This window comes from Flavobacterium swingsii (genome assembly GCF_900111965.1).
Lineage (GTDB): Bacteria > Bacteroidota > Bacteroidia > Flavobacteriales > Flavobacteriaceae > Flavobacterium > Flavobacterium swingsii.
The window spans coordinates 57,672-115,342 of the sequence record NZ_FOJT01000003.1; the positions used below are offsets into that span (position 1 = coordinate 57,672).

Below are 57,671 nucleotides of genomic sequence, written 5' to 3' on the forward strand. Positions count from 1 at the left end.
CCACTTTAAGCTTAGGAAGACGAGGCGGAGCCAGTACATTAACACAACAATTAGCCAAATTACTTTTTCACGGAGAAGGATCTAAATTTTTACCTTTCAGAATCATTCAAAAAGTAAAAGAATGGATTATTGCTATTCGTTTAGAACGTCAATATACAAAAGACGAAATTATCGCCATGTATCTTAACAAAGCCGATTTTATTAATACAGCAGTAGGAATTCGTTCGGCATCAAAAGTATATTTTGCCAAAGAACCAAAAGAACTAACAGTCGATGAAGCTGCCATGTTGGTAGGAATGCTAAAAAATCCATCATTATTTAATCCTTTGCGAAGAGAAGAAAAAGTAAGAGAACGCAGAAATGTGGTTTTAAAACAAATGGAAAAAAATGGTTGTTTGTCAACTTCAGCCAAAGAAAATTTTCAAAAAAAACCTATTCTACTTACCTTCTCACCAGAAAAGTATAACGAAGGTTCAGCCACTTATTTCCGTGAATACCTTCGCGAATACATGAAAAATTGGGCAAAAGAAAACAAAAAAGAAGATGGTTCCGATTATAATATTTATTCCGATGGTCTAAAAATATATACCACCATCGATTCTAGAATGCAATTATATGCAGAAGAAGCGGTAAAAGAACACTTAAAAAATCTGCAAGAAGAATTTTTCTTAGAAGCCAAACAAAACAAAACAGCGCCGTTTATTAGAATTACACAACCCGAAATAGACAAGCTGATGATGCGTTCTATGAAAAACACAGAACGTTGGCGAATAATGTCGGAAGAAGGAAAAGAAGAAGATGAAATCATAAAATCATTTAGCGTCAAAACTAAAATGACCGTCTTTACTTGGGACGGAGACAAAGATGTCGAAATGACTCCTACAGATTCTATCCGATATTATAAACATTTCTTGCAACCAGGAGTCATGTCTATGGAGCCACAAACAGGACAAGTAAAAGTATGGGTTGGTGGTATCGATTACAGATATTTCCAATACGATCATGTAGGTTTGGGAGCACGTCAAGTAGGATCTACATTCAAACCATTTGTATATGCAACTGCGATTGAACAATTAGGAATGTCACCTTGTGATACCATTATTGATGGTGCATTTAAAATATACAAAGGAAAACATAACGTAACCGAGGACTGGGAGCCAAGAAATTCTGACGGAAAATACCGAGGCATGGTAACGCTCAAAAAAGCGTTAGCAAACTCTATCAATACTGTTTCGGCAAAACTAATAGACAAAACAGGACCAGATGCTGTAATTGCCTTAGTAAGAAAATTAGGAGTAAATTCCGAAATTCCGTCACAACCATCTATCGCATTGGGAGCTGTAGATATCACTGTCAAAGATATGGTCGCAGCATATAGCACATTTGCCAACCAAGGAATATACATGAAACCACAAGTAATTTCGAAAATAGAAGATAAAAACGGAAACGTAATTTATGAACCAAAAATGGAATCTAAAGACGTATTAAGCAAAGATATAGCTTATGCCGTAATCAAATTATTAGAAGGAGTGACCGAGTCTGGTTCGGGAGCCAGACTAAGAGGAACAGGCTCTGGGGGTTATGCTTACAAGCGAGTAACAGGATATCCGTACGGATTTACAAATCCAATTGCAGGAAAAACAGGAACCACACAAAACCAGTCCGACGGTTGGTTTATGGGAATGGTTCCCAATCTTGTAACAGGCGTTTGGGTAGGAAACGAAGACCGTTCGGCACATTTCCGAACCATTGCAAACGGGCAAGGTGCTACCATGGCATTGCCAATCTGGGCATTATTTATGAAAAAATGTTATGCCGACCCTGATTTACACGTATCCAAAGAAAAATTTGAACGCCCAAAAAACCTAACAATAAGTGTCGATTGTGTTACGGAAAGAAGAGTAATCCGAGACACGGTAGCAAGAGATTCAACAGCCGTAAAACCAGAAGAAGAACAAAATACCGATGAATTTGGTATTTAATTTGGGAGCTATTTCCTGCTATCATTCCAAATCTTTTCTTTTTTAAAGAAAAAAAGAAAAGGATTTTCCCTCCTATCAGGGCTATAGCAAAAAGGTAAAAACAAGCATTAAAATAAAATGTAAGTCAATAAAAATGATAAACAAAAAAGTAAACAACGTACAAGAAGCATTACAAGACATACAAAACGGACAAACCATCATGTTAGGAGGTTTTGGACTTTGTGGAATCCCAGAAAACAGCATTGCCGAACTAGTAAAAAAAGACGTAAAAGAATTAACTTGTATTTCCAACAATGCAGGAGTCGATGGTTTCGGACTGGGTTTGCTTTTAGAAAAACACCAAATCAAAAAAATGATTTCCTCTTATGTAGGTGAAAATGCCGAATTCGAACGTCAAATGTTATCAGGAGAACTCGATGTAGAACTCACACCACAAGGAACACTAGCAGAAAAATGCCGATCTGCACAAGCAGGAATTCCAGCATTTTTTACTCCAGCAGGTTTTGGGACCGAAGTTGCTGAAGGAAAAGAATCAAGAGAATTTAATGGCAAAATGCATATTATGGAACTGGCTTATAAAGCCGATTTCTCTATCGTAAAAGCTTGGAAAGGCGACACGGCTGGAAACCTAATCTTCAAAGGAACGGCAAGAAATTTTAATTCCTGTATGGCTGGTGCAGCAAAAATAACCATTGCCGAAGTCGAAGAATTGGTCGAAGCAGGAACATTAGATCCAAACCAGATTCATATTCCAGGAATTATGGTTAATCGTATTTTCCAAGGAGAAAAATTTGAAAAAAGAATAGAACAACGCACTGTTAGAACAAGATAATTATGGCTTTAGATAAAAATCAAATTGCAAAACGCATTGCGCAAGAAGTACAAAACAATTATTTTGTAAACTTAGGAATAGGAATTCCAACTTTAGTGGCTAATTATGTTCGTGAAGATATTTCGGTCGAGTTTCAAAGTGAAAACGGAGTGCTGGGAATGGGACCTTTCCCTTTTGAAGGAGAAGAAGATGCCGATATTATCAATGCAGGAAAACAAACTATTACTACATTGCCAGGAGCAAGTTTTTTCGATTCTGCTTTTAGTTTCGGAATGATTCGTGCGCAAAAAGTAGATTTAACCATTCTTGGAGCAATGGAAGTTTCTGAAAATGGAGATATTGCCAACTGGAAAATTCCAGGAAAAATGGTAAAAGGAATGGGAGGCGCAATGGATTTAGTTGCTTCTGCCGAAAACATCATCGTTGCTATGATGCACGTAAACAAAGCGGGTGAGAGTAAGATTCTAAAAAAATGTACATTACCACTTACAGGAGTTGGTTGTGTAAAAAAAGTAGTTACTGAATTGGCTGTTTTAGAAATCACACCAAAAGGATTTAAACTTTTAGAACGTGCTCCAGGAGTTTCTGTAGATGACATTATAAAAGCCACCGAAGCCGAATTAATTATAGAAGGAGAAATTCCTGAAATGGCGATATAAATAAACAATTACTTGTTAATTTTTACAAATAGCAACTCTGAAAAGAGTTGCTATTTTATTTTAAAGAGCTTATTTTGAGTATTTTAAGATTTTAAGTATTTTATCGATTATATTTGTACTTTGTCGATTTTAATAAGAAAAATACAAAATAAATTAAAAATTGTTAAGTAATCAATAATTATTTGTTAATTTCGCCGAGCATTTTAACAAAAAGCAGCCTAAACCAACTGCTTTAAAATGTTATTTAACCAACCAAAAACAAATAAATATGAAAAAACAATTTAGAGGTATTACCTCGGTGTTTGCAATGTCCTTATTTGCGCTATCCAGTTTCGCCCAAGAAACGAGCAAAAACGTAAATCAGAAATCTTTAGACGAAAAAGGATTGCCAAACCTGATTACATTCAACGAAAAGGCAGCTTATAAAAGTTCCGATTTTCAACAAGTTTTTAGAGATCAATTGGGTCTAAAACAAAATGAATCATTCTTTAGAATTAAAAATGAATCCGATCCACAAGGATTTACTCACGAAAAATTTCAATTATTTCATCAAGGAATTAAGGTAGAATTTGCAACGTATACATTACACTCAAAAAATGGCAAAATAGCTTCTATGAGTGGTGAGTTTTACAAAATCAATGATATAAATACTGCACCATCATTGTCGGCTGAATCAGCCTTTAACAAAGCAGTAAGTTACATTGGAGCCAAACACTATTTGTGGGAAAACCAAACCGACGCAGACAATATCGGTTACAAAAAACCACAAGGAGAATTGGTATTATTGCCAGTTACACCAGAATACGGACAAAAGCGAACTGCTGACCATATGCGTTTGGCATACAAATTCGATATATATGCTACAAATCCTATGAGTCGTGGCGATTTATATATTGATGCCAATACTGGCGAGCGTTTGTTTTACAATGCAACAATCAAACATTTAGGAGAACACAGTCATGGAAAAACTCATGCTTCTACTGAAAAAAACACTAAAATTAACAATTCAAATATAGTTTTAGTAGCAGCAAATGCAGCGACTCGTTATAGTGGTACACAAACTATTCAGACTTTATTAAGTGGTTCTTCTTATATATTATCAGATAATACTCGTGGTAATGGAGTTCAAACTTTCAATTCTGCAAGAACAGCTACATATCCAACAACTAATTTTACAGATGTAGATAATAACTGGACAGCAGCCGAATTTAACAATACAAACAAAGACAATGGCGCCTTAGATGCACATTGGGGAGCTGAAAAAACATATGATTATTTTAAAAATGTTCATGCAAGAAACAGTTTCAATAATGCAGGAGCAGCTATAAAAAGTTATGTTCATTATAATTTAATTGCTGCTGGATATCCAGATAATAACAACGCTTTCTGGAACGGAAGTGTAATGACTTATGGTGATGGAAGCGGAACAGGCGGTTTTGATGTATTAACATCTGTAGATGTTGCTGCACACGAAATAGGACATGCCGTTTGCTCAAACACAGCAAATTTAACATACCAAAATGAATCAGGTGCAATGAATGAAGGATTTTCAGACATTTGGGCAGCTTGTGTAGAATATTATGCAGCACCTACAAAATCAACTTGGTTAATAGGAGAAGATATCGAAAGAAGATCAGGACATACAGCCTTGCGGTCTATGAGTAACCCAAATGCCGAAGGACAACCAGATACTTACAAAGGAACTAGCTGGTATGCAGGAACTGCTGATTCGGGAGGAGTACATACAAATTCTGGAGTACTAAACCATTGGTTTTATATTCTTTCTGTCGGAAAATCAGGTACTAACGATATAGGAAGTGCATTTAATGTAACCGGAATTACAATAGACAAAGCTTCTAAAATTGCTTATCGTTTAGAAAGCGTTTACTTAACAGCAAATTCTACTTATGCAAACGCAAGAACATCAGGAATACAATCAGCGATCGATTTGTACGGAGCTGGTTCTGCCGAAGTTATTGCAACAACAAATGCATTTTATGCAGTAGGAATTGGAGCAGCTTATGCAGGAGCAGCAGATGCTACAGCGCCTTCTACACCATCTAGTTTAGCGGCTTCAGGAACGACAGCTACAGCAACAAATTTATCTTGGACAGCTTCTACAGATAATGTTGGGGTTACTGGATACAACGTTTACAACGGAGCAGCTTTAGCAACAACAGTAACAGGAACGACTGCTACTATTTCAGGACTTACTGCTTCTACAACATATTCATTTACAGTAAAAGCAAAAGATGCTGCAGGAAATCTTTCTGCTGCGAGTAATGTTGCAAGTGTTACTACAACCGCTGCCGTTGCGGCTTATTGCGCATCGAAAGGGAATAGTGTTGCTGACGAATATATTGGAAGAGTACAATTAGGAACTATCAATAATGCTTCGACAGGAGGAACAGGTTATTCAGATTTTACAAGTATTTCTACTAATTTAACTAAAGGAACAGCTAGTACAATTACAATTACTCCAACTTGGACAGGAAGCGTTTATTCTGAAGGTTATGCTGTTTGGATTGATTTAAATAATGATAAAGATTTTGCAGATACTGGAGAATTGGTTTTCTCTAAAGCAACATCGACAACGACACCTGCAACAGGAAGTTTTACAGTACCAACAACAGCAACTACTGGAACAACAAGAATGAGAGTTTCTATGAAATACAATGGAACACCAACTTCTTGTGAAGCTATTTCTTATGGAGAAGTTGAAGATTATACAGTAAATCTAACAACTGGAACTGCCGATACAACTGCGCCATCTGCACCTGCTAGTTTAGCGGCTTCTGGAACAACAACTACATCAACAAATTTATCTTGGACAGCTTCTACAGACAATGTTGGAGTTACAGGATATGATGTTTATCAAGGGACGACACTAAAAGCTACAGTGACAACAACAACTTATGCAGTAACTGGACTAACAGCGGCTACAGCTTATTCGTTCTCTGTAAAAGCAAAAGATGCGGCAGGAAATGTTTCAGCATCTAGTAATGCGGTAAGTGTTACTACGTCAGCATCAACAGTTACTTATTGCGCTTCTACAAGTAGTAGTACTGCTGATGAGAGAATAGGAAGAGTAGCTTTCGGAACCATTAATAATGCTTCAACTGGAACAGCTGGATACGAAAATTTCACAACCATTTCTACAAATATTGTTAGAGGTGTTGCAAACACAATTACAATTACACCAACTTGGACAGGAAGTGTTTATTCTGAAGGTTATGCCGTTTGGATAGATTATAACAAAAATGGATTGTTTACAGATGCGGGAGAATTGGTTTTCTCTAAAGCAGCATCTACAACGACACCAGCAACTGGAAGCATCACCATTCCTGCAACAGCTTCAATAGGAGCAACAAGAATGAGAGTTTCTATGAAATACAATGCTATTCCAACTGCTTGCGAAACTTTAAACTATGGTCAAGTTGAGGATTATACGGTAAATATTACTGCCGCTTTTGCGATAACATCAACAACTGAAGTAAGCAATAGCAATGTTGTTGAAGCTTTATCGTTTAATTTATATCCTAATCCGGTAGAAAATGTATTGAATGTTTCTATGATTGATAACAGAAAAGCAACATACAGAATTTACAGTATGATTGGGCAAGAAGTAAAATCTGGAAACCTTAATCAAAACGAAATTAATGTTTCTAATCTAGAATCAGGACTTTACATTTTTGAAGTAAATGACGGAGAGAAAATGATAACTAAAAAGTTCGTTAAGAAATAATACCTACTTTATGTTAAAACGAAAATGCCTCACAATTTGTGAGGCATTTTTTATTTGTAGTACTTTTGGAATAAAAAACAAGCAGTTCCTCAGAATGACAATATTGTCTTTAGATATTTGAGTCTTTTTTAAAGATTAAGCAGTATAAATAATTAAATTTTAGTTTTAACCAATTTCCTAACGCTTTCGGATTGTCCAAATTCTAGGCTTTCTAAAAATGAATAAGTAGTTTCTGGAAAACTTACCCAAGGATTAACACCTAAATAAAGCTCTTTCATATTAATGAAATTTACAATTTCTGACGGAAGCGTTTTAATTAAATTTCCATCTAAATCTAACAATGTTAAGTTAGTTAACTTGCAAAGTTCGACAGGAAATTTTTTAATTTGATTTTTATCTAAATTTAGAGTTTTTAGATTGATTAGGTTTCCAATTTCTACAGGAACAACCTGTATCATATTACTTTTCATATTAACAACGGTCAATTCAGACAAACTTCCAACTTCCGAAGGTAAAACTAAAACACCATTTTTTTCTAAATTCAAAATCTTTAGTTTAGATAAAGCTCCTATTTCTAAAGGGATTTCTGTTATTTTATTATCAAATAAAACAAGCTCAGTTAAGTTTCTTAGATTGCCAATTTCGACAGGTAGTGCTTCGATTTTGTTATTACTTAAGTTGAGTTTTTTTAGTTTTGATAATTTTCCAATGTAAGGAGAAACTACTTCCATTTTATTTTTTTGAAACTCTAGTCTTTCTAAACTGGTTACTTTACCAAGTTCTATAGGGAATTTTAAAAATAAATTATTGTTGATATATAGTTCCCTCAATTTAGTTAGTTTCCCAATTTCAAAAGGCAACGACTGAAGATTATTATAGTTTATCCACAGTTTTTCAAGGTTTACAAACCGACCAATTTCGACAGGAAGTTTTGTAAGATTTCGGTTGTTTAAATTAAGTTCTTTGTATTTTTCAGGATTTGGAGCATTCATGATTTCGGTCATAGAACGACTTTCTGCTTCTTGCGCATTTACAGAAAAAGCTACGCAACTAAACAACACTAATAAAAATACTTTTTTTAGGGTTTTCATATTTCACTAAATTTGGGACGACAAAAATAACAATCTTTAGATAAGATTCTGAAAATCGGACACTTATTTAAAAAAAAAGATTAAAAAAACCAACTCGCTACCAAAATAGCTGTAATGACACAAATCACATCAACCAAAAGCATCGTTCCTAAAGCGTATCGGGTGTTTTTGATATTAACCGAACCAAAGTAAACCGCAATCACATAAAAAGTACTTTCGGCACTACATTGAAAAATACTGCTTAATCTTCCCGTCATTGAATCGGCACCAAAAGTATTCATCGAATCAATCAAAAATCCTCGTGATCCCGCAGAACTAAATGGTCTTAGCAATGCTACTGGCAAAGCATCAGTAATACCTTTACTTACCCCTATATTAGAAAAAATAAAAGCAATCCCATCACTAATAATTTCAAATAAACCACTGTTTCTGAATAAGGAAATAGCCACCAGCATTCCTAAAACATAAGGAAAAATGGTAACACCAGTCTTAACTCCATTATTTGCTCCTGCGACAAAGGCTTCATAAACAGTCGTATTTGCCTCTGTAAATTTCTTCTCTTTTAGAAAAGAAAATATCAAAGTAGAAACAATGATTCCTACCAATATTAAGGCTGAAAGATTAGTGGTAAAATAGTTTTTACCAATTAAATCCAAATGGTTTACATACATCAACAAACCTACAATTGAAGCAATTAACAACATTAATCCCAGAACTAAAGAAGCGCTTTTGAAATTAATTTTTTGTTTCACTCCAACAATAAGAAAAGCGGCAATTGTACCTATAAAAGAGGTGATGATACAAGGCAACATAACATCGGCAGGATTGCTAGCACCCGCCGCAGCACGATAACCAATTATAGAAGTAGCAATCAAAGTAAGTCCTGAAGCGTGCAAACACATAAACATAATCTGGGCATCACTCGCCTTGTCTTTTTCGGGATTTATTTCTTGTAAACTTTCCATGGCTTTAAGACCAAATGGCGTAGCAGCGGAATCTAATCCTAAGAAATTTGCAGCAAAATTTAAGGTCATATAGGAAATCGATGGATGATTTTTTGGAATACTCGGAAACACTTTTACGAATACTGGACTCAATACTTTTGCTAGTTTTTCAGATACTCCAGAAATGATTAAAAGCTCCATCAAGCCACAGAAAAATGCCAAATAAGCCATAAGCGGCAAAATCAGATCAAGTAATGTAGTCTTGCACGTTGGCAATAAACCATCCGATTTTTGAACACCACTAAAAATTTTAACGGTTTTATTTTTATAAACGTAAGTAGTGTCTGCATTTACCGTATCTCTGTTGATTATAAAAGTTTTGTCTTCCGATTTATTGATACTGTCCTTTATAAAAACAGGAATCTGATCCATATATTTTTCAGAAATTAAAATAGGATCGTCTTTTTTCCCGTTTAAAACATGGTCAATTGTATAACTGTTACCAGAAAACAAACTGAAAATAACAAATACAATTGAAGAAATAAAAATCACCAACCAAAACCTACTTAATACCATAATTTTGTTTTTTGTAAATATAATAAAATTAACCCTTTCAGGGTTTCAAACCCTGAAAGGGTTTTGTTAAACGTGAATAATCTCTTCTTCAATTAATAAATCTTCTCTTCGCAATCGTAAGAAAATCTGAGCTACTGCAATGGTGTCTTTTTCGCAATAAGTTACAATCCGATCAATATCTTTTTCTACATAAAAAACATGACCTACTTGCGAACCATCAATATCACCTTTTGATGATGGGATTCCCAATACTTTACACATCAGTTTCAAAGAAGTGAAATGTTTGTAATCGCCAAATTTCCATAACTCTAAAGTGTCTAAATGCGGAATTTCCCAAGGTTTTTTCCCAAATAAATTTAACTTGTTTGGAATTACAATTTGATTAATAATCATGCGTCGAGCAATAAACGGAATGTCGAATTCCTTTGCATTATGACCACATAAAACATGTTGAGGTTGGTTAAAATGATTGTTCAGTAAATTAATAAAATCGTGTAAAATTTTCTTTTCTTCACCAAAAAACGAAGTCACTCTAAAGTTTCGAATATCACCTTTAATCGTAAAATAACCTACCGAAATACACACAATTTTCCCAAACTCGGCCCAAATTCCCGCACGATCATAAAACTCTTCTCCAGAAAAATCCTCTTTGCGTTGGTATTGTGTTTTTTGTTCCCAAAGTTGTTTCATATCCTCATCAAGTGAATTGAAATTTTCTTCTTCTGGAACAGTTTCTATATCTAGGAAAAGGATATTGTTGAGGTTTATTTTTTCAATCATAATTTAGACATCTTAGATTTTCAGATATACTTAGATTTGAATTGTTAAATCTAAATTTTTTAAAAATCTAAGATAGTCTAAATTTCTTACAATCTAAAAGGTCTAATCTAAAATAAACTTTGCTGATTTGTTGGGTTTTCGTGTTCTAACAACCATTTTTTACGCCACAATCCGCCTGCATAACCTGTAAGCGAGCCATCGGTTCCAATTACGCGATGACACGGAACTACAATCCAAAGTGGGTTTTTGCCATTGGCAGATGCTGCTGCACGAATCACTTTTGGGTCTCCTAATTTTTTTGCTAAATCGAGATAAGACATAGTTTTTCCGAAAGGGATGTTGCATAATTCTTTCCAAACTGTTTGCTGAAATTCAGTTCCTTTTGGATTAAGTTTTAAAGTAAATTCGGTTCTTTTTCCGTCGAAATAGCCGAGGAGTTGGGAAACAGCCTCTTTTAAGTTTTCGGGAATTTCGTCAGAAACGGTACCTTCAGACAAAACAGAAATAATAGTTATTCCGTTTTCATCACCAACAATTTTTGTGATACCTAATGGAGAATTTATAAATGCTGTATTCATAAGATAAAAGTAATGATTTTAAATAAAAAAATCATCCGAAGATGATTTGATTTTATTTCGAAAAACTTAAAATATAAGTTTCTAAACCTTTGAGTTCCTCATCAGACATTGATTTTGTAATAGCAAAATTTGTTTTCATTATCTCATATTGACTCGGATCGACAAGTGGATTTGCATCGTTTTTTAAGAAATCGACAATATTTCCATTTTCAGTTTTATAAATTTTTGCAATGTCTTGAATACTTGGTCCAATAATTTTTTGATTGACCTGATGACAAGCTACGCAATTTCCTTTTCCTTCAAATAATTCTCTTCCAAGTTCTGTTGGAGTCTTATTTTCTGATTTTTCAAAAGACTTTTCATTTTCATTTTTACAGGATATTAGGACAAAAAAGCAACTCAATAAAAATAATTTTTTCATTATTATTTATTTAAAAGTATTGCTGCTTCTTTAGCAAAATAAGTAGAAATTAAACTCGCTCCAGCCCTTTTGATGCACATTAATTGTTCCATCATGATTTTGTCATGATCTAACCAACCTCTTTCGGAAGCGGCTTTTATCATAGCATATTCTCCCGAAACATGGAAAACCGTTACGGGAACATTCACAGCATTTTTCACTTCACGAACAATATCTAAATAGGCAATTCCAGGCTTCACCATCACCATATCAGCACCTTCCTCAACATCCATTAAGGCTTCTTTAATTGCTTCGATACGATTGGCATAATCCATTTGATAGGTTTTCTTGTCTTTCGGAATTTCAGCATTGTCAACAGGCGCACTGTCTAAAGCATCACGAAATGGCCCGTAAAAAGCAGAAGCATATTTAGCAGAATAACTCATAATTCCCACATTGTGAAAACCAGCAGCGTCTAAACCTTGACGGAAACGCAATACACGACCGTCCATCATGTCACTTGGTGCAACAAAATCGGCTCCAGCTTGTGCATGAGAAACTGCCATTTTTACTAAGGCAGCATTTGTTGCATCATTAGCAATATCACCGTTTTCGATGATTCCGTCGTGACCATAAATAGAATAAGGATCTAACGCTACATCTGGCATTACAATCATTTCTGGACAAGCCGTTTTGATAGCTTTAATGGCGCGTTGCATTAATCCATCATGATTCCAAGCTTCTTTTCCGGTGTTGTCTTTTAGCGATTCATCTACTTTTACATAAATGTTTACTGCACGAATTCCTAAAGCAAAAACTTCTTTCACTTCGTCCACAGTTAAATCGATAGAACGACGATAAATTCCAACCATAGAAGGGATTTCTACTTTCACGTTTTCTCCTTCTGTAATAAACATTGGAAACATAAAATCACTTGGACTTAATGTAGTTTCACGAACTAAGGAACGAATACTTTCGTTTACTCGTAATCTTCTGCCTCTTTGTAATGGGAACATAATAATTGATAATTTATAATTAACAATGGATAATTAAATCCAGTCAATTGGTTTTTCTAATACTTTGATTAACTTTTCTTCTTCGCTTCCAACTTCTGGATGATAGTCATAATGCCATTGCACATGTGGTGGCAAACTCATTAATATACTTTCAATTCTTCCGTTGGTTTTTAGTCCAAATAAAGTGCCTTTATCGTGAACCAAATTGAATTCGACATAACGACCACGACGAATTTCTTGCCAAGTTCTTTGTTCAGGAGTAAAAGATAAATTTTTTCTTCTTTCTAAGATAGGTGCGTAGGCTTCTATAAAACTATTGCCCACTTCAGAAACGAAACTGAACCAGTTTTCCATAGACATGTCTTCTGTCTTTTTGCAATAATCAAAAAACAATCCGCCAATTCCTCGTGCTTCATTTCTATGCGCATTCCAAAAATATTCATCGCATTGTTCTTTATATTTTGGATAAAATTCCAAATTATGTTTGTCGCAAGCTGTTTTGCATGTTTGATGAAAATGAATCGCATCTTCTTCAAACAAATAATAAGGAGTTAAATCTTGTCCGCCGCCAAACCACGAATTAATTACGTTTCCGTTGTCATCATACATTTCGAAATAACGCCAATTTGCGTGAACGGTGGGTGCCATTGGACTTTTAGGATGAATGACCAAACTTAATCCGCAAGCAAAGAAATCGGCTTCGCCAACATTGAATAATTTCTGCATGGAGTCTGGTAATTTACCATGAACTGCCGAAATGTTTACACCGCCTTTTTCGATTACGTTTCCGTTTTCGATAACACGAGTTCTTCCGCCGCCACCTTCTGGACGTTCCCAAATATCTTCACGAAATTTAGCAACACCGTCAACAGTTTCTAACCCTTTGCAGATCTGATCTTGCAGGTTTTGTATGTATTGGTAAAATTTATTTTTCATAGCTTACATATAATATTTATTGATATATCCAATAACAAAAAAGATGGCAACGTGTGTTAATACGCCTAATATAAATGCCAATAAGGCTTTTAGATAGTTTACTATTTTTTTCTCTCCAAAAAACTGCCCGATTGCCCAAATTTGATAAATAATAAAGAAAACAGTCAAATTACTAAAAATATTTGTGGTTTTAATTAACCCAATTATTGGTAAAATAATAAGTAAACCTGTGGCTAAAACATAGGACATTAATACAATCATTTCGAAAACATTGTATTTTCTCTTTCTATGTAACAATACTAACCAAGGCGCTACACAGAATCCAACAATAATGTTAGTATACGCAATATGACTAATTAACCAATTGTCGATGGTTTTTAAATCTACTTTGTCTTTTAATGGTTCTATGTAACCCACATTTAAGTAAGTATATTGAATGTGAAAAATTGAAGTGAACAAAGTAAAAAGTAAAGATGCAAAAAACAAATAAACGATTGGTTTTACATATTTATTTCTGTTTTCAAATAAATAGGTTCGAATAGTTTTTCCTGGTTTTATTATCAACTGCCAAGCCGTAAAATGAAACCCTTTTTCGAAATGAAGAAGATGCTCAATTTCATGAATGATGTAGTAAAAATCAATTCTTTTAATATTCTTTGGTTGTCCACATTTTGAACAAAAATCATCTATAATTTGATTGTTACAATTTATACAATTTGTCATTTTATTTATAATCTGATTTCAATAATCCGTAATAATTAATGTCTTCTAGAATTCCTTCACCATTTTTGAATTCTTCTCTCAGAATTCCTTCCTGAATGAATCCGTTTTTTAAAGCAATTTGTTGACTTCCAAAATTAATTTTTGAAGTACAGATGAATATTTTATTCATCGATAATTCTTTAAAACAAATGGCAATAACATCTGAAACTGCTTTTGAAATAATTCCTTTTCCTTCAAAATTTTTATCAATAAAATAAGCTAATTCACATTTAGAAATATTGAAATCTATTTTTTTAATACAGATATATCCTATCAAATCATTAGTTTCTAAATTTCGTATATAAAAATAGTAACCTGTTTTATCTTTCTCTATTTGAATGTTATTAGCAATAAATTCGGTTGCTTTTTCTAAATCGATACAATTTGAAACAGTAACTGGAAATGTTTTATTAATATGATTTCTATTTCTATCAATCAACCAAAAAAAATCTTCGGCATGAATATCTTCTATTTTATCAAGTTTCCAGTTAGTGAATTTCATGTACGTATTATTGATTATATTCCTTCACGGCATCAACAAATGCTTTGGCGTGGTCTACAGGAATATTTGGTAAAATTCCGTGACCCAAATTCACGATATATTTGTCTTTTCCGAATTCGTCAATCATTTCATGCACCATTTTCTTAATCACTGGAATTGGCGAAAGCAAACGACTTGGGTCAAAATTTCCTTGTAATGTGATGTTTCCACCAGACAAATATCTTGCGTTTCTTGGAGAACAAGTCCAATCTACACCAAGTGCCGACGCTTTACTTTTACCCATTTCTCCAAGTGCAAACCAACAACCTTTTCCGAAAACAATAACAGGTGTAATATCTGCTAATGCTTCGACGATTTGATTGATGTATTTCCATGAAAATTCTTGATAATCTACTGGAGAAAGCATGCCTCCCCAAGAATCGAAAATCTGAATAGCATTACAACCTGCTTTCACTTTTTCGATTAAATATGCAATGGTTGTATCTGTAATTTTTTGTAATAAAACGTGTGCCGCTTCTGGATGAGAGAAACAAAATCCTTTGGCTGCATCAAAACTTTTTGATCCTTTTCCTTCCACTGCATAACAGAAAATTGTCCATGGTGAACCAGCAAAACCGATTAATGGAACTTCATCGTTCAACATTTGTTTGGTTAATTTAATTGCATCAAAAACATAACCTAATGTTTCATGAACATCTGGAACAATAACTCTTTCTACATCTTGAATGGTGCGAATGGGATTTGGTAAAAACGGACCAATATTTTCTTTCATTAACACTTCAATTCCCATGGCTTGTGGCACGACCAAAATATCCGAAAACAAAATGGCAGCATCAGGAGCAATTCTACGAATAGGTTGCACAGTGATTTCGGCAGCTAATTCTGGAGTTTGACAACGGGTAAAAAAATCGTATTTATCACGCAAAGCGATGAATTCTGGTAAATATCTTCCCGCTTGACGCATCATCCAAACTGGTGGACGTTGTACAGTTTCTCCTTTTAATGCTTTTAGAAATAGGTCGTTTTTGATCATTGTTTTATTGTTAGACCTGACAGGTTTTTAAAACCTGTCAGGTTTGTTTGTGTTATTTATATTCGTTTATACATTCCTCAATCACATCTTCGATAGTTGGATTTTCGGCAATGATGATATTTTTTGTAATTTTTTCTAAGGCTTCTGCGGTGGTTTCGCCAATGCAAAAACAGGCTTCTTTTTTGATGGTATTGTCTTTCAAATAACTTTCTACGCCAGACGGACTAAAAAACAAAATAGCTTCTACAGAATCTTTTATTTTTTGAGGCGTGAGCGTTGTTTCGTAAACTTTAATCTCATTAAAATCGACATTTCCTTCTTTTAAAGCTTGAGGTAATATTTCTCTACGTAAGTTTCCGCTGAAAAAAGTAAAACTGTCGCTACCGTGAATTAAGGTAATAATTTCGGCTAAATCGGAAGCGTAACCCGTGTAAACATCAACATTAAAACCATTTTCTGATAATAAAATTTTTGTTTTTAATCCGACACAAAATACAGGTTTTGTTTTTAGTTCTTCACATTTTGGATGTTGCAAAATACTGTGAACGGCATTTTGACTGGTAAAAATCAAATTGTCTTTGATGTTTTTTAAATCAAAATCTTGGTGTTCGGTTTTAATAAAATCGGCTTCAATTACATCAAAATCCGCATTTACTAATGCGTCTTTTTGAATAGTTGAAAGTTTTTTTGTAGATAATATCTTCATTAGATTGTTATTGTTTTTTTAGCTTTTCTTTTATGGATTTCATCAATTCTAGTCCACCGTTTTCGAAAATTTCTTGGGCTGCATTATAACCTAATTGCTTCCATTCCTGGACTTCAACTATTTTATTCACTTCAATTTTCTGACTTCCGTCTAATGAAAATAAAACGCCTTGAAAATGGATTGTTTCGTCTTTTTCGTTAAATTTTGCAAAAGCACCAATTGGCGCAGTGCAACCACCTTCTAAAGTTCGTAAAAATTGACGTTCAATATAGGTTGTTATTTCGGTTTCGATATGATTGAGTTCTGCTAAAGCATCTAAACAATAAGAATCGTCTCCCATGGCAACAACCATCATTGCGCCTTGTGCTGGTGCGGGAATCATCCAATCTAGATTGATATAATTTTCTGGTTTTAAGTTTATTCTTTCTAAACCTGCAGCGGCAAAAATGGCTCCATCCCAGTTGTTGTCTTTCAGTTTTTGCATTCTGGTATTTACATTTCCACGCAAATCGACAACGTTATGATTCGGATATTTGTGCAACCATTGGGCTTGTCTTCGCAAACTTCCAGTTGCTATTGTTGCTTCGGTATCTAGAAAATCGAGATTGTTATTATATACTAAAATATCTTTTTCGTTGGCCCTTTCTAAAACAGCCGCTTGCACGATTCCTTGTGGTAGAGCGGTTGGAACGTCTTTCATAGAATGAACAGCAATATCAATATCGCCATTTATCATCGCAATATCTAATGTTTTTGTAAAAATTCCAGTTATTCCGAGTTCGTAAAGTGGTTTGTCTAGAATAATATCTCCTTGGGATTTTACGGCTACAATTTTGGTTTTATAACCCAAATCGTTTAACATTTTCTCGACATGATGTGCTTGCCAAAGTGCTAATTCACTATCACGAGTTCCTATGCGAATTATTTTAGTCATTATTTGGCTTTTTCTATTTGGAAAACTTTTTGAATCCAATCGATGCTTTCGTCGACCATTGTTTCTTCGTCTTTGAGATGATTGGCAAAATGATTGGTTATTTTTTGAATGATACGATTACTAATGAGTTCTGCTTGTTCTTCATCAAAATTTGATAATTTTTTTCTTTGAAAGGTTAACTCTTTTTCTTTAATCGTATTTAGTTTTGCTTTGAGCGCATGAATGGTTGGAGCGTATTTTCGTCCGTTCATCCAGGTGTTAAATTCTTCTTTTATTTCTTCGATAATGGCTTCGGCAGCTGGAATGTGTTGCTTTCTGTTTTCGAGAGTTTCGTCAGTAATTTGAGATAAATCATCTAAATGAACTAGTGTTACATTTTCTAATTCATTCACATTAATATTTACATTTTTTGGAATCGATAAATCTAAAATTAACAATGGTTTTTTAAGGTTTAAAATCGCTTTGTCAATCGTTGGATTTTGCGCTCCAGTTGCCACGACCAGAACATCGGCTCTTTGTAATTCGATATGTAAATCGGCATAATCCTTTACAATCAAATTGAGTTTTCCAGCCAATTTTTCGGCTTTATCTTTCGTTCGATTTATTAAAGTAATGTGCTCGTTTTTAGAATGTTTTACTAGATTTTCGCAAGTATTTCTTCCTATTTTTCCTGTACCAAAAAGTAAAATATTTTTTTCGCCAATGTTTTCTACATTTTTCATAATGTATTGTACCGATGCAAACGAAACAGAAGTTGCTCCCGATGAGATTTCGGTATCCGTTTTTATTCTTTTACTGGCTTGAATGACCGCGTTTACAAGTCTTTCCATAAAAGAATTGGCGAGATCTAAAGCCTTACTTTCTGTAAATGCAATTTTTATTTGGCTAATAATTTCGAAATCACCAAGAATCTGACTGTCTAAACCAGTTCCTACTTTAAACAAATGAGAAATGGCTTCTTGATTTTTATATACGTAGGCTACTTTTTGAAAATCTTCAACAGTTCCTTGACTGTTCTCACAAAGTAATTTGATGAGTTGAAATGGGTGTTGTGCAAAACCGTAAATTTCGGTTCTGTTGCAGGTCGAAGTAACGATTAGACTTTCAATCCCTTCGGTTTTTGCTTGTTGTAATAAGTTCGATTTAGATTGCGCATCAATACTAAATTTACCACGCATCTCGGCATCAGCTTTTTTGTAATTTAGGCCAATGGCATAAAAAGAAGTGTGCTTCGAAATTGTATTGTTCTCCATAGTTGTCACTTTATTCAAAAAGTTAAACAAAAGTATCGTTATCCTTTTTATAAAAGTAACGCTAGAAGTTCTATTTGTGTCGCTAAGAGAATTTTACTTTAAAAAATAGATTTTTATCGTTATTTCTTTTATTTTTGTATTAAAATCAATACTTTTGAAATTATTTATTTAGAACTATTCTAAATAAATAAAATATAATTTCATCAAAAATTGATAAAAAAACATCGCTATGAGTTCGCCAGAAGAAATAAAGATTGATGATGATTTTATTTTAATTCGTTTTCAGAATGATACTGACGAGATGATTTCCTTTGAACGTCAGGTAAATAACGGATTAATTCAGTTTCATTTCGGATTGAAAGGGAATGCTAAATTTATCTTCAATCAAGGAAATTACACATTAAATTTGAAAGAAGAAAAGTCCTTGTTGTTTTATAATCCACAAAAAGAACTGCCGTTACATTTGGAAATTGAACCAAAATCATGGTTGATTTCTATCTTGGTTTCTATCAAAAAATTTCACGGATTGTTTTCTTCCGATACGGAACACATTCCATTTTTGAGTGATGAAAATAGAGATAAGAAATATTATGGCGAAGAAAATATTTCTCCATCGATGGCAATTGTTTTAAACCAAATGTTTCATTACAACTTAAATCCATCAATAAAAAACCTATATTATAAAGGAAAAGGTTACGAATTATTGAGTTTGTTTTTTAACCGTTCCGAAGATCCAAATGCAGAGCAATGTCCGTTTTTGATTGATGAAGAAAATGTTTTAAAAATAAAAAAAGCCAAAGAAATTATTATTGCCAACATGGCCGAACCGCCAGGATTGCAAGAATTAGCTGATGAAATTGGTTTGAATTTAAAGAAACTAAAAATGGGTTTCAAGCAAATATATGGCGATACTGTTTATGGTTTTTTGTTCGACTACAAAATGGAACAAGCCCGCAAATTACTAGATTCTGGTTCGTATAATGTAAATGAAGTTGGGCTAAAAATTGGTTACAGCACAGGAAGTCATTTTATTGCTGCTTTTAAGAAAAAGTTTGCAACGACGCCGAAGAAGTATTTGTTAGAGAAAAGTTTATAAATAACAAACTCGCCAATGGCGAGTTTGTTATTTACTAGTTATAATAGTGAGCCACAATTTGCACTTCATCTTGTCCTCCGCCAACAAAAGCTTTAACCGCTCCAGTACCGCCAGTAATACTTACAGCGATTTGTGCAGCAAACATTGGTTGGTATGTTCCTGGAGGGAGTTTTACGTAATCTGTTCCGGTATTAAAATATTGGTCATTTGCTCCATTTGCTCCTACTTCATTATTATAAAATTGACCGTTTAATCCTAGGGCATATCCCAATATTAAAGGCGCTCCATCAGCATCTACTGTTACTAAACCAGCACCAGGTGCATCTAATTTAATAAGGTACATTAGTGTTTGAAAAATCCTAGCAGCTCCATCATCTATATTACTCGTATTGTTTTTAACAATTTTCCATGATAATGAGTAATTAATCTCTACGATAGCCTTTTTTGATAATACAAAATTAGATAATCCAGCACCTATTTGTCTAGGATATCCAGCTGCCTGAAACCCCGTTCCTGTTCCTGTTTGAGTAATCACATTAGAATTGGCTCCACCAGAATCTTCGGGATCGTCTAAATAGTTAAAAGGATTGAAAAGTATTTCGATATTATTTGCTGCTGATCCAAGTACCAAATCACCATCTACGTCAGCAAAAATTCTAGAACTACCATTTGTACCAATATTTAAGCTGTTGTTTGGAGAGTTTAATCCATCAATTCTGATAGTGCTTGTGCTTCCGCCAACGTGAACTTGTTCTACAGGACTTGGTTGATTGATGCCAACTTGCGAAAAAACAGCAATTGGAAAAACGAAAAATATAAAATGTAAATTTTTAATCATTGCCTTGTCTTTTAGTTATATAATCTAATTTTCATGTAATCTAAATCACCCCCAAAACCTACGCTTGTAAATTTGTTAATTCCATCTATTGATTCGCCAAAAAAGATTAACCTATGGTTTCCTGCTGGGATATTTGCATACCCATGACTGTTCATATAAGGATAGCCTAAAATTCCTTGTGCTGTTGAAGCGTAAAACTGTCCTTTATCGCCATATTTTTTTGACAATTCTGATGCATCTAGTCCGTCACTGTTTAAATCTATACAGAAATAAACATGAAATGTTCTTGCCGATTTATCTGTAAATGCAGTGTAGGTTGGGACAGTTAAATCTCCTTGTGATAAGACGATTGTAACACCATATTTTACTTCAATAAGAGCATTTTGTGGCGAAACAAATGGGACTATTGCAATTTGACCTGAAGCATTTGTCACGCCTATAGGATTGTTTAATGCAACACCAACTCCGCCATTATCAGGTATGAAATTGCCTAAGGTTATTAAAAAATTTAATGGAGCTACTCCAGTTGGCGAGCCTACATCAGTTATATAATTAGGAGGATTTAGAGTTAGTTCTCCGTCTTGATCTACAAATACAGGTGCAAGTTTTACACCATCATTTAGTACTGGGTTATTTACGGAATTTAATTTTTCAATTCTAATTGTAGAAGTTGATCCAGCAAGATGTAGCTCTTTTTGAGGAGTTGAAGTCCCAATTCCTATCTGGGCATGACTATTAAAAGTTATTAGTCCTATTAAAAGTAATATGTTTTTCATAGTTATAAATTTAATATATACGCATAAATACAGAATCGTTACCTATCCCAAAGTTTACAAGTGTTAAATCATTCGTAGTTCCAGTATTTGCTTCGCCATAAAAACGGATTGTATGCGTCCCAGCTGTAAGTGGTATGTAGGTTGATGTGCTATTGTACATATTGCCCGGAGCAGCAAAAACAGTTACGGAGGTGTCGTTACTAAAATAACACTTAGAAGCTTGTCCGTGTTTTGATACACCTGCACCTAAAACGGCATCAACAGTATAGAATGTAGAAATGCGTCTGGCTCTGTTGTTTTTAAGTAAAACCCCAGTACTTCTATATACTTCAAAACTGATGTTGTATTTTATTTCAAGAACAACGTTTCTTGTTACAGTAATTGGGTAGGCTAAAATAAGTACATTTCTTGTACCATTATTAGGAGCAGTAGCTGTTGTAGGAATTACAATTGCTGCAGCTGGTAATAGTGTTGTTCCTGTAAAAGCATCAGTCCCATCACTATTTGTAAAAGTAGAAAGCGAAAGAGTTAAATCCCCGTTGTTGTTTACATATAACGGGAAAGTTTTATCAAATCCACCGCCATTAAAGGCGTTGTTTGTTGAGCTTAAACCATCTACACGAACCGTCCCCGTTGCTCCAGCCAAATGTAGTGTTTGTTGTGGGTTAGATGTTCCAACTCCAACTCCACTTACCTGAGCAAAAGTGTTCGCGTAGGTAATTAGTAAGAATAGTAAGTAGATTTTTTTCATAGTAATTAACTTTTGTAGTTGAAATCTATAATAAATTTGCAATATTTTTATTAAAAAATAAATAAAATCGTTAAAAAGTTATGTTTTACCGATAAAAATAACTTTAAATAAGAAAATTCACATTATAAACGCGATTTGATAATTTTATTTTAGTCATAAATTATTATTACTTTTATAAAAAAATTAAAAGCACTAATGAAAGGAGTATTACTCGTAAATCTAGGTTCGCCAGAAAGCCCAACGCCAAAAGATGTTAAGCCATATTTAGATGAATTTTTGATGGACAAATATGTGATTGATGTCCCATATTTATTAAGAGCATTATTAGTTAGGGGAATTATTTTAAGAAAAAGACCAGAGAAATCTGCCGAAGCCTATGCTAAAATTTGGACACCCGAAGGTTCTCCGCTTATCGTGTTTTCGAAAAAAATGCACGAAAAAGTCAAAGTCCTAACAGACATTCCTGTTTCATTAGCGATGCGTTACGGAACGATGACAATTCTAAAAGGCCTACAAGAATTAAAAGACAAAGGTGTGACCGATGTAATGCTTTTCCCATTGTATCCGCAACACGCAATGGCATCTACAACGACAATTTTAGTTTTGGCAGAAGAACTTCGCAAGAAACATTTTCCAGAAATGAAGTTTACGAATGTACCCGCTTTTTACAACAAACCAGATTATATAAAAGCACTGTCTAATTCGATAAAAAAACATTTAGAGAATTTCGATTACGACCATTTGTTGTTTTCTTATCACGGAATTCCAGAACGCCATATTCGCAAGACTGACATTACCAAATCGCATTGCAAAATAGATGGTTCTTGTTGCAACACGCCATCTCCAGCACATGAATTTTGTTACCGTCATCAGTGTTACGAAACCACAAAACAAGTGGTGAAATTGTTAGGAATTTCTGAGGACAAATATAGTCAAACATTTCAATCACGATTGGCGGGTGACAAATGGTTAGAACCTTATACCGATGTTGAAATTAATAAAATGCCCGAAAAAGGGATCAAAAAATTAGCCGTTGTAACACCAGCTTTCGTATCCGATTGTTTAGAAACATTAGAAGAAATCGCAATGGAAGCCAATCACCAATTTAAGGAACATGGTGGCGAAGAATTTATGGCAATTCCTTGTATGAATGACGAAGACGAATGGTGCGAAGTGGTTGCGAATTGGATTAAGGATTTTCAGAAGAAAGACTAAAAATAATAGCCAGATAGATAATAGATTTAACAATGGAATACTACAATTACATAAAATCGCTACACTTAATTTTTGTAATCACTTGGTTTGCAGGGTTGTTCTATATTGTTAGATTGTTTGTTTATCAAATTGAAGCCAACGAAAAACCTTCGCCAGAAAAGGAAATTTTATTGAAGCAATACAAAATAATGACTTACCGATTATGGTATATTATTACTTGGCCAAGTGCAATTTTAGCCACATTTTTTGCTGTTTGGTTATTAATATTAATGCCTGTTTGGTTGCAAATGCCTTGGATGCACGTAAAACTTGGCTTTGTTTTTCTTTTGTTTTTATACCATTTAAAATGTCATCAAATTTATAATCAATTGCAAAAAGACGAATTCAAATATTCTTCAAACTTTATGCGATTGTGGAACGAAGGAGCCACATTAATACTATTTGCTGTTGTTTTTTTAGTAATTTTAAAAAATGCTTTCAACTGGATTTATGGAGTAATAGGAATCTTTTTATTTTCAATAATCATTATGCTGGGATTTAAGTTTTACAAACGAATAAGAGAAAAAAATCAATAAATGAATTCCATTTTTAAAGTTAAAAGTTGGTCATTGCGTGTAAGAATCTTTTTGTCGATGATTCTTATAACCTTGATATCTTCTATTTTAATTGCGGGTGTTTCGTTAATTCATTTCCAAATCGAAAGCAAAGAATACAATCAAGAATTACTTATAAATAAAGAAAACCAGATAAAACAACACCTTCAGTACGTGTTGGCAATTACACCACATCCTTTAACTACGTTTAATATTCCATCGATATTTAAAGATAAAATTTTCGAAATTTCAGACATTCACAATATTGAAATAGATATGTATGACCTGAACGGAAGATTACTGACAACTTCGAATGCACCAATGATTCAAGGGCAAATCTCTCCAAATATTTCGGATTCGATTCTTACTAAAGTGAAGCAATCTAAAAAAAACAGGTATGTAGATATTGCTGAAAGCAAAGGGAATAAATTTCAATTTTCTTATAGTTATCTGATGGATTATGTAGAAAAAAAACCCATCGGAATTATCCGATTGCCTTATAAAGAAGACAACACATTTTATCAGAAACAAATAGAAGAGTTCCTAAAAATTTTTGGGTTTGTATACTTTGCCATGTTTGTTATTTCTATTTGGATCGCCTTATACTTATCTCGATATATTACCAAATCGTTAGAAACAATTTCGAATAGACTAACCAAAACAAGTCTAACCGAAAAAAACAAGAAAATAGAACTGGTTAGCAACAGTTACGAAATAGATAAATTGGTTAAATCATATAACAATATGATTGATGAACTAGAAGAAAGTGCCAACAAATTAGCACAAAGCGAACGTGAAGGAGCTTGGCGAGAAATGGCAAAACAAGTGGCACATGAGATTAAAAACCCGCTAACACCTATGCGACTAACGGTGCAGAGTTATCAGCGAAAATTTGATCCTTTAGATCCAAATGTTAATCAGAAACTGAATGATTACTCGAAAACATTAATACAGCAAATAGACACGATGAGTGCTGTGGCTTCAGCATTTTCTAACTTTGCATCGATGCCAGCACAACAAAATGAAACTATAAATGTGGTCGATGTGGTTAAATTGTCACTAGATATTTTTAATGAAGATTTTATCGAATTTTATTCCAGTTCAGACGAAATTATTACCAAAATAGACCGAACACAACTCATACGAATTATCACCAATTTGGTTAAAAATGCCTCGCAAGCCATTCCGGAAGAACAAGAAATTAAGAAGATTTCGGTTTCGGTAAATAAAGAATCTGACAATGCTGTAATTACCGTAAAAGATAACGGAAAAGGAATCGCAATAGCAGATTTTGATAGAATTTTCGAACCAAAATTTACCACAAAATCTAGCGGAATGGGATTAGGATTGGGAATTATAAAAAACATTATCGAAAATTATAACGGAACCATTACTTTTACTTCTAAAATAAATAAAGGAACAACATTTACTGTTTCATTACCTATAACAAATCAATAAATTATGGCATTAGAAAACATTATTATCGAACACGAAAAAGGAATTGCAACCATTTTTATAAACCGACCTGAGAAACTAAATGCGCTAAATAAAGCTACAATTCAGGAACTACACGAAACACTACAATTAGCCGATAAAAACTCAGAAATTAAAGTACTAATCATCACAGGAAGTGGCGAAAAAGCGTTTGTGGCTGGTGCCGATATTTCAGAATTTGCTCATTTTTCAGACAAAGAAGGCGCCATGTTAGCCGCAAAAGGACAAGAAATCTTATTCGATTTTATCGAAAACATGAAAACACCAGTTATTGCAGCCATCAATGGTTTTGCATTAGGTGGTGGATTAGAATTGGCCATGTCTTGTCATTTCCGTATCGCTTCAGATAATGCAAAAATGGGATTGCCAGAAACTTCACTAGGTGTAATTCCTGGCTACGGAGGAACACAACGTTTGCCACAATTGATAGGTAAAGGTCGCGCTATGGAAATGATTATGACCGCAGGAATGATTGATGCTCCAACGGCAAAAGCATACGGATTAGTAAATCACGTTGTTCCACAAGCGGATTTAATGTCAACTTATATGACAATTGCCGATAAAATTATGAGAAATTCGCCAGCAGCTATTTCTAAAGCGATTGAAGCGATAAATGCCAATTACAAAGACGGTACCAATGGTTTTGATGTAGAAATTAAAGCCTTCGGTGAGTGTTTTGCTACCGATGATTTTAAAGAAGGAACCATTGCATTTTTAGAAAAAAGAAGAGCAGTATTTACTGGAAAATAAGCTAAAACTTATCGTTCTCCATTCCATTCCAAAAGAAATTGCTCAATAAATGTTTCCATATAATGGTGGCGTTCTTGGGCAATTTTTTTTCCAGTTTCGGTATTCATTTTGTCTTTTAGCAAAAGCAATTTTTCGTAAAAATGATTCAATGTTGGCGATTCAGAATTTTTGTATTCTTCTTTATTCATAGTAAGATTTGGAAGAATTTCTGGATTGTATAACTGACGATTTTTAAAACCTCCATAATTGAAAGTCCTTGCAATTCCTATCGCTCCAATCGCATCTAATCTGTCGGCATCTTGAACAATTTCTAATTCTTTCGATGTGAATTTTTTATCGAAATTCCCGCCTTTGAAAGAAATATTTTCGATAATATTAATGACATGACTAATTATTTCTTCCGAAACCCCTTCGGATTCTAGGAATTCTCTAGCCACTTTTGGACCAACACTTTCGTCGCCATTATGAAATTTACTATCAGCAATATCGTGTAATAATGCACCGAGTTTTACAACAATCTCATCACATTTTTCGGTCGAAGCAATTAGAATTGAATTTTTATAAACACGTTCTATATGAAACCAGTCGTGTCCGCCTTCGGCATTTTCTAGCTTTTGTTTTACAAATAGAATGGTTTTATTAATAATATTTTCCATAATTTATATTTTACAAAAAATCCTTTCTTTTGGGAAAGGATTTAGTCTATTTTCTATTATCTCAAAGTCTTTTATCTTGTCAAAGCTGGTTCTACCCATTTAAAGACTTGAGATTCAGCAGGAATAACCAATCTTTCAGAAACTTTAGCCATTCTTGCAGGCAATTTCATCAAATAATCACGTGCTTTTTCGGCTTCATCAGTAAGACCAGAAAGTTTTTCTATTTCCCATTTTTCTATTAGTTTTTGCATAATATCTACATAATCAGAAGCAGTGTAAACACCAATTCGTTGTGCAGAATCAGAAAAATTTAAGAATGCGGAACTTATTTTTTCGCCAGATTCACGAAGAAATTGCGCTGGCATGACAATTTTTTGTTTCATCATATAATTGAAAGCCAAAAGCATTTCGCTTGGGTCGACTTTAAAAATCTGAGTCACAAATTCTGAATAAGCATGATGGTGACGCATTTCGTCGCCAGCAATCATTTTGCATATTTTAGATAATTTATTGTCACCATATTGCTTTGCAATTTGCGAAACTCTATTGTGAGAAATATAGGTTGCTAACTCCTGAAAACTAGTATAAACGAAATTTTTGTAAGGATCACGACCCGTCCCAATATCGAAACCATCGGCAATAAGATGTTGTGTAGTAATTTCTATCTCGCGCATGTTTACACGACCAGACAAGTACAAGTATTTGTTTAGCAAATCACCGTGACGGTTTTCTTCTCCAGTCCATTGTCGAACCCATTTAGACCAACCATTTTGCTCTACTTGTCCTACACCATCTACGTCCATAAGCCAAGATTCGTAGGTTGGCAAAGCTTCTTCGGTAATAGTATCTCCTACAAGAGTTACCCAGAAATCATAAGGTAAATCTTTGGCTATTTCTCTTAATTCTTTTACTTCTTCAAAGAAAGTTTCACTTTCAGAATTGGGTAAAAAATCGGTTGGTTGCCATATTTTTTCTATCGGAATTAAATATTGGTCAACAAATCCGTCAATTTTGTTTTCTAGAAATTGCATAACTTCTAGACGTATGTTTTTTGTAGACATTATAATTTTAGATTTTAGATTTCGTTAAATCTAGTTATACTTTTATTGATTGAGTCACGGCGTTTTCTGTTTTTATCATTAATTCTTCAAACGGAAAATCTTTTACAGCAATGGCTTCGTGGATTATAAATTGTAATTTGTTTCCTAATCCCATCGGAAAACTTCCAAATTTAACCATTTTCCAAGAATTATTTATAGTTATTGGAACAATATAAGCAGATGGAGCATATTTGCACAACATTTTGAGTCCGCTTTCGGCAAATTTCTTAGGTTCTCCAGTTTTGCTTCTGGTTCCTTCTGGGAAAATTACTGCCGAACGTTTGTTTTTTTCAATATATTTTGACAATTGACCAATCATTGAAATGGCTTGTTTTGGGTCTTTTCTATCAATAAGAACAGAACCGCCATGTCGTAAATTGAAAGAAACACTCGGAACACCTTTCCCTAATTCTTTTTTGCTCACAAATTTTGCGTGAAAACGGCGTAAAAACCAAATTATAGCAACAATATCATACAAACTCTGATGGTTGGCAACAAAAATAATAGGAACATTTTTAGGAATCGAATCTTTGTTTTCGAACTTATAGGTTGTTCCTAAAAGATTGGTACATTTTACCAAACAAAAGTTCAAATAATCGACACTTTTTTTATGTGCTTGATAGCCAAAAATGTTTAAACAAATCCATTGTATAGGATGAAAAATAAGTAAACAAGCTATAAAAAAAAGGTAATATATAATAGATATAGGATATGATATAAATTTTTCCATTTTGTTAGAAATTTTTCCCAAAGATACTTTTTTAAATAAAAAAAACCACGCCGAAACGTGGTTAGATTTATTGGTTTTTAATTAACAAAACTCTGCGTAAGCGTCTTTTAAATTTTCGGCAATTAGTTCTGCTGGACGACCTTCAATATGATGACGCTCTAGCATGTGAACCAATTCTCCGTCTTTAAACAAAGCCATACAAGGCGATGATGGAGGGAAAGGAAACATGTGTTTGCGAGCTGCATCTACCGCATCTTTATCGACACCTGCAAAAACAGTAATTAACTGACTAGGTTTTTTTGCCCCGTCTAAACTCATTTTTGCCCCTGGACGCGCATTTCTTGCTGCACAACCACAAACTGAATTTACAACCACAAGCGTAGTTCCTTCTTTCGCTAAAGCAGCTTCTACAGCTTCTGCACTATATAAATCTTGAAAGCCAGCCTCTGATAATTCAGCACGCATTGGTTTTACCATTTCTTCTGGATACATAATTTTATCGTTTTATTGAAGTACAAAGTTACAAAGTTTGTAAGCAAGTAATAGAGAAGTTAATAGTTTTTTAACTATCGACTAAGAATTTAAGCATTCATGAGTTCTTGAAACAGATTTACAAATTCTCCAACATGATAACCATCTACCAATCCGTGGTGAACATGAACAGACATTGACATGGTTTTCTTATCGTTTTCTTCCATCATTTTTCCAAAAGAAATTTTTGGGCAACTATCAGGAAAAGTAAAACTTCGGGCATGAGAAAACGAAGTAAAATTTAGCCACGGTAATGCCGAAAAGTGAATCAAATTTTCTTTAAAATCTCGTGTAATAAGTCCAGTTGTGGTTTGTATTCTGGCGATTTCTGTTTTAGTAATTTCGGCAAAATCACTTATATTATTTGAATATTCCATTAATGAAAAACCAAAAGTTTTGTCCTCGCGCATGATGGTTGCAGAAGCATCGATAGTATCGAAAATGTAAATTTCATCTTCAATTATTCGATAGCGAAAATTCTCGATAGCATTTACCGCGAGTAATGTTTTGTGTAAGTAATAAGTAAAAAATGAAATGTTTAATTCTTTTGCTTTGTCGTAAGCATTCGTACAATCGATGGTTGTTGTGATGCCAAAGAAAGGTTCTTCCATTTGTTTAAAAAACAAGAAATGTTCCTTTCGGTTCCAAGTGTTTAAGTTTAGTTTTTGTTTCATTTTTTGAAAGTTATTTCAATAAAATTGGCAAAACATCAGTAATTTTTTCTAAAGTTTTAAAGTTCGGATGTTCTACTTTATGACTAATTTTTTCGTGTTCCCAAGTGGTGTGAAAAGGAATATGAACCGCATAACCTCCAATTCCTAAAACTGGTAAAACATCACTTTTTAGTGAATTTCCTATCATAAAAAATTCATCAGCATTTATTTCTAAACGCGTTAATAATTTCTGATAATTAATTTCTTGCTTGTCGGCCATGACTTCAATATGATGAAAATAATGTCCCAAACCTGACCGATGCAGCTTGCTTTGTTGGTCTTTTAGGTCGCCTTTTGTAGCTACAATGAGTTTGTATTTTCCGCTTAAAGCTTCTAGAGTTTCTTCGACTCCGTCTAATAATTCGATTGGTTTTTGCAGTAATTCTTTTCCGTATTCAATAATTTTCTCAATAATTTCTATCGAAATAGTATTGTCAGAAATTTTCATCGCCGCTTCAATCATCGAAAGGATATAGCCTTTTATTCCGTAACCGTACAAGTCTAAATTTTCGATTTCTACTTTAAATAATTCTTGCGATAATCCTTGATGTGACAAATAATCTTCCATCAAGGCACAGAATTTATGTTCCGTTTCCTGAAAATACGGCTCGTTGACGAATAACGTATCGTCTGCATCGAAAGCGATTACTTTTAGGTTCATGGTATTGTTTGTTTTAACCCTCTCAGGGTTTTGAACCCTGAGAGGGTTTTATTTTAATTAATTCCCTCTCCATTTCCAACTCCAGCAACATCAGGATTTACAAAAGCTAGTTTTCCGTCGGGTAAATTGGTCATCAAAATCATACCTTGACTTTCTACACCACGCAAAGCTCTTGGTGCTAGATTTACTAAAACAGTAACTTGTTTTCCTATGATTTCTTCTGGTGAAAAACTTTCGGCAATTCCAGAAACAATGGTACGAACATCGATTCCTGTATCTATTTTTAGTACTAACAATTTGTTGGCTTTAGGCATTTTTTCAGCTTCGATAATTGTTCCTACACGCAAATCCATTTTAGCAAAATCATCATATTGGATTAATTCCTTTTGAGGCTCCGCTTTTTTGTTTTCGGCAATATTAGCCGTTTTTGTAGCTTCCAATTTGTCTATTTGTTTTTGTATTTGTTCGTCTTCTATTTGTGCAAATAATATTTCTCCTTCGCCAATTTTGTGTCCTGCAGGAATCAAATCAGAATTTGTTGCGACATCATTCCAATTTAATTTAGCATCAATTTTCAGCATTTTATTTAATTTCTCAGCAGTAAACGGCAAGAAAGGTTCGCATAAAACACGCAAAGCTGTAGCAATTTGCAAAGCCACATACATTTGAGTTTTTACACGTTCTGGATCGGTTTTTACCATTTTCCATGGTTCTTCGTCTGCCAGGTATTTGTTTCCTAAACGAGCCACATTCATTAATTCTCCCAAAGCTTCTCTAAATCGATATCTTTCTATCGAGCTAGAAATCACTGTAGGATATGCTTTTAATTCTGTTAAAGTTGCTTCATCTACTTCCGAAAATTCGTTAGGCGTTGGCACAACTCCTTCGTAATATTTATTAGTAAGAACCACCACACGATTGATGAAGTTTCCAAAAATCGCAGCCAATTCATTATTGTTTCTCGCTTGGAAATCTTTCCAAGTAAAATCGTTGTCTTTACTTTCGGGAGCATTTGCTGTTAGCGCATAACGCAAAACATCTTGCTGGTTCGGGAAATCTTCTAAGTATTCGTGCAACCAAACTGCCCAGTTTTTTGAAGTCGATAATTTATTTCCTTCTAAATTCAAGAATTCATTAGCAGGAACATTGTCTGGCAAAATATAACTTCCTTCTGCTTTTAGCATGGCTGGAAAAATAATACAGTGAAAAACAATATTGTCTTTTCCTATAAAATGTACCAGTTTTGTATCTTCTTTTTTCCAATAATCTTCCCAGTTTTTACCTTCTCTAGCTGCCCATTCTTTGGTAGCAGAAATGTAACCAATAGGAGCATCGAACCAAACATATAGTTTTTTTCCTTCGGCACCAGCCACAGGAACATCAATTCCCCAATCGAGGTCACGAGTTACTGCACGAGGTTCTAAACCACCATCAATCCAAGATTTTACTTGACCGTAAACATTGGGTTTCCAATCACTTTTGTGACCTTCAAGAATCCATTTGGTTAAAAAATCCGAATAACGATCTAAAGGCAAAAACCAGTGTTTCGTCGATTTCATAATCGGAGTTTCACCAGTAATGGTCGATTTTGGATTAATTAAATCAGTAGCGTTCAAAGTAGAACCACACTTTTCGCATTGGTCACCGTAAGCTTCTTCGTTGCCACATTTTGGGCAAGTTCCTATCACAAAACGATCGGCAAGAAACTGATCGGCTTTGGCGTCGTACAATTGTTCCGTTACTTCTTCGATAAAATCACCGTTGTCGTACAATTTCTTGAAAAACTCGGACGCTGTATCATGGTGAATTTTTGCCGAAGTTCTAGAATAATTGTCAAACGAAATTCCGAAATCGATAAACGATTTTCTAATAATTCCGTCGTATTTATCAATCACTTCCTGAGGCGTAATTCCTTCTTTTTTTGCTTTCATCGAAATAGCAACTCCGTGTTCGTCGCTTCCGCACATGAAAGCCACATCTTTTCCTTGCAATCTTAAATAGCGTGAATAAATGTCCGAAGGCACGTAAACACCAGCCAAATGCCCAATGTGAATAGGCCCGTTTGTATATGGCAAAGCTGCCGTAATCGTATATCTTTTAGGATTCTGAATCATAGTTAATGTAATATAAGCTGCAAAAATAAGCAATAGAATTTTTATTTGAAGCTATTCCCGCTATCCGTTTCAATCTTTTTTTCGGCGAAAAGCCTCAAAAAAGGATTTCCACTACTATCGGGGCTAGAAAATCGGTATAAATCGGCAAAATCAACAAAATCCGAGTTCCAATAAATAAATAACTTTTATACATTTGTAACAATCAGATAAAAAATGAAAAAAGCGTTCGTACTATTTTTACTTTTCACCATTCCAAACATTCATTCTCAAACCAAAATGATAACACCTCCGTATTTAAAAAAAGGCGACACCATTGCTATAGTTGCCACTGCTCGTAAAAACATTGATGACAATCTAAAATTTGCTAAAGATTTACTCACCAGTTGGGGATTAAATGTAAAAGTAGGAAGCACAATCGGACTCGATTTAAATCAATTAGCAGGAACCGACGAGCAACGAGCGAAAGATTTTCAAGAGCAAATGGATAACGAAAACATCAAAGCCATTTGGTGTGTTCGTGGTGGTTACGGAACAGTAAGAATGATAGATTTGTTAGATTTTACAAAATTTAAGGAAAATCCAAAATGGATAATTGGTTTTAGCGACGTAACGGTTTTGCACAATCATCTCAATACAATGGGTTTCAAATCTATTCATGGCATTATGCCAGTAAGTTCAAAGGCAACTGAAGAAGCTAAAGAATCCTTAAGAAAATCCTTGTTTGGAGAAAAATTAGGGTACGAAATAGAACATGATTATATGAATAAATTAGGGAATGCATCGGGAGAATTAGTAGGAGGGAACTTGTCTATTTTATACAGTTTGATGGGTTCTAAATCGGCAATAAATTGTGATGATAAAATCCTTTTTATGGAAGATTTAGACGAATATTTGTATCATATAGACCGAATGATGATGAACTTGCAACGCAATGGTTGCCTTGAAAGCATCAAGGGAATTATTGTAGGTTCGATGACAAAAATGAAAGACAATGACATTCCTTGGGGGAAAAATGCTTTGCAAATTATTGAAGATGTGACTAAGAAATACAATATTCCTATTATTTATAATTTTCCAGCAGGACATATTCAAGATAATCGCGCATTGATTATGGGAAATAAAGTTACTATTGATGTGAATGGTGAATGTAGCAAAGTTTATTTTGAATAAATTCGGGTAAAGTTGTCATTTCGACGGAGGAGAAATCTCAAAACACGAACAATTTGATGAGATTTCTCCCTTCGTCGAAATGACAAAAAGGAAAATAATTATGGCAGAACACAACGATCTCGGAAAACTCGGCGAGAAACTTTCGGTCGAATTTCTTCAAAAAAATGGTTACACTATTCTGGAAACCAATTGGACTTTCCAAAAAGCGGAAATAGATATTATTGCCCAAAAAGATACTATTTTAGCTATTGTTGAAGTAAAAACACGATCAAGTATCGATTTTGGTTCGCCACAAGACTTTGTAAAACCTGCTAAAATTCAGCTTTTAGTAAAAGCAGTAAATGAATATGTGATTTCGAACGATTTAGATTTAGAAATTCGTTTCGATATTATTGCAGTTCACAAAGAAGGAAAAGAATTTAAAATCGAACATCTTGAAGATGCTTTTTATCATTTTTAATTAAAAAAATTCAACCACAAAAGGCACAAAAGTTCATCATTTCTTTTGTGCCTTTTGTGTTAAAAAGAGTCTAAATTTTAAAATCTGTGACCCGAGAGATAGCGAATTGGCGAAGCAATCCGCGGTAAAAAATAATTACGGCGCAGGATTTGGAATTAATTCCTGAATTTTATTTATTTCCGATAAAACTGCATCGGTTAGCATCACATCAAAAGCATTAATGTTTTCTTCTAATTGATCGATGCTCGTTGCTCCAATAATTGTGCTCGTCACAAACTGCTGATGGTTTACAAATGCAAGTGCTAATTCGGTCAAAGTTAAACCTAAACTATGTGCTAAATCTTGATGCATTTTGGTTACTTTGTAGCAATTTTCATTAGTGTATCGAACAAAACTTGGGAACAATCCAAGACGAGAATTGGCTTGAATTCCGTTGAGATGTTTTCCGGTTAAAAATCCAAAACCTAAAGGAGAATAAGCTAATAATCCTACGTTTTCACGCATGCAAATTTCGGACAAACCGACTTCGAACAAGCGATTTAATAAAGAATATGGGTTTTGAATAGTAGCAATTTTTGGTAAATTATGTTTTTCACTTTCGTTGAGAAATTTCATAACGCCCCAAGGATTTTCGTTAGAAACACCAATATGTTTTATTTTACCTTCTTTTATTAATCCATCAAAAATGGTTAAAACATCAAAAATAGAATCCTTCCATTGTTCGTCTATTTTAGAAAGGCCACGTTGTCCGAACATATTCATGATACGTTCTGGCCAATGCATTTGGTACAAATCGATATAATCCGTTTGAAGATTTTTTAAACTTAAATCGACAGCATCGTGTATGCTTTTTTTAGAAAAATCTAACGGCTCGCGTATGTAACCCATGCCGCGATTTGGTCCAGCAATTTTTGTGGCGACAATAATATTTTCTCTTTTGCTTTGACCAATTTTTTGAATCCAAGAACCGATATGACGTTCTGTACTTCCAAAAATATCTTTATTTCCTCCTATTGGATACATTTCGGCAGTGTCAATAAAATTGATTCCTTTTTCTATTGCAAAGTCTAGCTGAGAATGAGATTCATTTTCGGTGTTTTGATTGCCAAAAGTCATCGTGCCAAGGCAAATAGTACTAACTTTTAGATTTGTGTTGGGAAGCGTGGTGTATTTCATTTTTTTTTGAAGGAACTGATGTTCTGAGAGGCAAAGGTACGAAGGTTTTTTAAAAAAAGCCACTAAGGTTTTAAGCCACTGAGGTTCTAAGGTTTTTAAAAAAGCCAAAATTTCGAATAAAAAAAGGCTCTAAGAAAACCTTAGAACCTTTCTGTCTCAGAGCCTTTGTGCCTCTAGATATCATTCAACATTTTAGAAATCTCATCTAATTTTGGAGTCAAAATAATTTCGATTCTTCTATTTTTTGCTTTGCCTTCAGGTGTATCATTACTTATTAATGGTGAGAATTCTCCACGACCAGCCGCAGTAAGATTTTGCTTGTTTATTTTTGCGTTTTCACCTAAAATATTTACAATAGAAGTAGCTCTTTTTGTAGATAAATCCCAGTTATTTTCTATTTGACCAACTGCTCCGCCAAACTTATCATTATCGGTATGGCCTTCTATCAGAACTGAAATGTCTGGATTGTCGCCCAAAACTTTTCCTACAGCTACAACGGCTTTTTTACCTTCGGTACCAACCGCCCAACTTCCAGATTCGAAAAGCAATTTGTTTTCCATAGAAACATATACTTTTCCGTCTTTTTGTTGTACCGTAAGACCTTTTCCTTCAAACGCTTTTAGCGATTTAGATAAAGTTTCTTTTAGTTTTTTCATCGAAGCTTCTTTGGCAGCAATCATTGCTTCCAATTCGTTTACTCTGTCAGAACGGTCTTTAAAATCGGTGCTTAATTTTGCTAAACGTGATTTTTCATCAGCCAATGCTTTTTCTTTGGCTTCCAATTGCGCCAATAAATCACGATTTTTGTCCATGTTTGCTTTTAGCGATTCGTCGCTATTTTTCTCTAAAGCATTGTATGAACTTTGTAATGTTTTTAGGTTGTTACTAGAAGCAGTATAATCGGCAGCGAGTTTGTCTCTTTCTAATTTTAGTTTGTCTAAATCATTTTTTGCTTTATCTAATTCTGTTTTTAATGTTCCGTTGTCTAAATCGAGCTGGGTTTTACCCGTTTTTAAACTTTCGTTTTCGTCAGAAAGTGCGTTACGTTCTTTTTTTAATTCGGCAAATTTTGTTTCTAAATCGGCATATATTTTTTTAGAAACACATGATGTTGTCATGGCTAATACTAATAATCCTAAGGAAATTTTCTTTATCATTATTTTAAATTTATTATTGAAATTGATTTTTGCTATTGTTATTGAAAATTATTCTATTTCTACTAAAACGGGACAATGGTCAGAATGTTTTGCATCAGGCAAAATAATTGCGCGTTTCATTCTTTCTTTGAGTGGTTCACTCACCAAATTATAATCGATACGCCAACCTTTGTTATTTCCACGAGCACCAGCTCTGTAACTCCACCAAGAATAATGATGCGGTTCTTTGTTAAAATGACGGAAACTATCTACAAAACCAGACTTCATAAATCCGTCTAACCAAGCACGTTCTTCTGGCAAGAATCCCGAGGTTTTTGCATTTTGTATTGGATTATGAATATCTATCGCTTCATGACAAATATTATAATCGCCACAAATAATTAGGTTCGGAATTTCTATTTTTAGGGTGTTAATGTAGTTCTGAAAATCATCCATAAACATAAATTTATGATCTAATCTTTCGATATTTGTTCCAGACGGTAAATACAAACTCATGATGGAAACGTTGTCAAAATCGACGCGGACAGTTCTTCCTTCAAAATCCATGTGTTCGATTCCTGTTCCAAAAACAATGTTTTTAGGCTCGGTTTTACACAAAATTGCTACACCACTATAGCCTTTTTTTTGTGCCGAAAAATAATATTGATAAGGATAACCCGCTGCGGTAATTTCATCGGTAGGAATTTGATCTTCGTTTGCCTTTATTTCCTGAAGACAAATAACATCAGGATTTGCGGCTTGCAACCAATCGATAAAACCTTTAGTGATAGCTGCTCGAATTCCGTTTACGTTATAGGAAATTATTTTCATTGAAATGAGAATCTTTTTTATCAAAAGTATAGAAAAAATAGTCAATTTTAAAAATAAATTTTATTTACTTTCAAAGTCTTTATAATCAATGTTTTTCAGATAATTACTTAGCGAATAATATAGATTAAGATGAAAGTTTCTCTGAAAATTCAACAACTTTTGCTATCTTTGTTTTTCGCCAAAAATTCAGAACTAAATGGGTTTAGTTACAGCTAAAGAAGTTGCAAAAGCAATAAATACCGACAAATATGGAGTTTTGGGAACTTTCTCAGGATGGTTGCTCATGAAAGCGCTTCAAATATCGACACTTAATAAAATTTATGACAAAAATAAACATTTGTCTGAGTTAGAATTTTTGAATGCAATATTAGATGAGTTTCAAATTAAGTTCGAAATTCCAGAAGAAGATTTAAAACGATTACCTAAAGACGGTGCCTATATTACAGTTTCAAACCATCCGCTTGGAGGTATTGATGGTATTTTACTCTTGAAATTAATGCTCGAAAGAGAACCTAATTTCAGGATTATTGCAAATTTTTTACTTCATAGAATAGAACCGATGAAGCCTTATATCATGCCTGTAAATCCTTTTGAAGATCACAAAGATGCAAAATCGAGCGTGATTGGAATTAAGGAAACGCTTCGCCATTTAAGAGACGGAAAACCTTTGGGAATGTTTCCTGCAGGAGAAGTTTCTACCTATAAAGATGGCAAAATAATGGTTGATAAACCATGGGAAGAAGGCGCTATTAAAGTAATTAGAAAAGCACAAGTTCCGGTAGTTCCTATTTATTTTCATGCAAAAAACAGTAGATTTTTTTACTTTTTATCTAAGATAAGTGACACGCTTCGCACGGCAAAATTGCCTTCGGAATTGCTAACTCAAAAAGATAGAGTGATTAAAGTTCGTATAGGAAAACCAATTTCTGTGGCCGAACAAAACGAACACGAAACCATTGAAGCCTACTCGGAATTTTTACGCAAAAAAACTTATATGTTGGCTAATGCTTTCGAAAAGGAAAGCAAATTGATTACTGTGCCAAGTTTAAAATTACCGAAAAATCCAAAAGAAATTGTTACTGGTGCCAATCGTGAAAAAATGATTGTCGAGATTGATATTCTTCGTGAAAAAGGCGACAGATTATTGGAAAGTAAAAATTACGAAGTGTTTTTTGCCCAAGCCAGCGATATTCCTAATGTTTTACACGAAATAGGTCGTTTGCGCGAAATTACTTTTAGAGAAGTGGGAGAAGGCACGAACGAATCGATAGATATTGATAAATTTGACAAACACTACCATCACTTATTCTTGTGGGATTCTGAAGCAAAAGTAATTGCGGGAGCTTATAGAATGGGATTGGGATCGGAGATTTTCGCAAAATATGGAATAGACGGATTTTATCTTCAAGATTTGTTCCGTTTCGAGCCTGAATTGTATGATATGATGAGCAAATCTATCGAAATGGGTCGCGCATTTATCATTAAAGATTACCAGCAAAAACCAATGCCATTGTTCTTACTTTGGAAAGGAATTGTACATACTACATTGCGTCATCCTGAGCATACTTTCCTTATAGGTGGCGTGAGTATAAGTAATCAGTTTTCAGATTTTTCGAAATCGCTTATGATTGAGTTTATGAAATCTAATTATTATGATCCTTATGTTGCACAATATATTCACCCTAAAAAGGAGTATAAAGTAAAACTAAAAGATGCCGATAAAGATTTTATTTTTAATGAAGCTGAAGCCGATTTGGTTAAGTTTGACAAAATACTGGACGAACTAGAACCAGGTAGTTTGCGTTTGCCGGTTTTAATAAAAAAATACATCAAACAAAATGCAAAAGTAGTTGCGTTTAATGTAGATCCGTTGTTTAACAATGCTGTCGATGGATTAATGTATATAAGAATTGCAGATATTCCCGAAAGCACTATGAAACCTGTTATGGAAGAATTTCAGGCAGAATTAGAAAGAAAGTTGGCAGAAAAAGGAGAATGTTAAGATTAAAGTAAAAATTATAAATAATAATAGAAAGTTGAAACTTAAGTTTCAACTTTTTTTATTTAATACTATCATAAAAACACATCTTAACACAAAATAGAAATTACACCAATTTAATGATATTAACATCACTAATTTTAGTTAGAAAAGAAGTAGCTATAAATGGCTAATATTTAACAAGTTATGCTTTTAATCGAAAAAATAATCCTATTAACGATTAAATTATTTTATAGAAAGGGTTCTAAGTAGATTTGTCCCGCAATCAAACAAAAACAATTAACAAGAGATGAAATCTATTTATTTTTTATTACTACTAAGTCTTAATTCTATAGCGAACACAACTGACAAAGAAATCGCTGCAAATGTAAAACCAAACAACACCATCGAAGTGTTTTGCAATGAGCCTGCACCTAAAAGCAATTATATAGCAGGTTTAAAAATCATTAATAATGCTTCTCAAAAACATGGGAAACTTATTTATATAGTTTCTGATATATATACTGCGAAAAAAGTTTCGTTCTTTAATAAAAAAGGAAAAGAGGTTTTTACAACTTCAACCATTGGTTCTCCAATATATCTTTCGAAATTTAAAAAAGGAACATATACCATAAAAATTGTTGAAGATGGAAAAACAGAGATAAAAGCATTATCAATAAATTAGTATATGCCTAAAAATAAAAAAGTCCCACATTGTGGGACTTTTTTATTTTTTAGAACCAGCCTTTTTTACCTACTTGGTAAGTTTGGTAAAAATCCTCATCGCTTTTAGTTAGATAAATAATACCTTCAATAAAGCCTACAATACTAAATATTCCACAAGTAACAATAGTAACGACTATTTGTATAATTCCTTCTTGAGTGTATCCTAAAATAAATTTATGGATACCTAAACCACCGAATAATATTCCCATTATTCCAGCTAATACTTTCTTATTTTCTTGTTTTGGTTGTTGTGTGTTGTTCCAGTCTTCTGTTTGCTTTGTTGTTTCCATTTTTGTTTTTAGTTAATTTATTTATGCTAAAATATAAATTTTTTAGAGAAGTACTTTATCAATAGGTTCCCAAAGTTCAATTTTATTTCCTTCGGGATCTAAAATCCAACCAAATTTGCCATAATCATAAGATTGCATTTCACCTACAATTGTTACACCTTCTTCTTGCAAAACTTTCAATAAATCTTCTAGATTATCAACTCTAAAGTTCATCATAAATTGTTTTTCGCTTGGTTCGAAGTATTTTGTGTCTTTGGCAAATGGCGACCATTGCGTAATACAGTCGTTGCCTTCTTTGTCCTTCCACGAGAAAGTACAACCATAGTCATCTACAGGAAGACCCAAATGATTTTTGTACCATTCTTTAGTTGAATCTGGGTTTTCGCTTTTGAAGAAAATACCACCTATTCCTGTAACTCTTTTTATATCTTGATTACTCATCGTTTTTCCTTTTAAAAAATATTGTTGAAGCTAAAAGTAATATTATTCCTTGAATTGTAAATAGGAACATAGCATCTATTTTGCCCGAAATATAAGTACAAGCGACACCAAAAACACTTAATCCGATTCCTAATAAAAGTATTTGAAGTCTTGCTTTTGCATCTCCATTCTTTATTGGTTTTGCTAAAAATAGCATCCAAATTCCTGATAACAACATCATAATCGAAGAATATAACCAAATCATTTGCATACCGTTTGCGGCAGGTTCTTGAATTTCGTCTTTAGCAATATGTTCTAATACAGCTTTCATTCCGCCAAAAGCGTGAGGAAGAAAACTCAAACAGGTTAATGCTCCTATAAAAATGACCAGATAGTAGCTTACTTTATTCATTTGTGTATAAATTTAGAATTTTATTTACAATTACCTGTGCTAATTTTTCTTTGCTTTCCATCGTCCAACCTGCAATGTGAGGTGATAATAAAACGTTTTCTGATTGTAGTAAATACTCGAAAGCAGCTGGTTTTTGCTCTTCAAATAAATGTTCGAAAGAGAGCTTTTCGTATTCTAAAACATCGAGTCCAGCTCCGATAATTTTATTGCTTTGTAAAGCTTTAACTAAATCATTTGTAACGACATTCTTGCCTCGTGAAGTATTTATAAGCCAGAACGGTTTTGCAAAAGCATTAATAAAATCAGTATTTACCATTTTATCGGTTTCGGGAGTCCAAGGAATGTGCAGACTTAAAACATCAGATTTTTGTTGGAGTTCTTGTAAGGATACTTGTTTTGCATTGCTGTCGCTCACATTTTCGAGTATGTCATAACATAAAATTGGCACATCGAAACCACGCAATTTTTTGGCAAATGATTTTCCCATATTACCGTAACCAATAATACCAACAGTTTTCCCATCGAGTTCGTGACCACGATTTGCTTCGCGATTCCAGTGTCCGGAACGAATTTCTTTATCGGCTTTGTTGAGGTTGTTCATTAGTGAAAGTAACATGCCTAATGCGTGTTCTCCCACAGCATTGCTATTGCCTTCAGGCGCAGCGATGAGATGAATTTTTTTGCTGATGGCATAATCGCAATCGATGCTTTCGAGTCCTGCGCCAACACGAGCTATAAATTGTAAGTCGGTGGCTTTGTCGAGAAAAGTTTTATCAATTTTGAATCGGCTACGAATGACAATACCATGATAATCATGAATTTTTGCTTCGACTTCTTCTTTTGAAGAAGTAAAATCTTCGTGGTTTATAAATCCTGCGTCTTGCAATTGCTCCATAAGTAATGGATGATTGCTATCGATATGAAGGATTTTTATGTTTTGTGGATTCATCTTTATATAAAAAATAAAGATAATTATTTTTGGTAGATAAATGAAACAGATTTTGGAATGTAATGTTGATTTTTTAGCCCTGATAGAAATGGAAATCCTTTTGCTTTTTTCTTTAAAAAGGAAAAGATTGTAGAGGATAGCAGGAATAGCTTCAAATAAAAAATTACTCTTTTATTTTCTGCAATGAGGTTTTTATTCCTTTTATTAATGAGGAACTAAAGCCTTGGTGTTCCATTTCGTTGAGTCCGACGATGGTGCAACCTTGTGGTGTGGTTACTCTATCGATGAGTTGTTCTGGATGTACTTTTTCTTCGAGTAGCATTTTTGCTGCTCCTTTTGCGGTTTGTGCTGCTATGGCGAGTGCAGTTTGAGCATCGAAACCAATTTCTATTCCGGCTTGCATCGAAGCGCGAATGTAACGCAAGGCATAAGCGGTACCGCAAGCACCAAGAACGGTGGCGGCATCCATTAGTTTTTCTTCTATTACAGGTGCTGTTCCTAGCTGTTGGAAAAGTGAAATTACTTTTTGGGCTTCGGTTTTGTCTTTTTCTTCAAACGAAATACAAGTTGCTGATTCGCCAAATTGTATAGCAATATTTGGCATAATTCGTATTACAGCATGGCTATTTCCAACGATATTCTGAATTGTATTTATTGATGTACCACTTACTGCCGAAATGATGGTTTTGTTCTGAATTTTATCTGAAATTTCTTTTAAAACAGTTTCTATCTGATGCGGTTTTACGGCTAAAACAATAATATCTGCTTGTTGAATATTGTGTGCGTTATTGTTAGAAATTTCGACACCCTCTTCTTGTAAATAGGAAATAGTTTCTATGTTTCTTTTGGTAACGGTTACGTGATTATTGGTTGTGTATTTTACTATTCCTAAAGCGATGGCAACGCCAAGATTTCCGCCGCCTATAATGTGTATTTTCATTATTTGAAATTTAAAAACCTAAAATTAGTTTTGCAATAGAGAAATAAATTAATATCCCGCAAATGTCGTTACTTGTTGTAATAAATGGTCCTGTGGCTAATGCGGGATCTATTCCGAATTTGTCTAGCAAAAGGGGTATAAATGTACCTATTAATGAGGCAATAATGATTACAGAAATTAGCGAAATAGTAACAGTTAGTCCTATTCTTAAATCGGCATTTAGAAGGAAATAACTTCCTAAAAAGAGGATTGTTGCTAAGATTATTCCGTTTAAGAGGCTTAGTGATATTTCTTTTATTAATCGGTTAAAAAGTGAGCCGCTCAAAGTATTATTTGCTAAACCTTGCACAATAATTGCCGATGATTGTACGCCTACATTTCCTGCCATTGCAGCAATAAGTGGTGTAAAAAAGAATAATTCGCCGTGTTTTTGCATAGCACCTTCAAAAAGACCAAGCATTTTTACCGAGATAAATCCACCCAGTAGCGCAAGAACCAACCAAGGTAATCGGGCTTTTGTTAGTTCTAGAATGCTATCATCTGCTTCAACGTCTTGTGATATACCTGCCGCCATCTGGTAATCTTTATCGGCTTCATCTTTAATCACATCTACAATATCATCAATAGTAATTCGACCTACAAGTCTGCCCATTTCGTCGGTTACTGGAATGGCTTCTAAATCGTATTTTTGCATAATCCGTGCTACTTCTACATCTTCGGTATCTACTTTTACAGAAGTTACTTTTTTAATATAAATATCACTTATTTGGGTTTTGCTCGATGTGGTGAGTAAATCTTTGAGTGACAAACGTCCTTTTAGCCTGTTTTCGTCATCGACTACATATATAGAGTGTACTCTAGAAACATTTTCTGCTTGGGTACGCATTTCTTTTATGCAAGTAAGTACGTTCCAGTTTTCATTTACTTTTACGAGCTCCTTTCCCATAAGTCCTCCAGCAGTATCTTCGTCATAGCGTAGCAAATCGACAATGTCTTTTGCGTGTTCTACATCTTCTAACTCTGATATTACTTCTTCTTTCTTGGATTGAGAAAGTTCGGCAATAATATCGGCAGCATCATCTGTGTCTAGCTCATCGAGCTCTTCGGCGATTTCTTTTGGCGATAATCTGCTTAAGATGTTTTCACGTAAATCGTCTTCGAGTTCTAATAGAATTTCAGCAGTTTTTTCGGAATCTAGAACTTTAAAAATATAGGTTGCTTCATCAAAATCCAGTTCGTCTAGGATTTCGGCAATATCAGCATGGTGCATATCATTAAGTAAAACTTCCAATTGCTGGTCGTCTTTTTGCTGAATGAGTTGCTCTAATTCTTTTATTAGATCTTTGCTGATTTTAAATTCCATCGGCTTCTATTTTTTGAGTCAGTTCTATAAATTGTTGAACATCTAATTGTTCTGGGCGAAGATTAAAAACTACATCTTCTCTTAAATTATCGGACAAATTTAGTGTTTTTAAACTGTTTCGCAATGTTTTTCTTCGTTGTTGAAACGCTGTTTTTACTACAGTAAAAAACAATTTTTCGCCACACGGCAAGCTATAATCTTTTTTTCTTCGCAAACGCAATACGCCCGATTTCACTTTTGGTGGCGGAATAAATACAGTTTCATCGACGGTAAATAGATATTCGGCATCATAAAATGCTTGTACTAAAACCGATAGAATTCCGTAAGCTTTTGTTCCTTTCTTTTCGCAGATTCTCTGAGCTACTTCTTTTTGAAACATACCTGCAAATTCTGGGATTTGGTTGCGATATTCTAAAGCTCTAAACACAATTTGTGTTGAAATGTTGTATGGAAAGTTTCCAATAATTGCAAACTGTTTGCCATCGAAAATTTCGTTGATATTGTATTTTAAGAAGTCTTTAGAAATGATTTTATCTTTTAGTTTCGGATAATTTTCATCAAGATAAGTTACCGATTCGGTATCAATTTCGATAACGTAAACATTCACTTCTTTTTGTAATAAATACTTTGTAAGAACGCCCATTCCTGGACCTATTTCTAATAGATTTTCATATCCTTCTAAGTTTAAAGTGTCAGCAATGTCTTTTGCGATGCTTTCGTCTTTAAGAAAATGTTGTCCGAGGTGCTTTTTTGCTTTTACTGCTTCCATACCGTTTTGTCTTTCCCGTCTTAACGGAGCTTTTAGTTTTATTTTGGTTTCCCGCCTTCGCGGGAAAGACAAATGTTTTGCTGTCTTTCCCGCGAAGGCGGGAATCTATTTTTTAATTATACCAATCTTCCGAAAGGTCTTTCCAATCTTTGTTTTCTTCTTCAATTAAATTGATTTTCCATTGACGATTCCATTTTTTGAGTCTTTTTTCTCGTAGTATCGCATCATTTATATATTGGAAAGATTCAAAATAAACTAACATATTTATATCATATTTTGAAGTAAATCCTTCATTTATTTTTTGTTTATGTTCTAAAATTCTTCTTTCTAAATCGTTTGTGACACCAATATACAAGGTTCCATTTTTTTGACTTGCTAAAATGTATATGTAATATTGATGTGTTGTTTTAAACATTTAAAAATTGGATTTTTTTTATTTTGGTTTCCCACCTGCGTGGGAAAGACAGCGCGTTAAAAACTAAAACCAAGGTTTTTGGTTGTTTTCAATCACATCCGTTATATATTTCCTATTCCAAATTAACAAACCTTTTTTGCCAATTTTATATAATCTTTCGTGATTAACATTGTTTTTATCAGCCCATTTTATCCATTTTGCAGCGGAAAATTTCCAATAAAACCAACCAAAGAGGGTTCCTATTAAAACTGAAATATTAAAGTTTTGAATTAAAGTATTTAATACAAATATAGACGCTAAACTTATAATAATTATTGGCACGTTTACCAATAATTGACCTCTAAGGGCTATTTGAAAATCTGTTAAATTTTTATCCATAATTTTAATGCTCGCTTATTAATTCCAATTCGGTTCTAAAGGCCAACATTTTATCGCCAAAAAGACGCAATCCTTCTTCACGCAAACGTGGTGCATCTTCTTGGTAATATTTTTCTAATGTTTCTTTGCTATCGGTTGTGTATTGGATTGAATATGTAATTCCTCCCATTTCTTCTTCTATTAAAACTTTGACCATTCTTGCCGAAGTAAATTTGCCTGTTGCTAAAACATCGGCAATGTGTTTTGTTTGCATCCAAGAAAACCATTGATCATGCACACTTTCGTGAATGTTTATTGTTACGTTGTATATTATCATATTTGTGGATTTGTGGATTTGTTTATTCGAATAAACGAACGAACAAATAACCAAATAAACTTTTTATAAATTAGTATCTCCTCGCAATTTTCTGTAATTATTCCTTGCTTCGACAAAATAAATGCTGTCTTCGTGACCGAATATTATTTTCTCGTAATACGCTTTTGCTTTTGCAATATCGGGCAACTGTTTTCTGTAAATTTCTGCCGAAAAAAACAAAGCTTCATCGATGTAAATTCCTTCAGCGTGCTTGTCTATTATTTGTTGGTAATAGTTAAGTGCTTGTTGGAAATTATTTTGTTTTTCGTATAATCTTCCAATTCTGAGCAAAGTTACGTCTTCTATTTTTTGTCCTTTGTGTTGTGCTAAAATAGTTTCAAATGATTGTAATGCTTCGGTATTTTTGTTTTGATAAGCCAAAAAATCTGCTTTCGAGAATTTTTTTAAAGCTACTTGTGTCGAATCTTCGACGGTATTATCGCTAATTAGTAAGAATAATTCCATCGAATCATTGGCAATAAGTTGTGATGTTGACGATTTTAAAACTGTAAATTGTTTTTGCGCCCAATCGAAATCGCCTTTGTAATAACTCGCTTTTGCCATTTTTAGACTGGCTTCATGTGCCATTTGATCGTTTTCTAAATCATCTTGTATTTGGGCATAATAAATAATGGCTTGGTTAAATTTTTCGTTGAGTAACAAAATACCCGCCAATTCCATTTTTACGTCTGCTTTTTGGTAGCTATTCAAAGGTAAATCTAAAGCTTTGGTCAAAATTGTTTTTGCCGATTCGAATTGTTTTAAATAAAAAGCATCAAAATGCGCACTCAAAATTTGTAATCGAATTGAGTAAGGAGAAATGCCATATTTTTTTAATAACAAATCCAGTTTTTCTTTTATAATTGGATATTCTTTAGCCGTTGCTTTATCAATATCTATTGAAATTAATTGATAATGAGCTTCCATTTGTAATTCTAAATCTTGTGTGTTTTGCAAGATAAAATTTAGAATTTCGGTAGCAGTTTCAATCTCTTTGTCATCGATAGTTAGTTTTGCCAAATTGATGATATTGAGTAAATTATCTGGATTTCTTTTAAAAATCGCTTTTTCTTGAATAAAAGCTTTCCCGTAGTCTTTTTGTTGTACAAAAAACCAACTCATAAACTGATTCCAGAAAATATCCTGCGTTTTTTGAGTTCGAATAAGCAATGCTTTTTTTAGACTATCAGAAAATGTTTTCTGAGAATCTTCGGACATAAATCGCGTTAATTGGTTTTGGACCAATGGCAAATTACTTGGAAACTTAAACGAGTAATCGACTAAAGTATCAATCATTAAATCTATTTTCCCCAATTGTCCTTGAAGCAGCGACACTTGATAATCGAAATTTGCATCAGGATTACCTAAAGCTCCCAAACGATAAGCTTCTAAAGCTTGTTCGACCAATACTTTTTGCTCGAAATCTCGTGCAACATTATATACATTATTTGGATTTTCTTTTATTTTTTCGAGGGCAATTTTGTAGTTTTTATCGGCTTTATCCGTATTTTTTTGCAGTTGATAATTATAACCTAATTCGATATATAAATTGGGTTGTCTGGTTTTATCAATTCTACTTTTGATGATAGTTTCGGCTTTGTCAAACTGTTTTAATTGCTGATAACAAGCAACTTGTTTCTGAAAATAATTGTAATTATTGGGATGATTTTTTGCTAAATTTTCATAAATAAGCGTTGCTTTGTCGAATTCACCTCTATCAAAATAATTTTGCGCCAATTGTTCGTTTTGCGAGAAAACAAACATTGGGAACAATAAACTGATATATAGAAGTAAGTTTTTCATCGATTATCTAAAAAAAGAATGTACTAATGTAACAATTTTTATGCTTCATTAGTACATCTAAAAATCATACTGTTTTTTTAATTTATGATATCAAAACCTGTATATTTTCTTAATACTTCTGGAATTACGATTCCTTCTGGCGTTTGGTAATTTTCTAGAATTCCAGCCAAAACTCTCGGCAAGGCAAGTGAACTTCCGTTTAATGTGTGCGCCAATTGATTTTTACCATCTTTGTCTTTGAAACGTAATTTTAATCTATTAGACTGAAATGTTTCGAAATTAGATACAGATGAAATTTCTAACCAACGATCTTGTGCTGTGCTAAAAACTTCAAAATCATAAGTTAATGCCGATGCAAAACCCATATCTCCACCACAAAGGCGAAGAATTCGGTATGGTAATTTTAGTTCTTGTAAAATACTTTTTACGTGTTCGACCATTCCTTCTAACGCTTCATACGATTTGTCTGGATGTTCGATTCTCACAATTTCTACTTTATCAAACTGGTGTAAACGATTTAAACCACGAACATGAGCGCCCCAAGAACCTGCTTCGCGACGGAAACAAGGTGTGTAACCTGTACATAAAACTGGCAATTCGTTTTCGTTAAGAATAACATCTCTAAAAATGTTAGTTACAGGAACTTCAGCAGTTGGAATAAGGTATAAATTGTCTTTTGCATCATGGTACATTTGACCTTCTTTGTCAGGTAATTGTCCAGTTCCGTAGGCAGAAGCTTCGTTTACCATGTGCGGAACCTGATATTCTAGGTAACCAGCATCGGTATTTTTATCTAAAAAGTAAGAGATAAGAGCACGTTGTAATTTTGCTCCTTTTCCTTTGTAAACAGGGAAACCTGGTGCTGTAATTTTAGTTCCTAATTCGAAATCGACAATGTCATATTTTTTAATTAATTCCCAATGCGGTTGTGCATCTTCATGTAAAACAGGAATAGCTCCTTCTTGAAAAATATTTAGATTTTCTTCAGGTGTTTTCCCTTCAGGAACAATGTCTGCAGGAAGATTAGGTAACGTATATAATTTGTCTAATAAATCTTTTGCTAAAGCTTCAGTTATTTCAGACAGTTCTTTGGTTTTTTCTTTATTAGTAGCAATTTGTTCTTTTAGAAGAGCCGCTTTTTCTTTTTCGCCACTTTTCATCAAATCGCCAATCGTTGCGGATATTTTATTAGATTCGGATAAAATAGTGTCTAATTCTACTTGTGTAGCACGACGTTTTTCGTCTAACTGCACAACTTCTTGAACAATACTAGTAGCATCGATACTTCTTTTTGCTAAAGCTTTGATTACTTTTTCCTGATTTTCTCTAATAAATGCGATTTGTAACATAACTTAAATTTTTAATAAGAACGCAAATTTAGCACTATTTGCTTTAATATTTTAAAAATAAGTTGATAATCCTAAACTAAATCCATCGGTGATTGATGCTGGGTTATTAAGGATATCGTGTTGTTTCTGAAAACGATAGTTTAATCTAATTACTGTTTGAGAAGTTGGTCTAAAACTTACTGCTGGCATTATGCTCCAAATATCTTCTCCCATATTGCCTCCAGTTTCGTTAAATTTCCCCACATTCCAATCAACATATTCCAATCGGCAAGCCACATTTAAGGTTGCTTTTTCCCAATCGAGAATAGTTTTGTTTAGAATTGGTTGCACAATATCTATAAAACCACCATGTTGTTTGTTACCAAATTGTTGCGTGTAAGTGCTAGGAACATTTACATTAATCCAAGCAAATTCTGAGGTTATAAATGTTTTAATTTTTGGAATTGTGGTATTAAAATCGATAGCGAAAACACTAACACGACGTTTTTCATCTAAAATAATTCCGTCGTCTTGAAATTTATTATAAATTCCTCCCATGTAAGAAATTCCAATCTCACCAATTTTAATATTTCGTAAAGCTAATTTCCCTGTAAATAAAGGTTCACCACTGTTTATTTCTTCAAATCGCTCTGGATTATCTTTTGCTGCTGGCAAGAAAGTTTTGTTTTCTGTGTTTTCGATAATCGAATTGTCGAAACTTCCTGAAAAATAAGCTTCGTAGCCAACCATCCAGTTTCCTGAATATTTTTTACCAAATAAACCAGCGCCAGCATTACTAAAAGTACCAGGAAGCATTTGTGTTGCAGATATTGGTCGGTCTGTAAATTCCCATTTTGGACCATCATGATTTTGATTGAATGCGCCAATAGGGTTTACAATGATTCCTGCTCTAAAATTAACTAATGGATGAAATTCGACATCGACCGAAGCGAACTCAATTGCTACTTCTTTTCCGCCATCTTCAAACTCTATTTCACTTAAAAATTTGACACGTTTGCTTATCGCAGATGACATAAAAATGGACAATCTTCGGGCTTGAAACTGGTGTCCTTCCGAAATACCATCGGTGGTAAGATGTTGCCAATTTGTTTCGAGATAACCACCAATAGAAATTGGAGTTTTACCAATATTTAATGCTGGACGATTATATAATGCGTCCATATTTAATGTTTTTACCGTGTCTTTCGGAACACGTTTTAAAAGGGTTGGGTCTATTTGAGCGTTTGCATTTACATTGAAAAAGAACGTAAGGACTATTATAAAATAGGTAAAAGTTAATCTCATTTTAAAGATATTTTTAGGGTATTGTTTTCTATTGTAATCGGAAATTTCCTCAAATCTCCTTGCGCAGGACCAGATTCGACAACGCCATTGTTGCTAAATTCGCTTCCGTGGGCTGCACATTGTAGTTTGTCGCCAAAAACCTGTAATTCTGCTCCTTGATGAGTACATTTCATCAATAAAGCCGAATAATTTTTGGCATCAAATCGATACACACAAATTGGATATTGTAAGACTTCGTTTTGAACAATTATATATTTTCTGAATTCGGTTTTTGTCTCCGATTTTATTTCAAAATCAGTTATTGGGACCAAAATATCTGAGCCTTTTATTTCTTTGGTTAAAGTCTGAGAAGAAGAACAACTCTCTAACATCGAAACACCAACAAGTCCTGCCAAACAGCCAAAACCGCAAGTTTTTAGAAATTCTTTTCTGTTCATGACTATAAAGATTTTAAGAATTTTATCAACGCATTTTTTTCGTCTTGAGAAAGATTGTCAAAAGCCATTTTGCTATTTGTAGCTTCTCCGCCATGCATAGAAATGGCTTGTTCGATACTTTGAGCTCTTCCGTCGTGCATTAAAAATAGATTTCCACCTTGTGCATTTTCAGAAAGGCCCAATCCCCAAAGTGCAGGTGTTTTCCATTCGGCAGTTTTTGCGCTTCCTTCGGTATAACCGTCATTTAAACCAGGTCCCATATCGTGTAAAAGCAAATCGGTATAAGGAGAAAATGTTTTGAAAGACAAAGCACTAATTGGAGAATATCCTGTAGTCAAATCCGATTTATGACAACCAACACAATTCACCTGATTGAATAAATTCTTCCCTTGATTGACAACCGCATCGTTCTGATTGCGTTGAATAGGTGCTTTTAGCGTTTTTAGATAAAAAACGACATCGTTAATCGTACTTGTTGCTATTTCTGGGTCAATTTCTTCGTTAGTATAGGCATCGATAGGGTTAAACATTGATGTAATTCCTATATCTTGATTGTAAGCATTTACCGTTTGATGTAATAAATTGAAGGCTGCTGCTTTTTTTCCGAAACGACCAATATATTTTCCGTTCAGAGAAATTGCACCTACTGGATCTATAAATGAAGGCATTGAAATCCAGTTTGGCACTCCAGAAATACCATCTCCATTAGCATCATTAGCATCAGCCATGGCTAATATATCATTATCAGTAAGAAATTGCAAAAATCCTAAACCAGTATTTGCAGGTGGTGTAAATTTTGCGAAAGTAGCTCCAAAAGGAATTTGTTCTGGCAAAAAACCAGGTAATGCTCTGTTTTGTAATTGTGGTCCGCCAAGATGTAAAAAAGTGTTTCCGTTTTCATCAGCTTGTCCAAATCTTGTCAGTGTGGTAAACGGATGTCCTTTTCCGTCGCCAGCATGACAGCTAATACAACTTGTAGACACAAATGTAGATCCCAAGCCAGTTTCTCGAGTAAAAACCTCATTAAACGCCACATCGCCTTTTAGGAATCTTGCTAATTCTTCGGTCGAAAGTCCATCAACTGTTCCATCTAAAACTTCATCATCTGCAGGAACAGCAACATAAGATTCTTCACATGAAGAAAGAATTACAATAAATAGTAGTAAAAATATTTTTTTCATTGTACCGAAATTTAATTTTTAGACAAAACTAAAAAATATATTCATACAAAACAAAATATATAATTATATTTGCTAAATATAATTTTTTTCAAACATGGGAAAATCCTTAGAAGAAGTAAACCAATCGGTTTCAACACAAAATAAAACTACTGTTTTTAGAAAAATATTAGCCTTTTTTGGTCCCGCATATCTTGTTAGTGTAGGTTATATGGATCCAGGAAATTGGGCAACCGATTTGGCTGGAGGTAGTCAGTTTGGTTACGCTTTGATTTGGGTATTGTTAATGAGTAATATTATGGCGTTGCTGCTACAAAGCTTGAGCGCCAGATTGGGAATCGTAACTCAAAGGGATTTAGCACAAGCTTCGCGCGAGACGTATTCGAAATTCATCAATTATATTCTATACTTTTTAGCTGAAATTGCGATTGCCGCCTGTGACTTAGCAGAAGTTTTAGGAATGGCGATTGGATTAAACTTACTTTTTGATATTTCACTAATTAATGGTGTACTGATTACGGTTTTGGATACTTTTTTATTGCTTTTCCTTATTAATAAAGGAATTCGTAAAATGGAAGCTTTTATTATAGCATTAGTAGCCATCGTAGGATTTTCGTTTGTATTTGAAATGATTTTTGCACAGCCTGAAATGGGAAAAGTAATTACAGGATTAATTCCTACTTTACCTGGTGAAGGAGCTTTGTATATTGCCATAGGAATTATTGGCGCAACCGTAATGCCACACAATTTATACTTGCATTCTTCATTAGTACAAACCCGAAAATTTGACCGAAGCAAAAAAGGAATTCTTCAAGCTTTGAAATACAATTTTATAGATTCGACCATTGCTTTAAATTTGGCTTTCTTCGTTAACGCAGCCATTTTAATTTTAGCAGCAGCTACTTTTCACAAAGCTGGTATGTTTGAAGTGGCCGAAATTCAAGATGCGCATCGATTGTTAGAGCCTATGTTAGGTAACAAATGGGCGCCAATCTTATTTGCAGTAGCATTAATAGCAGCTGGACAAAGCTCTACAATAACAGGAACTCTCGCAGGACAAATCATTATGGAAGGTTATCTGAATTTGCGAATTCAGCCGTGGGTTCGTCGTATTATAACTCGTCTAATTGCCATTGTGCCTGCTGTGATTGTAATTTCAATTTTTGGCGAAAGCGTAACCGGAAAAATGCTAATTTTAAGTCAAGTAATTTTAAGTTTGCAGTTGGGTTTTGCTATTATTCCATTAATCCATTTTGTAAGTGATAAATCTAAAATGAAAGGATTCCATATTAGTAGAACCACTCAAATTGCGGCTTGGTTAATTGCTTCCATCATTGTTTCTTTGAATGCTAAATTAGTATATTCGGAAATCGCAGGTCTTTTAGAAACTTCTGAAAACCCAACTATTTTGTGGTTCACAGTAGTTCCATTAGCCGTAAGTTTCTTAATCTTATTATTGTATATCGTTTTTAAACCTTTTATTTCAAAACTAAAAGCAGATATTTTAAACCACTCACCACACAACCTAAAATTACAGTTTTCGCCAGCAGAAACTTATAATAAAAAGGACATTGCTGTTTCGGTAGATTTTTCAAATGCCGATGAAGTTGCCATAAATAGCGCTTTCGAATTGGGTGGAAAAGAAGCAAAATACACACTAATTCACGTTGTAGAAACCGTCGGAGCGATGATGTATGGCGATGACATTGAGGATTGTGAAACTACAATCGACGAAAAATTATTAGAAGATTACAAAACCATGCTTTCTGAAAAAGGATTCAAAGTAGAAACAGTTTTAGGATTTGGAAAACCAAACAAAGCAATTTCAGATATTATAAATGCGGGCGATTTCGACGTTTTAGTAATGGGAACCCATGGTCATCGCGGCATAAAAGATTTGCTTTTTGGCACCACAGTCGATAAGTTGCGCCACGAAATTTCAATTCCATTATTTATCGTTAAAAAATAATTTTTTCAGGAGCTAATCCCGCTATCATTCCAAATCTTTTCCTTTTTTAAAGAAAAAAAGGAAAAGGATTTTCCCTTCTATCGGGGCTAAAAAACAGAAAATTAGAATCATATGACTTTTTCAGAAGAAAATTATCTAAAAACAATTTACCATCTCACTGCTATTTCAGATTCGGAAATAAGTACAAATTCCATTGCCGAAAAAATGGAAACCAAAGCATCATCAGTTACCGATATGCTTAAAAAATTATCTGAGAAGGATTTAATAAATTATAAGAAATATCAAGGCGTTTCGCTTACAGAAAAAGGTTCGCTTTCGGCAAAAATGATTGTGAGAAAACACCGTTTGTGGGAAGTTTTTTTGGTCGAAAAACTAAATTTTCCTTGGGACGAAGTACATGATATTGCGGAACAATTAGAACACATAAAGTCCGAAAAACTAATTAATAAATTAGATGATTTTCTGGGTAATCCAACCGAAGATCCACACGGCGACCCAATCCCGAATGCTAACGGACAAATTATTTCGATAGAAAAACAATTGTTATCAGAACTAAACGAGAAACAATCTGGGATTTGTGTTGGTGTAAAAGATACGTCATCGGAATTTTTAAAATATCTAGACAAACAAGAAATAGCGTTGGGTTCTAAAATTGAAATCATATCGAAAGAATCCTTCGATTTATCATTAAAAATAAAAGTTGATACAAAAGAACTGACGATTTCAAATAAAATTGCGAGTAACTTATTTGTAAAAATAATGTAAGAAAAGGCATTATATTTGATTCAACTTTAAGAAAGCTCAAATGAAAAATATCTTTTTCTCTCTGTTATTAATTTTTAGTACTTCTGTTTTTGGACAAGAATCGCAACAAAAGCCTATAAAAATTAGCTATAAAAATTGTCTTGCTAAAAAAGGATATTCTTTCCGACTAAAAGAAGTAACCTCAGATTCTCGCTGTCCCGAAGGCGTACAATGCATTTGGGCTGGCGAAGTGCAAACGGTTATTTTAGTTTATAAAGACAAAAAATTGGTAGAAGAAACAAAACTTACGGTTTCGCCAAACAACAATGAAGAAGTGATTGACTTTTTTGCAAAATATTATGCTAAGAAGAAAATAGAATCTATTTATGTTTTCCCATTTCCTATAAAAGATAAAGTTTTAGACAAAAAAGAGTATCGTTTGGAAATTAGTTTTGAGTAGTTATTTACAACCACAATCGCCACCACAATTTTTATCGTTTTTCTTTTTGCCAAAGAATTTCTTGTACAGAAAATATACTGCAACAATTAATAATAATATAGTAATGATTTCTTGTATCATTATTTCAAGATTTGATAAGCAATTAGTGCTACAGTATAAGCAAATCCGCTCATAAACACCAACTGAATTGCTGGCCATTTCCAAGAATTCGTTTCTTTTTTAGTCACTGCAAGTGTACTCATGCATTGCATGGCAAAAGCATAAAAAAGCAGTAACGAAACGCCCGAAGCCAAGTTAAATAGTTTATCTCCAGTTATAGGATTTATTTCGGTAGATAATTTATTTTTTATAGTAGCTTCTTGATCTCCAGTTTCTTCGATGCTATAAATCGTAGCTAATGTTCCTACAAAAACTTCTCTTGCTGCAAACGAAGTTACAATAGCAATTCCTATTTTCCAATCGTAGCCTAGTGGCGTAATGGCTGGTTCTATCGATTTCCCTATAATTCCTATATAAGAATTTTCTAATTTATAAGAAGCAATTTCATTTTCTAAATGTTCTGTCGCAGGGTTTTGTTTTGAAACTATTTCTCTCGCATTTCTAAAATTTTCACCAGGACCGTAAGAAGCCAAAAACCACAATATTACCGAAAGTGCTAAAATCATTTTACCAGCTCCAAAAACGAAAGATTTTGTTTTTTCAATAACATTTATCACCACGTTTTTAAACATAGGAAGTTTGTAATTGGGCATTTCGACAACAAAGTAGGATTTCGATTGTATTTTTAAAATTTTGTTCAATAACCAAGCAGAAAAAAATGCCATTCCGAAACCTAATAAATACAACATCATTAGTGTAAGTCCTTGCAAATTAAACAAACCAAAAAGTCTTGTATTTGGGATAACTAATGAGATTATAATCGAATAAACAGGCAATCTTGCAGAACAAGTAGTAAACGGAGTAACTAAAATTGTGATGAGCCTTTCTTTCCAGTTTTCGATATTTCGGGTTGCCATAATTGCAGGAATTGCACAAGCGGTTCCCGAGATTAGCGGCACCACACTTTTGCCAGAGAGACCAAATTTTCGCATCGATTTATCCATCAAAAAGACGACACGACTCATATAACCACTTTCTTCAAGAATGGAAATAAATAAGAATAAAAAGGCAATTTGTGGAATAAAAATAGCGATTCCGCCCAATCCTGGAATAATTCCTTGCACGATTAGATTGGTTAAAACGCCTGCTGTTAGTTGAGACTCTGTCCATGAACTTAAGGAAACAAACGAACTGTCTATAAAGTCCATGGGTAAACTAGACCAATCGAAAATAGACTGAAAAATAAGCATCAGAATCAAGAAGAAAATCACATAACCAAACACTTTGTGCATCAGTATCCGGTCGAGTTTGCTTCGTAAATCTTTGGCGGAAGCCAAGTCTATTTTTTGTCCAACTTTCAAAACATCATTAATAAACTGATAGCGTTTGATGGTTTCTTTTTGTTGTAATCTTTTTAGGTCTTCTTTCGATTTTGCAAACGAAGGATTTGGTAATTCGTTTCGGTTTAAATTCGCAAAATTTACATCTTGCGTGATAACCAACCACAATTTATATAACGACTGATTTGGGAAAGCTCTTCGTAAATTATTAAAATAAGCAACATCGATACTCGAAGCATTCAAACACGGTTCGGTCGTGATGTTTTTGTAATTGATGATTAGATTTTTCAAATTATCAATTCCTTCTCCTTTACGAGAACTTACGAGCGCGATTTTGGTTTTCAGCTGATTTTCTAAATACGGAATATCTAACGAAATCCCTTTATACGACATTCTATCGGACATGTTGATGACTAGAATTGTCGGAATTTCTAAATCTTTTATTTGGGTAAAGAGCAATAAATTTCGTTTCAGATTTTCAACTTCGGTAACT

The 57,671-nt window shown here is 33.8% G+C and carries 59 protein-coding genes (2 of these 59 cut by a window edge); 16 read left to right on the plus strand and 43 right to left on the minus strand.

Translation table 11 applies throughout. From position 1 onward, the window contains the following. The 4 genes from BM053_RS05395 to BM053_RS05410 all read left to right on the plus strand — a co-directional run. Positions 1-1,982, plus strand: the 3' portion of a protein-coding gene (locus BM053_RS05395) for a penicillin-binding protein 1A (protein WP_091474889.1). The gene continues 346 nt to the left of window position 1, outside the view; 1,982 of the gene's 2,328 nt are visible here — the last part of the coding sequence; its start codon lies off the left edge, out of view; it ends in the stop codon at positions 1,980-1,982. A gap of 133 nt (positions 1,983-2,115) precedes the next feature. Beyond that, positions 2,116-2,814 carry a CoA transferase subunit A gene (locus BM053_RS05400; RefSeq protein WP_091474891.1) on the plus strand — a complete coding sequence of 233 codons (699 nt, stop codon included), beginning with the start codon at positions 2,116-2,118 and terminating at the stop codon, positions 2,812-2,814. A gap of 2 nt (positions 2,815-2,816) precedes the next feature. Continuing rightward, complete coding sequence (locus tag BM053_RS05405; protein WP_091474893.1) at positions 2,817-3,473, plus strand: CoA transferase subunit B; 657 nt, start codon at positions 2,817-2,819, stop codon at positions 3,471-3,473. 268 nt (positions 3,474-3,741) lie between these two features. Further along, positions 3,742-7,218, plus strand: a complete 3,477-nt coding sequence (locus BM053_RS05410; protein WP_091474895.1) for a M4 family metallopeptidase — start codon at positions 3,742-3,744, stop codon at positions 7,216-7,218. A 152-nt stretch (positions 7,219-7,370) separates the two neighbouring features. On the opposite strand, the gene BM053_RS05415 is transcribed toward BM053_RS05410, so the two are convergent. The 13 genes from BM053_RS05415 to hemA all read right to left on the minus strand — a co-directional run bounded on the left by BM053_RS05415 (position 7,371) and on the right by hemA (position 18,729). Beyond that, the gene (locus BM053_RS05415; protein WP_091474897.1) at positions 7,371-8,309 is read right to left on the minus strand and encodes a leucine-rich repeat domain-containing protein; all 939 of its coding nucleotides are present in this window, start codon (positions 8,307-8,309) and stop codon (positions 7,371-7,373) included. 80 nt (positions 8,310-8,389) lie between these two features. Next, complete coding sequence (locus tag BM053_RS05420; protein ID WP_091474900.1) at positions 8,390-9,829, minus strand: nucleoside recognition domain-containing protein; 1,440 nt, start codon at positions 9,827-9,829, stop codon at positions 8,390-8,392. A gap of 66 nt (positions 9,830-9,895) precedes the next feature. Next, entirely contained in the window at positions 9,896-10,609 is a 714-nt protein-coding gene (locus BM053_RS05425; RefSeq protein WP_091474902.1) for a 3'-5' exonuclease, read from the minus strand. 107 nt (positions 10,610-10,716) lie between these two features. Next, positions 10,717-11,187, minus strand: a complete 471-nt coding sequence (locus BM053_RS05430) for a methylated-DNA--[protein]-cysteine S-methyltransferase (RefSeq protein ID WP_091474903.1) — start codon at positions 11,185-11,187, stop codon at positions 10,717-10,719. Positions 11,188-11,239: 52 nt separating this feature from the next. Beyond that, positions 11,240-11,608: a c-type cytochrome gene (locus BM053_RS05435; RefSeq protein ID WP_091474906.1), complete on the minus strand. Its 369-nt coding sequence runs from the start codon at positions 11,606-11,608 to the stop codon at positions 11,240-11,242. A gap of 2 nt (positions 11,609-11,610) precedes the next feature. Further along, the gene (hemB, locus tag BM053_RS05440) at positions 11,611-12,603 is read right to left on the minus strand and encodes a porphobilinogen synthase (RefSeq protein WP_091474908.1); all 993 of its coding nucleotides are present in this window, start codon (positions 12,601-12,603) and stop codon (positions 11,611-11,613) included. Positions 12,604-12,636: 33 nt separating this feature from the next. Continuing rightward, on the minus strand, positions 12,637-13,539 hold the full coding sequence (gene hemF / locus BM053_RS05445) for an oxygen-dependent coproporphyrinogen oxidase (protein ID WP_091474911.1): 903 nt from the start codon (positions 13,537-13,539) through the stop codon (positions 12,637-12,639). A gap of 3 nt (positions 13,540-13,542) precedes the next feature. Then, on the minus strand, positions 13,543-14,262 hold the full coding sequence (locus BM053_RS05450) for a DUF3667 domain-containing protein (protein WP_091474913.1): 720 nt from the start codon (positions 14,260-14,262) through the stop codon (positions 13,543-13,545). Between the two features lies 1 nt (position 14,263). Further along, positions 14,264-14,803: a GNAT family N-acetyltransferase gene (locus BM053_RS05455; RefSeq protein ID WP_091474916.1), complete on the minus strand. Its 540-nt coding sequence runs from the start codon at positions 14,801-14,803 to the stop codon at positions 14,264-14,266. 7 nt (positions 14,804-14,810) lie between these two features. Beyond that, entirely contained in the window at positions 14,811-15,836 is a 1,026-nt protein-coding gene (gene hemE, locus BM053_RS05460) for a uroporphyrinogen decarboxylase (RefSeq protein ID WP_091474918.1), read from the minus strand. A 52-nt stretch (positions 15,837-15,888) separates the two neighbouring features. Beyond that, on the minus strand, positions 15,889-16,542 hold the full coding sequence (locus BM053_RS05465) for a uroporphyrinogen-III synthase (protein WP_091474920.1): 654 nt from the start codon (positions 16,540-16,542) through the stop codon (positions 15,889-15,891). Positions 16,543-16,549: 7 nt separating this feature from the next. After that, complete coding sequence (gene hemC, locus BM053_RS05470) at positions 16,550-17,476, minus strand: hydroxymethylbilane synthase (RefSeq protein ID WP_167357302.1); 927 nt, start codon at positions 17,474-17,476, stop codon at positions 16,550-16,552. Next, on the minus strand, positions 17,476-18,729 hold the full coding sequence (gene hemA, locus BM053_RS05475) for a glutamyl-tRNA reductase (protein WP_091474922.1): 1,254 nt from the start codon (positions 18,727-18,729) through the stop codon (positions 17,476-17,478). Before hemA ends, hemC begins: the two co-directional genes overlap by 1 nt. A gap of 229 nt (positions 18,730-18,958) precedes the next feature. Here hemA and BM053_RS05480 point away from each other — a divergent pair, with 229 nt between their 5' ends. Further along, positions 18,959-19,825, plus strand: a complete 867-nt coding sequence (locus BM053_RS05480) for a helix-turn-helix transcriptional regulator (RefSeq protein ID WP_091474924.1) — start codon at positions 18,959-18,961, stop codon at positions 19,823-19,825. A 34-nt stretch (positions 19,826-19,859) separates the two neighbouring features. Here the strand turns inward: BM053_RS05480 and BM053_RS05485 are convergent, their stop codons facing one another. The 3 genes from BM053_RS05485 to BM053_RS05495 are packed head-to-tail and all read right to left on the minus strand — an operon-like array spanning position 19,860 to position 22,190. Continuing rightward, complete coding sequence (locus BM053_RS05485; protein ID WP_091474926.1) at positions 19,860-20,663, minus strand: hypothetical protein; 804 nt, start codon at positions 20,661-20,663, stop codon at positions 19,860-19,862. An 11-nt stretch (positions 20,664-20,674) separates the two neighbouring features. Then, the gene (locus tag BM053_RS05490) at positions 20,675-21,439 is read right to left on the minus strand and encodes a hypothetical protein (RefSeq protein WP_091474928.1); all 765 of its coding nucleotides are present in this window, start codon (positions 21,437-21,439) and stop codon (positions 20,675-20,677) included. Positions 21,440-21,449: 10 nt separating this feature from the next. Further along, the gene (locus tag BM053_RS05495) at positions 21,450-22,190 is read right to left on the minus strand and encodes a hypothetical protein (protein ID WP_091474930.1); all 741 of its coding nucleotides are present in this window, start codon (positions 22,188-22,190) and stop codon (positions 21,450-21,452) included. Between the two features lie 195 nt (positions 22,191-22,385). Between BM053_RS05495 and hemH the strand changes: the two genes are divergently transcribed. The 4 genes from hemH to BM053_RS05515 are packed head-to-tail and all read left to right on the plus strand — an operon-like array spanning position 22,386 to position 26,242. Then, the gene (hemH, locus tag BM053_RS05500; RefSeq protein WP_091474932.1) at positions 22,386-23,405 is read left to right on the plus strand and encodes a ferrochelatase; all 1,020 of its coding nucleotides are present in this window, start codon (positions 22,386-22,388) and stop codon (positions 23,403-23,405) included. Between the two features lie 32 nt (positions 23,406-23,437). Next, on the plus strand, positions 23,438-23,980 hold the full coding sequence (locus BM053_RS05505; protein ID WP_091474933.1) for a CopD family protein: 543 nt from the start codon (positions 23,438-23,440) through the stop codon (positions 23,978-23,980). Continuing rightward, positions 23,981-25,456 (plus strand): sensor histidine kinase, encoded by a 1,476-nt coding sequence (locus BM053_RS05510; protein ID WP_091474935.1) that lies wholly within the window; start codon positions 23,981-23,983, stop codon positions 25,454-25,456. 3 nt (positions 25,457-25,459) lie between these two features. Beyond that, positions 25,460-26,242: an enoyl-CoA hydratase/isomerase family protein gene (locus tag BM053_RS05515; RefSeq protein WP_091474937.1), complete on the plus strand. Its 783-nt coding sequence runs from the start codon at positions 25,460-25,462 to the stop codon at positions 26,240-26,242. Positions 26,243-26,250: 8 nt separating this feature from the next. Here the strand turns inward: BM053_RS05515 and BM053_RS05520 are convergent, their stop codons facing one another. The 7 genes from BM053_RS05520 to metG form a co-directional block, all read right to left on the minus strand. Continuing rightward, positions 26,251-26,898 carry an HD domain-containing protein gene (locus tag BM053_RS05520; RefSeq protein ID WP_091474938.1) on the minus strand — a complete coding sequence of 216 codons (648 nt, stop codon included), beginning with the start codon at positions 26,896-26,898 and terminating at the stop codon, positions 26,251-26,253. Between the two features lie 71 nt (positions 26,899-26,969). After that, on the minus strand, positions 26,970-27,959 hold the full coding sequence (locus tag BM053_RS05525; RefSeq protein WP_091474940.1) for an acyl-ACP desaturase: 990 nt from the start codon (positions 27,957-27,959) through the stop codon (positions 26,970-26,972). A 34-nt stretch (positions 27,960-27,993) separates the two neighbouring features. Next, on the minus strand, positions 27,994-28,728 hold the full coding sequence (locus BM053_RS05530; RefSeq protein WP_091474942.1) for a lysophospholipid acyltransferase family protein: 735 nt from the start codon (positions 28,726-28,728) through the stop codon (positions 27,994-27,996). Between the two features lie 81 nt (positions 28,729-28,809). After that, on the minus strand, positions 28,810-29,220 hold the full coding sequence (locus BM053_RS05535; protein ID WP_091474944.1) for a BrxA/BrxB family bacilliredoxin: 411 nt from the start codon (positions 29,218-29,220) through the stop codon (positions 28,810-28,812). An 89-nt stretch (positions 29,221-29,309) separates the two neighbouring features. Then, positions 29,310-29,933 (minus strand): chloramphenicol acetyltransferase, encoded by a 624-nt coding sequence (locus tag BM053_RS05540; RefSeq protein ID WP_091474946.1) that lies wholly within the window; start codon positions 29,931-29,933, stop codon positions 29,310-29,312. A gap of 10 nt (positions 29,934-29,943) precedes the next feature. Continuing rightward, positions 29,944-30,633 (minus strand): HAD family hydrolase, encoded by a 690-nt coding sequence (locus BM053_RS05545; RefSeq protein WP_091474948.1) that lies wholly within the window; start codon positions 30,631-30,633, stop codon positions 29,944-29,946. A gap of 53 nt (positions 30,634-30,686) precedes the next feature. Then, the gene (gene metG / locus BM053_RS05550; protein ID WP_091474950.1) at positions 30,687-32,747 is read right to left on the minus strand and encodes a methionine--tRNA ligase; all 2,061 of its coding nucleotides are present in this window, start codon (positions 32,745-32,747) and stop codon (positions 30,687-30,689) included. Positions 32,748-33,023: 276 nt separating this feature from the next. On the opposite strand from metG, the gene BM053_RS05555 reads away from it, so the two are divergent. Continuing rightward, positions 33,024-33,917 (plus strand): S66 peptidase family protein, encoded by an 894-nt coding sequence (locus BM053_RS05555; protein ID WP_394332546.1) that lies wholly within the window; start codon positions 33,024-33,026, stop codon positions 33,915-33,917. Between the two features lie 100 nt (positions 33,918-34,017). Further along, positions 34,018-34,377: a YraN family protein gene (locus BM053_RS05560; RefSeq protein ID WP_091475606.1), complete on the plus strand. Its 360-nt coding sequence runs from the start codon at positions 34,018-34,020 to the stop codon at positions 34,375-34,377. A gap of 135 nt (positions 34,378-34,512) precedes the next feature. Here BM053_RS05560 and BM053_RS05565 read toward each other — a convergent pair whose 3' ends face one another. From BM053_RS05565 to BM053_RS05575, 3 genes are all read right to left on the minus strand, one after another. Beyond that, on the minus strand, positions 34,513-35,553 hold the full coding sequence (locus tag BM053_RS05565) for an aldo/keto reductase (protein WP_091474955.1): 1,041 nt from the start codon (positions 35,551-35,553) through the stop codon (positions 34,513-34,515). A 173-nt stretch (positions 35,554-35,726) separates the two neighbouring features. Beyond that, a complete protein-coding gene (locus tag BM053_RS05570) occupies positions 35,727-36,710 on the minus strand; it encodes an OmpA family protein (protein ID WP_091474957.1) in 984 nt (327 codons plus the stop codon). 48 nt (positions 36,711-36,758) lie between these two features. Continuing rightward, the gene (locus tag BM053_RS05575; RefSeq protein ID WP_091474960.1) at positions 36,759-37,520 is read right to left on the minus strand and encodes an exodeoxyribonuclease III; all 762 of its coding nucleotides are present in this window, start codon (positions 37,518-37,520) and stop codon (positions 36,759-36,761) included. A 196-nt stretch (positions 37,521-37,716) separates the two neighbouring features. Here BM053_RS05575 and BM053_RS05580 point away from each other — a divergent pair, with 196 nt between their 5' ends. Together BM053_RS05580 and BM053_RS05585 are read left to right on the plus strand one after the other, a co-directional pair. Then, entirely contained in the window at positions 37,717-39,522 is a 1,806-nt protein-coding gene (locus BM053_RS05580) for a GNAT family N-acyltransferase (protein WP_091474962.1), read from the plus strand. A gap of 286 nt (positions 39,523-39,808) precedes the next feature. Continuing rightward, complete coding sequence (locus tag BM053_RS05585; protein ID WP_091474964.1) at positions 39,809-40,183, plus strand: hypothetical protein; 375 nt, start codon at positions 39,809-39,811, stop codon at positions 40,181-40,183. A gap of 49 nt (positions 40,184-40,232) precedes the next feature. Here the strand turns inward: BM053_RS05585 and BM053_RS05590 are convergent, their stop codons facing one another. The 15 genes from BM053_RS05590 to BM053_RS05660 form a co-directional block, all read right to left on the minus strand. After that, the gene (locus BM053_RS05590; RefSeq protein ID WP_091474966.1) at positions 40,233-40,514 is read right to left on the minus strand and encodes a TM2 domain-containing protein; all 282 of its coding nucleotides are present in this window, start codon (positions 40,512-40,514) and stop codon (positions 40,233-40,235) included. A 42-nt stretch (positions 40,515-40,556) separates the two neighbouring features. Continuing rightward, positions 40,557-40,955, minus strand: a complete 399-nt coding sequence (locus BM053_RS05595) for a VOC family protein (RefSeq protein ID WP_091474968.1) — start codon at positions 40,953-40,955, stop codon at positions 40,557-40,559. Continuing rightward, on the minus strand, positions 40,948-41,346 hold the full coding sequence (locus BM053_RS05600; protein WP_091474971.1) for a hypothetical protein: 399 nt from the start codon (positions 41,344-41,346) through the stop codon (positions 40,948-40,950). Before BM053_RS05600 ends, BM053_RS05595 begins: the two co-directional genes overlap by 8 nt. Next, complete coding sequence (locus tag BM053_RS05605) at positions 41,339-42,295, minus strand: 2-hydroxyacid dehydrogenase (RefSeq protein WP_091474973.1); 957 nt, start codon at positions 42,293-42,295, stop codon at positions 41,339-41,341. The genes BM053_RS05600 and BM053_RS05605 overlap by 8 nt, the downstream gene beginning before the upstream one ends. 163 nt (positions 42,296-42,458) lie before the next feature. Then, complete coding sequence (gene proC, locus BM053_RS05610) at positions 42,459-43,235, minus strand: pyrroline-5-carboxylate reductase (protein ID WP_091474975.1); 777 nt, start codon at positions 43,233-43,235, stop codon at positions 42,459-42,461. A gap of 10 nt (positions 43,236-43,245) precedes the next feature. Further along, positions 43,246-44,598 (minus strand): magnesium transporter, encoded by a 1,353-nt coding sequence (gene mgtE / locus BM053_RS05615; RefSeq protein WP_091474977.1) that lies wholly within the window; start codon positions 44,596-44,598, stop codon positions 43,246-43,248. Further along, positions 44,588-45,367 carry a 16S rRNA (adenine(1518)-N(6)/adenine(1519)-N(6))-dimethyltransferase RsmA gene (rsmA, locus tag BM053_RS05620; RefSeq protein ID WP_091474979.1) on the minus strand — a complete coding sequence of 260 codons (780 nt, stop codon included), beginning with the start codon at positions 45,365-45,367 and terminating at the stop codon, positions 44,588-44,590. The genes mgtE and rsmA overlap by 11 nt, the downstream gene beginning before the upstream one ends. 112 nt (positions 45,368-45,479) lie before the next feature. Next, positions 45,480-45,782: a GIY-YIG nuclease family protein gene (locus BM053_RS05625; RefSeq protein WP_091474982.1), complete on the minus strand. Its 303-nt coding sequence runs from the start codon at positions 45,780-45,782 to the stop codon at positions 45,480-45,482. Between the two features lie 63 nt (positions 45,783-45,845). Beyond that, positions 45,846-46,160 carry a hypothetical protein gene (locus tag BM053_RS05630; protein WP_091474985.1) on the minus strand — a complete coding sequence of 105 codons (315 nt, stop codon included), beginning with the start codon at positions 46,158-46,160 and terminating at the stop codon, positions 45,846-45,848. A gap of 4 nt (positions 46,161-46,164) precedes the next feature. Then, positions 46,165-46,476, minus strand: coding sequence for a DUF4286 family protein (locus tag BM053_RS05635; RefSeq protein ID WP_091474986.1), 312 nt, complete (start codon positions 46,474-46,476; stop codon positions 46,165-46,167). A gap of 63 nt (positions 46,477-46,539) precedes the next feature. Beyond that, on the minus strand, positions 46,540-48,318 hold the full coding sequence (locus tag BM053_RS05640) for a tetratricopeptide repeat protein (protein WP_091474988.1): 1,779 nt from the start codon (positions 48,316-48,318) through the stop codon (positions 46,540-46,542). 77 nt (positions 48,319-48,395) lie between these two features. Next, entirely contained in the window at positions 48,396-49,667 is a 1,272-nt protein-coding gene (gene serS, locus BM053_RS05645; RefSeq protein WP_091474990.1) for a serine--tRNA ligase, read from the minus strand. A gap of 51 nt (positions 49,668-49,718) precedes the next feature. Next, positions 49,719-50,951 (minus strand): hypothetical protein, encoded by a 1,233-nt coding sequence (locus BM053_RS05650; protein WP_091474992.1) that lies wholly within the window; start codon positions 50,949-50,951, stop codon positions 49,719-49,721. Next, positions 50,948-51,388, minus strand: a complete 441-nt coding sequence (locus BM053_RS05655; RefSeq protein WP_091474994.1) for a Rieske (2Fe-2S) protein — start codon at positions 51,386-51,388, stop codon at positions 50,948-50,950. The genes BM053_RS05650 and BM053_RS05655 overlap by 4 nt, the downstream gene beginning before the upstream one ends. 2 nt (positions 51,389-51,390) lie before the next feature. Then, entirely contained in the window at positions 51,391-52,569 is a 1,179-nt protein-coding gene (locus tag BM053_RS05660; RefSeq protein ID WP_091474996.1) for a di-heme oxidoredictase family protein, read from the minus strand. A 94-nt stretch (positions 52,570-52,663) separates the two neighbouring features. Between BM053_RS05660 and BM053_RS05665 the strand changes: the two genes are divergently transcribed. From BM053_RS05665 to BM053_RS05675, 3 genes are all read left to right on the plus strand, one after another. Continuing rightward, positions 52,664-54,535: an Nramp family divalent metal transporter gene (locus tag BM053_RS05665; RefSeq protein ID WP_091474998.1), complete on the plus strand. Its 1,872-nt coding sequence runs from the start codon at positions 52,664-52,666 to the stop codon at positions 54,533-54,535. Between the two features lie 111 nt (positions 54,536-54,646). Then, on the plus strand, positions 54,647-55,300 hold the full coding sequence (locus BM053_RS05670; RefSeq protein WP_091475000.1) for a metal-dependent transcriptional regulator: 654 nt from the start codon (positions 54,647-54,649) through the stop codon (positions 55,298-55,300). Between the two features lie 40 nt (positions 55,301-55,340). Continuing rightward, positions 55,341-55,739 (plus strand): hypothetical protein, encoded by a 399-nt coding sequence (locus tag BM053_RS05675; RefSeq protein ID WP_091475002.1) that lies wholly within the window; start codon positions 55,341-55,343, stop codon positions 55,737-55,739. On the opposite strand, the gene BM053_RS12100 is transcribed toward BM053_RS05675, so the two are convergent. Further along, positions 55,740-55,859, minus strand: coding sequence for a FeoB-associated Cys-rich membrane protein (locus BM053_RS12100; protein WP_143076466.1), 120 nt, complete (start codon positions 55,857-55,859; stop codon positions 55,740-55,742). Beyond that, positions 55,859-57,671, minus strand: the 3' portion of a protein-coding gene (feoB, locus tag BM053_RS05685; protein ID WP_091475007.1) for a ferrous iron transport protein B. It continues 281 nt past the right edge of the window; 1,813 of the gene's 2,094 nt are visible here — the last part of the coding sequence; the start codon falls outside the window, past its right edge; its stop codon occupies positions 55,859-55,861. Before feoB ends, BM053_RS12100 begins: the two co-directional genes overlap by 1 nt.

Bases quoted from the DNA above. Each gene is read 5' to 3' on its own strand.
- BM053_RS05400 (WP_091474891.1), top strand. From the start codon at position 2,116: ATGATAAACAAAAAAGTAAACAACGTACAAGAAGCATTACAAGACATA.
- BM053_RS05405 (WP_091474893.1), top strand. From the start codon at position 2,817: ATGGCTTTAGATAAAAATCAAATTGCAAAACGCATTGCGCAAGAAGTA.
- BM053_RS05410 (WP_091474895.1), top strand. From the start codon at position 3,742: ATGAAAAAACAATTTAGAGGTATTACCTCGGTGTTTGCAATGTCCTTA.
- BM053_RS05415 (WP_091474897.1), bottom strand. From the start codon at position 8,309: ATGAAAACCCTAAAAAAAGTATTTTTATTAGTGTTGTTTAGTTGCGTA.
- BM053_RS05420 (WP_091474900.1), bottom strand. From the start codon at position 9,829: ATGGTATTAAGTAGGTTTTGGTTGGTGATTTTTATTTCTTCAATTGTA.
- BM053_RS05425 (WP_091474902.1), bottom strand. From the start codon at position 10,609: ATGATTGAAAAAATAAACCTCAACAATATCCTTTTCCTAGATATAGAA.
- BM053_RS05430 (WP_091474903.1), bottom strand. From the start codon at position 11,187: ATGAATACAGCATTTATAAATTCTCCATTAGGTATCACAAAAATTGTT.
- BM053_RS05435 (WP_091474906.1), bottom strand. From the start codon at position 11,608: ATGAAAAAATTATTTTTATTGAGTTGCTTTTTTGTCCTAATATCCTGT.
- hemB (WP_091474908.1), bottom strand. From the start codon at position 12,603: ATGTTCCCATTACAAAGAGGCAGAAGATTACGAGTAAACGAAAGTATT.
- hemF (WP_091474911.1), bottom strand. From the start codon at position 13,539: ATGAAAAATAAATTTTACCAATACATACAAAACCTGCAAGATCAGATC.
- BM053_RS05450 (WP_091474913.1), bottom strand. From the start codon at position 14,262: ATGACAAATTGTATAAATTGTAACAATCAAATTATAGATGATTTTTGT.
- BM053_RS05455 (WP_091474916.1), bottom strand. From the start codon at position 14,803: ATGAAATTCACTAACTGGAAACTTGATAAAATAGAAGATATTCATGCC.
- hemE (WP_091474918.1), bottom strand. From the start codon at position 15,836: ATGATCAAAAACGACCTATTTCTAAAAGCATTAAAAGGAGAAACTGTA.
- BM053_RS05465 (WP_091474920.1), bottom strand. From the start codon at position 16,542: ATGAAGATATTATCTACAAAAAAACTTTCAACTATTCAAAAAGACGCA.
- hemC (WP_167357302.1), bottom strand. From the start codon at position 17,476: ATGACTAAAATAATTCGCATAGGAACTCGTGATAGTGAATTAGCACTT.
- hemA (WP_091474922.1), bottom strand. From the start codon at position 18,729: ATGGAGAACAATACAATTTCGAAGCACACTTCTTTTTATGCCATTGGC.
- BM053_RS05480 (WP_091474924.1), top strand. From the start codon at position 18,959: ATGAGTTCGCCAGAAGAAATAAAGATTGATGATGATTTTATTTTAATT.
- BM053_RS05485 (WP_091474926.1), bottom strand. From the start codon at position 20,663: ATGATTAAAAATTTACATTTTATATTTTTCGTTTTTCCAATTGCTGTT.
- BM053_RS05490 (WP_091474928.1), bottom strand. From the start codon at position 21,439: ATGAAAAACATATTACTTTTAATAGGACTAATAACTTTTAATAGTCAT.
- BM053_RS05495 (WP_091474930.1), bottom strand. From the start codon at position 22,190: ATGAAAAAAATCTACTTACTATTCTTACTAATTACCTACGCGAACACT.
- hemH (WP_091474932.1), top strand. From the start codon at position 22,386: ATGAAAGGAGTATTACTCGTAAATCTAGGTTCGCCAGAAAGCCCAACG.
- BM053_RS05505 (WP_091474933.1), top strand. From the start codon at position 23,438: ATGGAATACTACAATTACATAAAATCGCTACACTTAATTTTTGTAATC.
- BM053_RS05510 (WP_091474935.1), top strand. From the start codon at position 23,981: ATGAATTCCATTTTTAAAGTTAAAAGTTGGTCATTGCGTGTAAGAATC.
- BM053_RS05515 (WP_091474937.1), top strand. From the start codon at position 25,460: ATGGCATTAGAAAACATTATTATCGAACACGAAAAAGGAATTGCAACC.
- BM053_RS05520 (WP_091474938.1), bottom strand. From the start codon at position 26,898: ATGGAAAATATTATTAATAAAACCATTCTATTTGTAAAACAAAAGCTA.
- BM053_RS05525 (WP_091474940.1), bottom strand. From the start codon at position 27,959: ATGTCTACAAAAAACATACGTCTAGAAGTTATGCAATTTCTAGAAAAC.
- BM053_RS05530 (WP_091474942.1), bottom strand. From the start codon at position 28,728: ATGGAAAAATTTATATCATATCCTATATCTATTATATATTACCTTTTT.
- BM053_RS05535 (WP_091474944.1), bottom strand. From the start codon at position 29,220: ATGTATCCAGAAGAAATGGTAAAACCAATGCGTGCTGAATTATCAGAG.
- BM053_RS05540 (WP_091474946.1), bottom strand. From the start codon at position 29,933: ATGAAACAAAAACTAAACTTAAACACTTGGAACCGAAAGGAACATTTC.
- BM053_RS05545 (WP_091474948.1), bottom strand. From the start codon at position 30,633: ATGAACCTAAAAGTAATCGCTTTCGATGCAGACGATACGTTATTCGTC.
- metG (WP_091474950.1), bottom strand. From the start codon at position 32,747: ATGATTCAGAATCCTAAAAGATATACGATTACGGCAGCTTTGCCATAT.
- BM053_RS05555 (WP_394332546.1), top strand. From the start codon at position 33,024: ATGATAACACCTCCGTATTTAAAAAAAGGCGACACCATTGCTATAGTT.
- BM053_RS05560 (WP_091475606.1), top strand. From the start codon at position 34,018: ATGGCAGAACACAACGATCTCGGAAAACTCGGCGAGAAACTTTCGGTC.
- BM053_RS05565 (WP_091474955.1), bottom strand. From the start codon at position 35,553: ATGAAATACACCACGCTTCCCAACACAAATCTAAAAGTTAGTACTATT.
- BM053_RS05570 (WP_091474957.1), bottom strand. From the start codon at position 36,710: ATGATAAAGAAAATTTCCTTAGGATTATTAGTATTAGCCATGACAACA.
- BM053_RS05575 (WP_091474960.1), bottom strand. From the start codon at position 37,520: ATGAAAATAATTTCCTATAACGTAAACGGAATTCGAGCAGCTATCACT.
- BM053_RS05580 (WP_091474962.1), top strand. From the start codon at position 37,717: ATGGGTTTAGTTACAGCTAAAGAAGTTGCAAAAGCAATAAATACCGAC.
- BM053_RS05585 (WP_091474964.1), top strand. From the start codon at position 39,809: ATGAAATCTATTTATTTTTTATTACTACTAAGTCTTAATTCTATAGCG.
- BM053_RS05590 (WP_091474966.1), bottom strand. From the start codon at position 40,514: ATGGAAACAACAAAGCAAACAGAAGACTGGAACAACACACAACAACCA.
- BM053_RS05595 (WP_091474968.1), bottom strand. From the start codon at position 40,955: ATGAGTAATCAAGATATAAAAAGAGTTACAGGAATAGGTGGTATTTTC.
- BM053_RS05600 (WP_091474971.1), bottom strand. From the start codon at position 41,346: ATGAATAAAGTAAGCTACTATCTGGTCATTTTTATAGGAGCATTAACC.
- BM053_RS05605 (WP_091474973.1), bottom strand. From the start codon at position 42,295: ATGAATCCACAAAACATAAAAATCCTTCATATCGATAGCAATCATCCA.
- proC (WP_091474975.1), bottom strand. From the start codon at position 43,235: ATGAAAATACACATTATAGGCGGCGGAAATCTTGGCGTTGCCATCGCT.
- mgtE (WP_091474977.1), bottom strand. From the start codon at position 44,598: ATGGAATTTAAAATCAGCAAAGATCTAATAAAAGAATTAGAGCAACTC.
- rsmA (WP_091474979.1), bottom strand. From the start codon at position 45,367: ATGGAAGCAGTAAAAGCAAAAAAGCACCTCGGACAACATTTTCTTAAA.
- BM053_RS05625 (WP_091474982.1), bottom strand. From the start codon at position 45,782: ATGTTTAAAACAACACATCAATATTACATATACATTTTAGCAAGTCAA.
- BM053_RS05630 (WP_091474985.1), bottom strand. From the start codon at position 46,160: ATGGATAAAAATTTAACAGATTTTCAAATAGCCCTTAGAGGTCAATTA.
- BM053_RS05635 (WP_091474986.1), bottom strand. From the start codon at position 46,476: ATGATAATATACAACGTAACAATAAACATTCACGAAAGTGTGCATGAT.
- BM053_RS05640 (WP_091474988.1), bottom strand. From the start codon at position 48,318: ATGAAAAACTTACTTCTATATATCAGTTTATTGTTCCCAATGTTTGTT.
- serS (WP_091474990.1), bottom strand. From the start codon at position 49,667: ATGTTACAAATCGCATTTATTAGAGAAAATCAGGAAAAAGTAATCAAA.
- BM053_RS05650 (WP_091474992.1), bottom strand. From the start codon at position 50,951: ATGAGATTAACTTTTACCTATTTTATAATAGTCCTTACGTTCTTTTTC.
- BM053_RS05655 (WP_091474994.1), bottom strand. From the start codon at position 51,388: ATGAACAGAAAAGAATTTCTAAAAACTTGCGGTTTTGGCTGTTTGGCA.
- BM053_RS05660 (WP_091474996.1), bottom strand. From the start codon at position 52,569: ATGAAAAAAATATTTTTACTACTATTTATTGTAATTCTTTCTTCATGT.
- BM053_RS05665 (WP_091474998.1), top strand. From the start codon at position 52,664: ATGGGAAAATCCTTAGAAGAAGTAAACCAATCGGTTTCAACACAAAAT.
- BM053_RS05670 (WP_091475000.1), top strand. From the start codon at position 54,647: ATGACTTTTTCAGAAGAAAATTATCTAAAAACAATTTACCATCTCACT.
- BM053_RS05675 (WP_091475002.1), top strand. From the start codon at position 55,341: ATGAAAAATATCTTTTTCTCTCTGTTATTAATTTTTAGTACTTCTGTT.
- BM053_RS12100 (WP_143076466.1), bottom strand. From the start codon at position 55,859: ATGATACAAGAAATCATTACTATATTATTATTAATTGTTGCAGTATAT.